Raw genomic sequence first — 57,671 nt, forward strand, 5'->3', positions numbered from 1 at the left:
AAGGTGACAATAGTATTACAAATTTGTAAGGTTTATTAGGTAGAGAAACTAATGAAAAGGATATATAATCGTTATTTTTCAGCATATCCTCTTCGAAATTTATCAAATACTGACTTGAATGTCGTTATCTCTATATAGATATTTTATTTGAATAAAAAAATGACCCTTACAATTGAGTAAGAGTCCTAAAAGCAAAGAAAAAGTCGTATATGATACTACATAAAATCGTTTTTTATTATAGTATTTCATTATATAGTTGTCTATATAATGATGTGCGAAAGAACTGACAAACATGCTATTTGCAGATGAAAAAGTCCTAGAATGGACTAGGACTTTTCTACTGAACGATGCGATTTATAAAAAGAATATAATTAATATATCATAAGAATGTTTCATAAATGTATCGAAAAAGTGAACATTTTGTTATTCGAATGTAAGTTGAAAACCACATATTTAAGCATGCAGTTTAATATGAAAAGAGGAACTTAAAATCTGATGAATCTCCACCAATATCGTTTAATTGTCCAATGTAAAGGTGAAAGGATATTAATGAAAAAGCCAATTTAGTAGGAAGTAAATTTAAAAAGTCCTGTATTTTGACAGGACTTTCAAAAAGGGAACAACAGTTAACAACTGAAGGTACCTTTATATTACCATTACTGGTAATTTCATTCCATGTTTTATGTGTTGAGAAATAATCTCCTATGAGATGAAAAAAGTAACCAATGAAGTTAAGTGACGAATTGATGTAAAAAGGACATTTGGACCTGTAAGTAATGGATATGAAACATATATTTATAGTCGAGAAAATGAACAGTTCATAAGCTAGAAAGTTTAGCTTGCATATAGCATATGTTGTAAAGAAAGGGTGGGGATGAAGTATGGAACGACCGAACTGGGGCATCGAGGGGTTAGTATTCGTGGGCTGTACGTTTCTTGGCGCGGGAGTGGGATTTATGTTTGGGAGCGCCCAAACTGGGTGGCTGATAGGGATGGGCGCTGGGTTTCTTGGTATGGCTTTGACGAGATGGATTGGGAAATAATATAACAGGTTCACTTTCTTCAATAAATAAAGCGATAGGCACATAAGAATGTACTTACATAGGATTTCAAAAAGAGACACCAAAGGGCGTCTCTGCATACTTACATTTTCACTTTAATTATTACAATACCCTTTTAACATACCTTTAGAAAAACGATTTGGATATAAAGCAATAAGCATCCCGTAGGGGCTTCCTTTCCAATAGCGTTGTAAGGGTGTCCGTAATTTTTGTTTTATGAGCCATCTTTGATTAAATACGTTTAATAGCTGTTTTTCATCCAGTTTTTCTTTCTCTTCAATGGTCCACCTTAATGCTTCTAGTGCTTTACATTTGGACCAAAAGCCAACTGGTGTAACTTTAAATTCCCATTCTTTAAAGCGATCTGGATATAAGTCGTTTATCATTTTAAATGGACTATTTCCCCACATTAATTGACATGGAGACGCTAATCTTTGAGTCTTTAGCCACTTTATACTGTATACATCCAGTATTTGTTCGGGCGATAATTTTTCTTTTTCTTCAATGGTCCATTTCAATGCTTCTAATGATTTTTCTTTTGTCCAGAAGTTATTGGGCGTCATGAGAAATTCCCATTCTTTAAAACGACTAGGGTACAAATCGTTAATCATTGCAAACGGACTACTATTCCAGTACATAGCCAGAGGGGCACTAAGTTTGTTTTTCTCCAACCATTTTTTGCCGTATACGCGTAAGAGCTTTTCGTTCGATAAACCTTTTTTTTCTTCAATCATCCATCTCAAAATCGTTAATGCCTTTTCTTTCGTCCAAAAATTTAAAGGAGTCATACCAAACTCCCACTCTTTAAACTCACTTGGGTATAAATCATTTATTGCTTTAAAAGGGCTGTTTTCGTATCTATGTTTAAGTAATCCTCGCAATTTATATTTTACAAGTAATTGAGTGTTCCATTTTTTTCTGATGTCTTCCTTATCCCATTTTAAGATACTGTGTAATAAATATGTGATTACTCTGCGGGCGAGCTTATTATCCATATCTTCTTTCCAAGTATTCGGAGGGAATCGTTTCCTTTTTCCATCCAATATTTCTTGATAAATATCTTCAATCGTAACGACTTTCATTGACAATATATAAATCCTCCTACATTTGTATTTATATTTATACAGTATTAACATTCTAATTAATATATCTATATTATATAATTTAAATGAAATCATCACTAAAAACAATATATAATTTATTTTTTGTAAAAAATCTAATCATTTAACTAATTGATATTTGTTTAAATTTTCTATTTTTTGTTATATACTTAATAAACATCATTACATCTGTATATTAGGAGTGTATTTTTATGGAGAAGCTTAACAAAAGCGATATTATTCGCACCGTTCCGCAAAATGGTTTCTTTGGACATCCCAAAGGACTATTTACTTTATTCTTTACAGAATTTTGGGAGCGATTTTCTTACTACGGAATGAGAGCAATATTACTTTACTATATGTACTATTCCATTTCTAAAGGTGGCTTAGGGATGGATCACGCCACAGCTGCATCCATTATGGCTATCTATGGTTCGTTAGTTTACATGTCTGGCATTATTGGTGGGTGGATTGCTGACCGCCTATTAGGTTCAAGTAGAACAATATTTTGGGGTGGCGTTTTAATAATGATTGGTCATCTCATCTTAGCTCTACCAGGAACGGTTAATACATTATTTATCTCAATGGTATTTTTAGTACTTGGAACAGGGTTATTAAAACCGAATGTATCTAGTATTGTTGGTGATTTATATAGTGAAACAGATACTCGTCGTGATTCAGGTTTCAGTATTTTCTATATGGGTATTAATTTAGGAGCACTATTATCTCCGTTTGTGATTGGAACACTCGGTCAAAAGTATAACTTTCACTTAGGTTTTGGTGTGGCTGCAATTGGTATGCTATTTGGATTAATTATGTATGTTCTTACGAAAAAGAAAAATCTAGGATTAGCAGGAACGCAAGTACCAAATCCTTTAACAGACAAGGAAAGAAAAAAGGTCCTTATACAGTTTAGTATTGGTATTATCGCAATTGCACTAGTTTGTGTGTTAACAATTCCAACAGGTATTTTAACGATTGATCGATTTACTTTACTTGTAAGTATCTTAGGTATTCTAATTCCAACAGGCTACTTTGTCTTTATGTACCGTAGTCCAAAGACGACAGAAGTTGAAAAATCTCGCTTAATTGCTTACATACCATTATTTATCGCTGCTACAATGTTTTGGGCGATTCAAGAGCAGGGAGCAATCATCTTAGCTAGTTATGCTGATCAACGTACGCAGTTAAACTTTGCAGGATTTGAGGTTCAATCTTCATGGTTCCAATCTTTAAACCCTATATATATTGTTTTACTAGCACCAGTATTTGCTTGGCTTTGGGTAAAGCTGAATTCACGCCAACCAAGTACAGCAAATAAATTTGCTATCGGTTTATTATTTGCTGGTTTATCATTCTTAGTGATGATTATTCCTGCATATATCCATGGTACCGAATCCCTTGTTAGCCCAATTTGGTTAATCATTAGCTTCCTTCTAGTCGTAATCGGGGAACTTTGTTTATCACCTGTCGGCTTATCTATTACTACAAAGCTAGCACCAGCAGCGTTCTCTGCTCAAACAATGAGTTTATGGTTCTTAACGAGTGCATCTGCACAAGCTATCAATGCGCAGCTTGTTCGATTATATAATCCTGAAACAGAGATTATTTATTTCGGTGTAATTGGCGGAATATCCATTGTTTTAAGTGTTATTTTATATTTCATGGCTCCAAAGATTCAGGTACTTATGAAAGGGATTAAATAATAGAACTGTGCCAAAAACTTGTTACCATGCAGGTTTTTGTGCACAGTTTTTTAGTGCTTTATCGTATGTAAAACTAGCTCCTTTTAAACGAAGAACAACAAAGGCAAATTGATCAGAAGTAAGTCATTTATCGATATGGATGATTAGGAGAAAGCATTTACGGTAACCCCAAGTCGAGAGTATTCCGATATTAATATAGTTTATACATCTAACCCTATTTAATAGGTTAGTTTTGAAAGATGGAACTCCCGCATTCGAAAATGATATACATAAATTTTCTAAAAGGTCAGCTTATTTTTTGTTTTGGGGTTACTTCAATATCTAAGCTAAATGCCTATGGAGCAAAACTAAAAAAAGACGCCAAATGGCGCCCCCAACTTGGGTTAATGAGGTTTAGTTTTCCAATCTAAAGAAATTTTGTATCAGCTCACAAAGAGAGTATATCATAACATCCAAGAGGAATAATATGCATTCTTACATATTGAAATAAATCTTGTATTCTTGCACTGACGGACCAGGAATAGTAAGATATGAAGCAAATAAGCGCTGTAAAAATATCAAGTCTAGGATGTACTTACTTGCAAGAAAACCCCAAAAATAATACATACATTACTATAGAAGCGATTAATTTCTGATATGACATGTTTTAATATCAAAAAAGCCATCACGCAATGATGATTGCATGATGGCTTTTGTTGTTTTCTTATTTCTTTGTCTCATTGACCCATGCAGTGATGTCCTGGATGACATACGCAGGAACATTGGAAGGTATTTCGTATTCACTAGGGTGACTTAATGCCCCGTCGCCCTCCGTGAAGATGTGATTCAATTTCGGATATTCTTTAAACTGAACATTACTGCGGCTTGAAAGCCCTTCTTGCCATCTCGTAAACTCGTCTTTTACAGTTACTTGATAATCACGTGCGCCTTGCAGAATCAGTAATGGCTCTTTTCGTGATTTCGCTTCTTCAACTGGACGCCAACGAGTCACATCGTACATGAAATGTGGAAAAGGATAATTATAACCAGCTGGTGGGTGATCTGGATCAAAAGTAGGATCCTCGATATAAGCGAATTGTTTTTTTAGTTCATCAATATATTCCTTAGGTGCCCCGAGGTACTGATACTGATCAAGGAGCATGTCAGTAAAAGGACGTGCAGGAGGTGCCATTAAAATACTGCCTCTTACAAGTGATGAACTTGCTTTGCTTAGTATGCGCGGCATGCTGCCAGCTCCTTGGCTATGTCCGAGAATAAAAATGTTATCTGGGTCAATGCCTTCCTGCTGCGCTGCTGATGTTGCTGCATATATGGCATCATCTGTAGTATCTCGGTCTAATGTAGCAGGTTCTGCACTCATTTTAAAACCGTGTTCTAAGGAACGTTTCTCGTAACGTAACACTGCGATACCGCTTGATGAAAGACCAGCTGCAAGGTCTCTAAAGATTTTAGTTCCCATAATTGTACTGTCACGATCTTGCGAACCAGAACCATGAACAAGAACAACAACAGGCACTTTTTCGCCAGGTTTATGTTTTGGAACCGTTAATGTGGCTGGTAACGGGTATGTAGCATTTCCAATGACGATTTCGCGTTCTTGGTAGAAATCAGGTTGGTCATAGCTAGGATGCGGGATGGTATAAGATTTCTCTGGCGCCATTCTTACGCCAACTTCATCAACTTTACCACCAGGTGTGAATTTAAGGAGTAGTGGAATAGTAGTTCCTTCGATAGCTCCTGGAATTTCAACCGTTTGGTGGACTAAGTTTCGTTCTTTAATAACAGGTGTCCCCATGCTTGTAATCATACTCCCGCCACTTTGTGTCCACCAGTTTTGTAATATGTTTGCCGTAAACTTGGATTGAAAAGCAGCAGACGTCAACTGGAGTGCCTCTGCATATTTACCTTGCTGGAGATAGTCAAAAAATAAAGACGTATGTTCCGTTAAAGAGACTGGTTTCTTTTCTGCAGTTTGTATCACTTGTGTATCCGCATGAATTGTTGTTGTAAGCGGAAAAGAAGAAACACCTAAAGAAAAGAGTAGGGTAAAAGAAAGTGCTGATTTTTGTAACTTCTTTTTTTTCATCTTTTTCATCCTGTTTAACCTCCAAAATGTAATGGTATGAAATAGGAATGGTAATTAGTGGAATGTTTTCCTATGGAGGTTTCGGTACATGTATGGGGGAATCCTGCATACATATCATAAAAATTCCGTTTGAAAGAGTAGAGGAGTTAATCAATGGTTTTATACATAAACCTTGGCTAAATCATAGAAATCAATAGTTTTTCAAACAATGATTCCAATTTCGTTATGATGTAAGGGAAGAAAAACAAGAAGAGAGGGAGGCATACGATGAAGAAATTTTTATGGTTCATTGCTACATTGTGCATGATTTTAGGATTGGTAACAGGGTGTAGTAGCAAATATGACACTGGAATTCCCGTTACAAGAAATGTAGCGGAGAAAGACCAGCAGAAAGGAAGCGAAACAATGAAAAATAAGAGAGAAGAGGATAGTTATGCAGCAACGGTACCTGTAAAAAAAGAAGAGTTTACGGGAAAACTACAGTATCCAGAGTTGGCCGAGCAGGCGATGAACCCAGTACCTGGGGAGAGAAAGAAACAAAACGCTAATAGGATTATCAAAGCTACGATACTGGAACATATCGACGGTGATACGTTCCAATGAGTTCACCTTCTGGATCTGTACCAAACGCATATAAATACCTTTTATCTTTATATCAGTTTACATTCATATAAGGCGAACTGTTATCGTCACGAACACCGTTACAAACGTCTATCTCAAGAATCACTCCGTCTTCAAAATCAACTTCTATTCTCCTCAAAACTTCGTCATCATTAGCATCAGCCAGACAACCTTTGTGTCTTAATATTTTTAACAATTTTCCCTCGAATTTCTGTTCAAGTGTATGAGTTCTCTCTTTTTTCTCCATTCTACTTCACTCCTAATTTTTATTGATTACACTACGATTTTATATGGATTTTAAGGAGTGGTGAAAATTTCCGCATAACAACAAATATTACGGAAATAGATTTTATACTTTTTTATAGAATCCCTTCACGAGGATATAACTTATCAGAAATGAAATGACGGGAAATGTAACGCACCATGCTGTAATCATGCTCCAGTTGACATATGATACGGGATAATTGCTAAGAGCATACCCACGTATTATATAGGGTATTTAACAGAAGTGTAAGAAGAGGCGCAACCCATATGCGTTTTGTGACGTATGAAACATAAACGCCGAGTCCGATAACGAAAACTGGCACAAGAAAAAGTTGACGTACGAAAGGATCTATCTTGTTCAAAAAATCCATTTGACATCCTCCTTTTTACTTCGTTTTACATATTCTATTCGATAGAGCTTGGCAGCTCTCTTATGGCATCGTTTCTATATGATAGTGGGTATTGTATAAAAGTACTTAAAAACAAAAGAGAACCCTCATCGGGTTCTCTTTTTAATCATGCTAGGATAACTAGACTTGGAATAAATCCTAATTAAAGCAATGGTAAGGAGGCAGGAGTTAATAAGTAATGCATTTAGAAATGGTTATTCTCCAGCATATATCTTTTTATATTGAATGCTTGGCTTACCTTTGTATTCGATTAGCCCTACATAGTGAATATAGTCGCCTGTCAAACTGAAGTGGTATAAATGCGCTTCAGAACCACTTAATACCCCCCCTATACTAGCACGTTGAATTGCTTCTGATTCAATACTTCGCACTGCATTACCGCCAGTAGTAGTATTATACACGTCAAACTTTAATTTTGTACCATTGTTTGTGTTAGCAATAACGTATTTAGCATTTGCAGCGACAAGGGTTTGAGCGTAATTTATGCCATACTTTAATTTTTGACCTTGTTTATCATATACATAATCGCCTTTGTTTATATCGAATACTGTTTTTCCAGAGCCATCATATAGTAAGTTTTGTTTTAAATCAATATAAATATTGTTAGTGCCATAATCCTTTAATTTCAGATTTTTTATTTCTTTTTTTGTACCGTCATCTAAATGCAGGAAGACCTTTTCGCCTTCTTGTACTAATAGAGCACTACCGTTCGAGGTTTGTACATAATAATATCTATTGGATGTATTTTGACTATTACTAATATTATTAGAAGAAGAACTTTGTAGATTGGTATCAATCTCTACCATTTTAGCGTTCTCATCCATAAGAGCGGTTCTTGCTACTAAACCATTTGAAATGATGTGTGCATCTCCAAAGAGTGTAGAGGTTACGCCGTCTTCTCCATTAGCAAAATGTTGATCTTTTATGATCCATTTTCCTTCTTTATCGTCTATTTTGCCGATTGATACAAACGTCTTATCTTTGTTCTCTTCTTGGATGTATTTTTGGAACATGACGTAAATATAATCACCCTTTCGAGCAACACCCAGTTCTTTCACTTTTCTATCGTCTAATAAATTAGAAAAACTTTCTCCGCCGAATTGATCTATAGTAATTTCTTTATGGTCTTTGGCATTTGTATCTTTTTTAGACGAATCGGAATTACTAGTTTCCCCTATTTTTGACCCGTTGGCCACTTGGTCTTTAGTTGTACTTTCATTCGCAGATGTAGTTGTTTTACTTCCTTCTTTTGGTTCTGAATTGTTGGAAGAGCAACCTACCAATAAGCTAAACGTACAACCTGCTAATAATATGTTCTTACTTGCTTTAAGCATATTTCTTTTCATAATTTCCTCCTACAGATATGTTGATTGATACGATTATACTATATATAACTATATATTAATATATTATTAAAGAGATTTTAATAATAGAAACATACTGAAAATGGAAGGGTGTAAAAATAGTGAAAATAGTAGTGTCATGTATTGTTAGTTTAGGAATACTGTTAACAGCATGCTCAAACGAAGACAAATTAAAGGTTGGATCAGAGAGTCGTGCAAACACAAATGAAGAAGCTGTCGGTCAAGTAGAAAAAGATAAAGATAAAGTGAAGGATAATGATGATGCTTCACCGTATAATGAGGAAATGGCAAGAGTAGCCATACAAAAAATGATGAACAAATATCCAAAAGAAGCTGGGAAGAACGTGTTACAAACTGAGAGAAGGGCAATGGATATTTTTCATGTTACAACGGATAAAGTAGAAGTTCAAATGCAGTTTAAAGATGCTGGGAGTGGAACGGTGGAATGGATTATGTGCGACTGGAACACAGGTCAACCGTTATATCAAAGTGATAAATGGAATGCCTATAGCTAACTACAACTTATAATTATCACATAGGGAATAGATACTAGATAAAAAGAATTAGCACTCAAATGATTTTAGAGTAGTAGATTGATTTTAGGCAGGAACCATTCATTACGCATACCTGGGAGAGTCGACATATGGACTTAGAATTAAAGGTAAAAAGAAAATAAATACATACTACAAAACTACATAATGAAGAATATCCGTATGTCTGGAAACTGGATCGTCGATTCAGTTGTCAATATTTTCTTCTAATTTAATACACTATTTAAAGTTTTTAATTGAAGTTCTTTAGACTGTTTGGAACATTGATATACAAAAGGAGTACCTAACGGTGCTCTTTTTTTGTATATGTAAAAATAAAGAAAATCGTTAGACAACATAGGTTTTTTGGGGAGCTTTAAAGAACTTTATAATTATTAAATATTTAATCAGTGCTATAGGAGCGAATATAAAATAAAACTTTTATCATAAATGATTTCATTATCCATTAATGTAAAATAAAATTCACTTATTAAAAGGAGGTTAAATATAATTGACAATTAATAAGGAGATAAATTTTAACTCATCATTGAAATCGAATAAAACAAGTAAAGGTTTGGTTTCAACAATGACACATTTGTCTAGAACTTATGTGATATTTATTGTGGGTTTACTGATTTCTAGGATTGGTGATTCTCTTTATACGTTTGCTCTTCCTTGGATTGCCTATGAATTGACTGGTTCGGCCATAATTATGAGTTCACTTTTTGCTACTGGTGCATTACGCAGGTAATCTTCATATAGAATGGAATTTCATGTACCGATTACTATAGGAAAGCATTCTGTATACAATTCAAACAAATGCAAATCAAATCATGCTTTTACAGATACAAAAAAGGAGCAGTTAGTAAAGCTAACGGCTCCAGGTCAAGGAATCTCCAAGGGGAAAGGAGAAAGATTAAGGACTTTAAATGAGTTTTGGCTAATGCCTATCTTTATTATTGACGGAATAATAAGTTTTATTCAATCATAACACCCAAAGTAGAATATTCACTAACAGAGCAAGGTGAAAAGTTTATACCTGTATTAGAAGCAATGCAAGTTTGGGGTAAAGATTAACTACATAAAAAAATAGAGATGCATGAAAGACATGAGGACTAATACAGTATTAGTTCCTTCTTATTACCAATAGATAGAAGGTATGGAGTCCAAATTAAATAACATTATTGTTGATTTTTACGTACAAGCACATTGATGCAATAGTAATTAAAGAGCTGCGATTGTTGCTCTTTTTCTTATGCAGCTAACGGTGCAGTTAGTGGAAGAAGGATTTTAATTTACTATGATGAAATATGTAATCTAGGCGAAATCTGAGAAGGAGGTTTCAATACTATAAAAAATGTTTTGTAGAATGAATGTAAGGGAGGAAAGCTAGCTTGGAAATCACAACAGAAAGATTAATAATCAGACCCTTTAAGGGTACTGATTTACAGGATGTATTTGCTATTTATAATAATGATGATACATGTAAGTACCTATTACATAATAAGTGGTCTCATGAAGATATGCAGAAAAGATTCGATAAGAAGTTAGTAAACAATGTACTCACTACAGAATCAAATTTAAGTTTGGCAGTCATATACAAGACTAATGTAGTGGGTGATCTATCTGTATGGTACACAGATATGAAAGACACTGTTGAGATTGGTTATTGTTTTTCAAATGAAGTAGCTGGGAAAGGTTTGGCAACTGAAGCAGTAAGTAGTTTGGTATTTAAATTATTTGATGAATTTAATGTACATCGTATACAAGCTAATCTTGATGCACGTAATATAACTTCACGAAAATTGTGTGAACGAATAGGCATGAGAAAAGAAGCCCATTTCATACAAGATTATTGGAGTAAAAATGAATGGACAGATAGTCTTGTATATGGAATGTTATCCTCTGATTTGAAGTAATAGACGTAGTGATTTTATTAAGCTAACGGGTGCGTTAGTTGAATAATAAAGGGCATAACATATTAATATGATTAAAAAGTTATGCCCTTTAATGTTAATTAATTTATTATTAAAATAAATTAATTAACATTAAAGACCGCGAGCTCTCAATTTTATATTCTAGGATAATGATATGCAAGATTGCATGTGTAAAACGGTTGCAATTTCACCAACCTGTAACTATAATGATTACAGGTTGGTGATACCAATCAAACAAATACAATCATCATGAATGGAGATGTTATCGAATGGGCATGAAAAAATTAATCTTAGCAGGTGCTTTAGGGTTCGCAGCATTATCAGGAACGAATCTACCAGGATTAGAAGCAACAAAAGCGAGTGCAGCTTCTATTGAAACGAATTTCTCGACGTTAGAAGGACGCGTAGTAGAAGTGGATCATGGTGTGATTGTTGTGAAATCTAAACAATACGAAGAACCAGTTAGTGTGTATATAGAAAATCTTTCAAATGTGAAAGTAGGAGACGAAGTAAAAGCGACTGGATCTATGATGCGTAACTTTACGGAGTATATGGTTGCAACAGAAGTTGAGAATACGACAAACAAATTAGGTATGCATTTGAAAGAAAATGGCTCACCTGATTATGTAATTGGTGAAGTATCAGAAGTAGGTACGATGGAAGACAGTGCTACTAAATATGTCGTAGTTGAGTATCCAACACAAAATGGGGAGAAAGACGTTATTGACGTGTTCTTAACAAAGGGACAAGTATTTAAAACAGGTGAGAAAGTGAAAATTGATATGAAGTATGTAGGCTGGGGCGGCATTTCTATTAATTACAACACAGTGGATCATATCGAAAAAGTGCATGAGGTAAACAATAGCACTCAAAATAATGATGATGTGTGGATTTGGTCTTAATTTGATTAGTAACATCAGAATCGAAACAGTAAGACGTTCTTATGTTGTAAAGGCTATACTGAAGTGAGTATGGATTATCATATTCATTTCAAAAAAGCAAAGGAGAGGAGTCTATTCTATGACTTCTCTCCTTTGCTTTTTTTAACTTTGTTTGAGTCTATGTATATAACCATATTTAAGCAAAAATAGCTTTTAAAATCGATACTTTGTTTGTAGTAAATAATACATAATTTTGTTTTACAGTTCTAATTAATATACGGTCAGTTGTCCCATATGCTGTTCCAATACGGATTGCAGTTGGTTCCTCAACTCCAGCATAGGTAGCATCTTCGGTAACCTCAAGCACATCACGTAATGGAATCGTAACCTCCGCCAATTGCCATGAAATAATTAACTCTTCTTTTGTTTTCCTTACATCAATACCTAGCATTATACCAAGACCTTTCTATAATAGAATGCTACACTTCTTATCTTATTATACAAATTTTTAGATTATTTTTCTACACGTATGAATAGAACTGATATTTTAAGGGTGTCAAAAGTACGGGAAGATATATTATCAATCTATTAAGAAATACGCTATGAAGAAAAGTTCACAGGGAATTAATATGGATTTGACATGGTTACAGTATGATGAATGAGTAACAGTAGGCGTTGCAGGAAGGAAATGAATGATGAGACTTAAACTAGTAGGAACCTTAACTTGTATAGTAGTAATATTAGGTATCTTTATCGTTTACACTAATGTATCTATTGGTAAAGAACCATATAAGACAAACCATGACGCCATAAATAATGAAGAAAATAGTAAGCATAATGGGTCTTCAAGTAAGATAGCAAGCTCTTTTTCAAGTATACAGGCTGTAGTAAATAAGGAATATGGTTTACCCGAAAACTATAAGCCAGAGGATTTAGTTGTACCAAACGTACCCTTCTCATTTAGTGGAACGGTAGAAAAGAGTCACCTTCGTAAAGAAGCAGCGGAAGCGTTAGAAAAACTATTCTTTTTAGCTAAACAAGATGGTATACAGTTGAATGCTGTTTCAGGATTTCGTTCCTATGGGTATCAAAAAGGCCTGTATGCCAGCAATGTTAAAAAGAATGGGCAAGAGCATACGGATCGCTTCTCTGCAAAGCCAGGGCATAGTGAACATCAAACAGGGTTAACAATGGATGTTTCATCTAAAAGCGCGAACAATGAACTAGAGCTAGCCTTTGCAAATACGAAGGAGGGCAAATGGCTAAAAGATAACGCACATCGTGCAGGATTTATCATTCGTTACCCAAAAGGTAAGGAGAATATTACTGGATATGCTTATGAGCCTTGGCATGTACGTTACGTAGGAGATATTGCTGAAAATATATATAAAGAAAAACTAACTTTAGAAGAATATATGAATCTGAAAAAATAAAGAATTGATCTAGTTAGTATTAGTAGTGAGAGTGTTAAAAGATAGGATATATACGCATCTGGCGCAAACGCTATTACAATCTCAGTTGATAATCAAAAGATTAAACGATATATACTGGAGCACAGTTATATAAGTCAAATTGGCATATATCATGTAAGTGCGAATGCGGATGTACAGATTCGCATTCGCACTTACATGAAGCCAAAAGCATACATTACAATAACTTACTTTTAATCAGTTTACATAACACATCTCATAGGTATTTGTAAAAAACAAGTGAATAAATCTCAAAATAAAAAGAATACTTATGTCATTGAGATAGAAAGAGAAATTTAGTAATTATATTTTGAAATCTGCATTTAAATAATATTTAGCGGAATGCTCAGCTAAATCAAGTACAATAAAAAGAATTAAAGGAAATGCTCTATTTCGACATCACAACAATTATATTTTGAAAAATACACCATCTATTTAGTCTTAAGGAGTTAAAGTTAACTGATTTGTATTAAAATGTTATACACTGGCTATATCGCTATAAGCGACCATTTAATCAATATTAATAATGTATAGCTGAATGTATCTGAAACTAAAAGATATTTAGACTGATGAAAGGTAAGGTATATGATACCTTTATAAAGAGGTGGAAAAATAAATACTCACAACTTCGCACGAAATACCAATTTTACGAACAATAAGATGTATAAATAAAAATCTAACACAGTATTTAGGGATTTCGAGCTCGATTGCATGAATCTCATTATATTGGTATGTGTCTATATAATTCATATTTTATATAGGAATCATTAAATACTGAACTATTCATTGAAAATATTCATAGTAAATTACCTTTTACTATATAGGATTTATTCTTATGTTGATCTAATTAACTCCCCATAATTATGATTAAATTAACCAATTCATGTTAGATAACGAATTTTAAACTGTTTTCATATATTGATTTTTTGTATGAATCTATATATAAAAATTGTTTTATTTTACATACATTTATATGTAGTTTTTGCACTAATTTTTATGGTCTTATACAAAATTATCACTTAGTTAGCTATAATTTTCATTTGACTAACTACACTATACCATACAGTTTTGATTGTGTTTTAGTATTTCATAATTTAATTATGTAAATAAGTTTGTGTAAAAATTGAATTTAACGCGAACTTGTGTTCGTGTCTATTTTCTGTTATAGTGTATATGAGGTGATTTTTATGGACTACAGCAAGCAACGTCAAAAATCCGTACATCGTAAAAAATTATACGAAAATTTAAATGAAATGCCCTTTTACATAGAAGAATTTGTGGAGTATAAAGAATTGCATGATGCCTCTCCCTCCACCCTACTGAATTATGTATATGATTTTAGAGTCTTCTTTAATTGGCTATTATCTGAACAAATTATTGAATTTAAGCCCATTAAGGACATATCCTTCTCTGATTTAGAGAATTTAAAGAAAAAAGATGTTGAGAACTTTATGAGGTTTCTAAAACTACAACAAAACATGCAGAATTCCTCTGTTAACAGAAAAATTTCGGCCTTAAAGTCTTTATTTAAGTACCTCACCTCCCTATCAGAGAATGAAGATGGAGAATGCTATTTTTATAGAAATGTAATGGCTAAAATTGAAATACATAAAGATAAAGAAACATTAAATGCTCGTGCAAAACGTATGAGATCTAAAATATTCCATAATGATGATGATCAAGAATTTCTGAATTATGTTAAGTACGAACATGAAAAATCTTTAACAAAACATCAGTTATTCTATTTCCTAAGAGATAAGGAACGTGATGTAGCTATCCTCTCCCTCTTTCTTGGCAGTGGTATTCGTGTAAGTGAATTAGCCGATCTCCGCATGGAAGATATAAACTTAAAAGAAAGACTAATTGATGTAATCCGAAAAGGAAACAAAGAAGATTCTGTTTGGATTACCCCAATTGCATTAAATGATCTTGAAAAATATATGGAGATTAGAGATAAAAAATATGCTCCAGGGAAAGAATTACAAAATGTATTCTTATCGAAGTATAAACATACTGCACAGCCGCTTTCTGTTAGGGCTATCCAAGATATAGTAGAAAAATATACTAAAGCCTTTGGCAAAAAAATGTCTCCTCATAAATTAAGACATACATTGGCAAATAAGTTATATATGGAAGAAAAAGACTCGTTACAAGTGATGCAACAACTGGGACATACCAGCCAGGATACGGCCTTATTATATACACAGCTTGGAGAAACAACTATCAAAGATAGCTTAGGAAGAATAGGAAAGAATAAACAATAAAAGTTCAGCAATACAAAATTGCTGAACTTTTATTGTTTTCATTGATAAGTGGATTTAAAATCTATATTAAATCCACTTTATTTTGAAATTTATTATGTAATAAATACATAGTTTAAACTGTACTTTAATTAGAATTTAAATTCTCTTGATAGTTAAACATAAGAGTTTTAAATTCCTACAAATTTTAATTACCAGCAGATAATATTAATGATTTTTTGGTAACACCAATGGATTTTAAAAAGTATGATGCTTAAGTTAATATTAAAAAGCCCCTTAGACATATCTAGGGGGTTTTTTAATTCATTTTAGTATGTTACTTCTACACTCTAAACATTAAATTTAACTATTTGTAATTACTAACTAATAATTCAGGGAATAAATAGCGTAATACGTACATAGTTAGACGTCTAGATTTTCCTTTATACGGATATATATGCATGTACATTGATGGATTAAAGTTTGCCTCAATAATTCCATAAGCTTTTTTATTTGCTGCAGGAACTTCTGTATTTTCAATAATCAAATCTATACCACTAATATTAGCTCCAAGTGCAGATACTGCATCTACAGCTAGTTTCTTATAATCGTCGGGGATTTGATCTGTCACATCAATTGAATCTCCACCTGTACTGACATTAGAATTCTCTCGCAGGAATACAATTTCTCCACTTGTTGGAACTGAATTTTTCCGATACCCTTGAGCTTTAAGCATTAAGAGCTCCAATTCCCCTAATTGTATACTTTCTAGAGGTGTCCTATGGTCCATTCCTCTTAATGAATCCAAATTTTTTTGAAGGACCAATTCTTCAATCGTATGTGTACCGTCCCCTACAACATTAGCTGGAATTCGTAATAAAACCGCATGAACTTTGTCATCTAGCACAAAAAATCGATATTCTGTTCCATAAACAAATTCTTCTATCAATACGGATGAGTCTTCTTTAAATGCTAATGTGAGTGCTTTTTGATAATCTTCGTAACTTGCTCCTTCTTCTTTAAAGATAGATATTCCTAAACCATAATTTGTTGTTTTTGGTTTTACAACAAAAGGCTTTCTTGCAAATAAATCATAGGAACGTAAAGCTTTTTCTATATCGTTAAATTCCTCGCCTATCGGCACACGAAATCCATGTTGTTGAAGAATTTTCTTTGTTACTGTTTTATTTTCCATAATTAACGGTGATATATAACTATCTTTACTAGTCATATTCCCATTCTTCACATATTCAACATGATTTCCTAGCTTTAGTCTTAAAAATTGATCTTGTCGATCTAAAACGTCTACTTGTATTCCTTGTTGAATAGCATCAAACATTAAAATTTGTGTAGATAACTCCATGTCAGTAAATCCTGATAGCTGATACGGTTTATCCCATGATTTTTTATAATTTTCTTTAGCGATACGGGAAGCTACCTGTCTTTGACTACTTTTTATAAACTCTTTATAAAGTCGTCCAGCTAAAGTCTTACTTGGGTCTGTTAGCATTTCTCTCAAGTTTACAAATAATGTATTCGAAACCGTAATGTCTAACAACTCTGTTACATGTTCCATCTCATCAACAATACGCTCAGCATCTGTTTTAAATTGCGTATGTTCTAAAGGATGTTCAAGAGCCACTAAATTATTTTGAACATCACCGATTTTTACCCATTCATCATTATTATCGTCTTGGTCAATCCAGAGCAAATAGATGAGAAAAAGGTGTAGAAATTCTGCTTGTTCATGGCTAATTCCATATGTTTCAAAAGGGTTTAAATCTAGGTTTCTTAATTCAATATAACGAATGCCCTGATTATTTAAATCTGAGACTTGAGGGCCACCCCTTAAACGGACAGATGCATAAAATTCTTTTTCCTCTAATAAAACCCCTTTACTTACCAGCGTAGAAAGATCAGATATATAGTTTTGTAGACTACTATAGGATACTTGAACATCGTTTTCATTGCTATAACCATATTTACTATTTCTAATGCTTCTTACGGCGTCATTTAAAGGATGTTTTTCAAAGAAATTCTTTTCACTACTAGGAGAAGCACCGAAAAAATACGTTATTAGCCATCGATAGTGTAAATAATTTCTTGTGACTTTCAAATAAATTTCTGTTTTAAATTGATGATAATCTTTTATTTCGGATTGTAATTCAAATAATTCTCGAATTACATCCTCGCCAAATTCAAAATTGAAATGAATACCACTAATCATTTGTTTTCGTCGGCCATAAGAATTAGATAAATATCGGCGATATAAAACATTTTCATGATTATTAAGTTTCGCAATAATAATATCTTCTTCTTTTTCGGGCAACTGTGGTGGCATACTTAATGGCCAAAGCATTTCGTTAACGCCCATAGAACGATAGGAAACATCATGAATAGCTGCTAAATAATTAAATAAATCTTCTAGTGTCTCCGTAACTGGTGTAATTAATTCCATTTGTGTTTCAGAGAAATCTCGCTGAATATAAGGATGTTCATCTCTTACTGAAATACTTTTGGGATGTTCTGTTTTAGCTAAACTTCCTGATAGATCAACTCGTTGACTTTCTTTTTCAACGCCAAAACGTGCTTTTAATAAATATGGTTTAATACGGTCATTGTTTAACATTTTTTTCATTTCCATATAAATGGTCCCCCCCATCAATTCATATATTTAATATGAAAATCGACAAAATTATAGTCATTTTTTAAAATTCAGCATTTGGATATTAATGGCCAAAGCATTTTATTCTTATCCACAGAAAGAAAAGACATTTCGTGAATAGCTGCTAAGTAATTAATCATGTCTTCTAATGTTTTAGTATTAAGCTGAATATATGATTTGGTATCTCTTATCGAAACGGATTTAGACGTTTCAGTTGAGCTTTTACCCAAATCAACTTGTCGATTTCCCTTTTCAATCCCATAACGAGCTTTTAATAAGGATTGTTTAACACGGTAATTAAATAGCATTTTTTTAATACACATAAACTCTTCCCCCACTTTAATTGTTTTTACCAACGATAAAACACGACAAAATATAACAATCAAAAGTACCCACATCTCTACATGCGGATACTTTTGTTACTATATTTTGCTGTAAATAAGAATCATCTTAAATACTTCATATGGAAAGAGAAATGCTCATTTAAGAAAGTGGCAATAAAGAAGTAGCTATGATCATAGCCCTCCATTTTTTTATAAGTTACCATTTGACTATTTTTTTGAGCATTCTCTAAGAAAATATGCTCTTCCAATTGCTTTGGATAAAACTCGTCTTGACTACCTTGCATAATAAGAATAGGTGGAATATTATCTTCTTTAATTAATTCTGAAGCATCCCATTGTTTCCAAGAATCTTTGTCTTCACCTAAATAAGAGGTGAAAGCATTTATTCCCCATGGAACTTGACTAGGGGTTAGGATTGGCGAAAAAGCAGAAATCGCTTTGAATCTCTTAGCATTTTTCAAACCAATCGTTAACGCCCCGTGTCCTCCCATTGAATGTCCCATTATGCTTTCTTCACCTGAAAAATTAGGTACGATAGTCGAAGCAATAGATGTTAATTCATCTACGATATATGAATACATTTTATAATGCTGGGCCCAGGGCTCCTCGGTAGCATTTAAATAAAAACCTGCTCCTTGTCCAAGATCCCATGCTGCAACATCCGAAACGTGTTCTCCACGCGGTGAAGTATCTGGCATGATTACTGCAACTTGATGCTTTTCAGCCAAACGTTGGAACCCACTTTTTTGACTAAAATTATCATCTGTACAAGTTAAACCAGATAACCACCATATAAGCGGGATTTTTTTCTTTTCTTTATTTGATGGTAAGTAGATACTAAATTTCATATTACATTGCAAAACTTCTGAGTAATGAATATATTTACGTTGCTCTCCGTCGAAAGAACGATGTTGTTCAATACATGTAAGACTCATTATCTCACTCTCCATAAGTTAAAATCGTACGAATGGATTCACCTTTGTGTAATAAATCAAATGCCTCATTGATATCTTTAAATTCTAAATGATGAGTAATAAATGAATCTAAATTAATATCACCCTGCATATAATCTTTAACCATTTCCGGAAGCTCAGATCTTCCTTTAACTCCACCAAAGGCTGATCCACGCCATACTCGGCCCGTTACTAATTGGAATGGACGAGTATGAATCTCTTTGCCAGCACCGGCTACACCGATAATAATACTTTCGCCCCAACCTTTATGACATGCTTCAAGAGCGGACTTCATTACTTCAACATTACCAATGCATTCGAAACTATAATCCACGCCTCCATCTGTCATTTCGACTATAACTTCTTGAATTGGGCGATCATAATCCGCAGGGTTAACAAAATCAGTCGCTCCCATTTTTTTAGCTAGCTCCCATTTTTGAGGATTTAGATCAACTGCAATAATTCGGCTTGCTTTCGCTTGAACTAGTCCTTGAATAGCGGCTAATCCAATCGCTCCTAAACCAAATACAGCTGTCACAGCTCCTTCTTCAACTTTTGCAGTGTTGTGTACAGCACCGATACCTGTAGTCACACCACACCCTAATAAGGCAACTTTATCTAACGGAGCGTTTTCGTCGATTTTCGCTAAGTTAATTTCATTAACAACTGTATATTCGCTGAATGTACTAGTTCCCATGTAATGATACAGTGGCTCTCCGTTATAAGAGAATCGTGTTGTTCCATCAGGCATTAAACCTTTACCTTGTGTTTCTCGTACAGCACTACATAAGTTTGTTTTACCAGAACGACAGAATTTACATTCTCCGCATTCAGGTGTATAAAGTGGAATAACATGATCACCAGGTTTTACTGAAGTAACTTCATCACCTACTGAAACGACAACACCCGCACCTTCATGACCTAGTACAGCAGGAAATACTCCTTCTGGATCGTCACCTGATAATGTAAAAGCATCTGTATGACAGACAGATGTATATAATATTTTTACTAATACCTCTTTTGCTTTTGGCTCTTCTACATCGATTTCTACGATTTGAAGTGGTTCTCCTGGCTTAAATGCAACAGCAGCTTTACTTTTCAACTGAATCCCTACTTTCTTTTTTCATTGTTTACACCACTAAGATTACACTTTATAATTTTAATTACAATACTGACAAATTTGTCACTATAAACATTTTCCGTGAGAGGAAGGTCAAAAATTATGGTTATTCATTATAAGGATAAGGAATTTTTCACAGGAAAAGATTTAGCTTTATCTGTGATAGGAGGGCGTTGGAAAATAGCAATAATATGGTGTTTGTTACAGCGTTCACCTTTAAGATTAAGTGAAATACAAAAGAAGCTTCCTGATGTGAATCAACGCATGTTAATTAGACAATTAAGAGAGTTAGAAGAAGATAAAATAATTACTAGATGTGTATATCCTATAGTACCTCCAAAGGTTGAGTATGAACTTAGTGAAGTAGGTCGTCGCCTAGAACACGTAGTAACTGCCATCTGTGATTGGGGAGATGATTTTAGTGAATTTGTAGAAATGGACGCTAATAAAGTACCGGCTGAATAAAACTTAATGCAATTTTAAGTAGATCTATAAAAGTTATGGGGGCAATGTATAAAAGCATGTCCATGAAACTTAGGTAATTAATCCTAAAAACAATGAAAATACGCTATTCTTTCTATAGAATTATAGAAAAGGATACGTGTTTTTTCATTTCAGGGGTATTTTGTTTTGTTAGCTTGATAGCGATGTGATGGTACCCCTTACATAGTAAAAAACAAAGCAATCGCAGAACACGATCGCTTTGTTTTTTTATTCATATCGTAGTGCTTGAATTGGATCCAGCTTCGATGCTTTATTCGCTGGAAATACACCGAATATTACTCCAACTAATAAAGAGAAAACAAATGATAACAGCATAACGGGTATGGAATACGCGATTGTTGTACCTGTAGCTAGCGAAAATATTTGAGCACTAATTACTCCAATCCCTATTCCAATTATTCCACCGAATGAACTTAATACAACTGCTTCAATAAGGAATTGAAGCAGTATGTTTTTACGCTTTGCTCCAATTGCTTTTCTAATGCCTATTTCTTTCGTACGTTCTGAAACTGATACGAGCATAATATTCATGATGCCAATCCCGCCTACGATAAGAGAGATTGCTGCACTTCCGCCTAGCATTAATGTCATCGTATCATTGACAGATGATGCTGTCTCCATTAAATCTTTTGGACTTGAAACGCTATAACTATCTGTATCACCTAAGATGGAATTCATCGTTCTTTCAATGTGGCTCGATATGAAATTAATCATTTCTTCATTTTCTACCTTTACATATGTTGTCCCAACATTCGTAGTAGCAGCTAAACGCTGTCCGGTGCTAAGCGGAACAATAATCGTACTATCTCCGCTTGTTCCTAATGAACTTCCCACTGATTCAAGAACTCCAACAACTTTATAAGACGTTCCGTTTACCTTTACCGATTTACCGACCGGGTCTCCTAAGCCGAATAATGTTTGTGCTGTGCTTGCACCAAGTACAGCAATTTTCGAATGATTCCCCTGATCTAAGTCTGCAATGAAGCGTCCTGATTGCAGCTTTAAATCACGGACATCTAAATAAGAAGAAGTTGTTCCAATCATTGACACTTGTGTATTCGTTTTTTCATGTTTCACTGTTACTCTTCCTGATACTGTTGGTGCAATATCTTTAATACCGTTAATATCTTGAATTTGTTTTGCGTCATTTTCTTTAAATGTAGCATCTGAATCCGTAATCGATACCGTTAATACATTTGTACCTAAGTTGCCAATTTGATCTTGTACCTCTTTTGTCGATCCTTGTCCTATCGCAACCATGACTATAACAGAGGATACACCGATAATAATTCCAAGCATCGTTAAAAATGCTCGAATTTTATTTGCCTTAATGCTTTTCAGTGCCATTTTGAGTGTTTGCAAACCATTCACCTCCATTCTCATAGAGCTGTCCATCGTGAATCCGAACGACGCGGCTTGCTTTCTTTGCAACATCTAAATCATGTGTAATAAGAATAATGGTATGCCCTTGCTCATTTAATGCATTCATAATTCCTAATATTTCTTTACTCGTTTTACTATCAAGTGCTCCAGTCGGCTCATCTGCTAGTAGAATAGGAGGATGTCCAGCCAACGCACGTGCTATTGCGACACGTTGCTGTTGCCCACCGGACAATTGAGAAGGCAAATGGTTCCCTCTATCTGCCAACCCTACTTTTCGTAATGCTTCTAATGCCGTTTCTCTTCTTTCTCCTGCTTTCATGCCCCGATAAATAAGTGGAAGCTCGACATTCTCAACTGCTGTAAGTTTCGCTATCAGGTTGAAATTTTGAAATATAAAACCTATCTTTTCATTTCGAATCGTCGCAAGCTCAGAGCTTTTCATTTTCCCTATCTCTTCATTATCTAGCAAGTATTCAACTGAATCCGGTCGATCTAAGCATCCGATCATGTTCATAAATGTTGATTTCCCAGAGCCTGATGGTCCTATGATAGAGATAAAATCGCCCTTTTGAATATCGAGAGAAATACTTTTTAGAGCCACTACTGTTTCGCCGCCAAGTTCGTAAACTTTCTTCATGTTCTTTATTTGAATAATTGGCTCTACCATAACATTAACGCCCTCCTTGTCCGCCGCCAGCTGGAGCTCCGCCGTTAGATCTTCCTCCAAACTCACCACCAGGTCTTCCTTGTAAATTGCCGCCACCAAATCCTCCTTGAGAGTTTCCGCCAGGCATCATCATAGGTCCTTGAGAAGAATTCCCTTTAGATTGAACTCTCGGTATTTGCACCGTATCTCCTTTTGCTAACCCTTTTGTAATTTCTACATGCGTATCATTTGAAATACCAGTTTCTACTGTCACTTTTTTTGTTGACTGCGCTACATCGTCTGAAGATGTAGGAACTAGTACATATTTTTCATTTCCGTTTGTATGCACCGCTTCTACTGGGACGTATAATGCGCTTTCTTTACTTTCTATTGAGATACTTGCTTCTGTTGACATACCAATCTTCATATTTTTCGGATTTTCAATTTGTACAGTTACGTCAAATGTAGAAACGCCTTTGTCTGCTGTTCCTTTTGTTGCTACACTTATTACCTTTCCGCTGAATGTTTCATCTCCGAATGCACTTGCTGTTATTTTTACCGCTTGACCTTCTTTTACTTTCGGTACATCTAATTCATCAACACTAATCGTTGTTTGCAAAGCGTTGTAGTTTGTTATGTGTGCAATTGGATCCGCAACCTGTACAGAATCACCGCTTGTAACAGAAAGGCTTGTAATTGTCCCCGTTACTGGGGCTTGCAAAATACTTCCATCTGTAAAGGTTACAAGTGTTGCACCTGCCTCTACAACATCACCTTCTTTTACACTGACACTATCGGCTGTCAAACCACTCCCGCCACTTGATTTATCTGAATTTGCACTATTGTTCCCTCTCGTTACAGGTGATGTATATCCATCTGCATCCTTCATACGAAGAAGAATTGTTCCCTGTGACGCTTTGCCGCCTTTTTTCACACTAACTGATTGAATTTCCCCGTCATATGGAGCCGTAACGACAGCACCATTTTTAAAGGTTACAAGCGTGTCACCTTTTTTCACTGTATCTCCAGCCGCTACACTTATAGTATCAACAATAAGAATTGTATCTTTCACTGTTACATCTTGATCTGTATTTGCTGTAACCGAACCCGAACCACTAACTGCTACCTCCAGTTTTCCTTGTTGTACTGTCGTTGTTTGAGAAGCTGCCACAACACCTTGTGTTTTATCTGTTTTATGTAAAAAGAACCAAGCGCTCGCTCCTCCTATTACAATAATAATGGTTGAAATAATAATCCACTTTTTCAAATCTCTGTTCCCCTCTCTATTGCCCTGTTTGTCCTGATTGTTCTTGATTCGGCTGGAATTGACCGTTACCATTACCTGGGAACATCTTATCGCGCCCTCTTGAGCCCATCTCTGAAAAGTCCGGACTTTTACTCTGTTTATAAGCTACATAACCTACTCCGATAGCTGCACACGTACTAATCCCCAAGTTTACTATGAGTAAAATTTGTATTAACTTTTGTTTCGTTTGTTCCATTTTTTATTCCACCTCGTATATGTTTTTGGTAAACCTATTGTGACTTTCGTTCCTTAACTTTTTCTTAAAAATTCAACCTTACTTATAGGTTCCTTTACGAATATTCCATTTTGTAACAAAAAAGTTTGTAACCACAAAAAATTATACAGTTTAGACAAGAAATAACTTCCTCAATAAATTAGAGGGGTTTATTTCTAACCCCATATTTTATACCGCTATAAAAATGTCAAACAATTCATTTCATTACATCGTATTTTAATTCACTTCATTAGTGTGAGAAGTATGAAACACCCAATATCTCGATCCTACATAGTTTATTAAGCTACCAATTAAAGTTGCAATCACTTTAGAAACAATCAAAGACTGCTCCAAAGTATCATACATACTTCTTAGTATTAGAGATACTACAATAAGACTTAAAAGATTAATAAAAATGAATTTAGATGCTTCTACTACAACTCGACTTCTCTCTTGTTTAAATGTCCAAACCCTATTCAGTAAGTAACTGTTAGCTACACCACAACAATAGGAGATTGATTGCGCCAATAACATGGGCACGTCCCCAATGACAAGTAATGAAAAGATTACTATATCTATGCCTGTATTCAGTATACCTACTATTAAAAACTTAAAAATTCGTATTAAATCTTTATTCATACGCTGGCTCATGTTTGATGGCTAATTTTTCATTTTCCGGTTCCCCATAAAATTCTCGAACAATATATAGAGGGCGCCCTTTTGTTTCATCATATATTCGCCCAATATACTCACCAATAACACCTAACATAAATAGCATAAAGCCATTAAAAATTAACATAATACTAATGATAGAAGGCCACCCTTTCATGGTTGCTTCAGTAAATAAAGTAAGGTATAGCACGTATATAAAGTATAGAAAGCCTGAGCTAGAAAGCAGTAAACCCGAATAAATTGCTAATTTTAAAGGTTTATAAGAGAAAGACAGAATCCCATCTAGGCATAGCTTAACCATTCGTTTAAGGGGATACTTAGTTTCACCTGCTACTCTTTCATCTCGAACATATTCAATTGCTATTTGACGAAATCCAATCCAACTAACTAATCCTCTAACAAATCTATTATTTTCGTTTATCTTTCTCATTTCTTTACATACCTTTTGATCCATAAGGCGAAAATCTCCCGTATCTACTGGTATATCAATATCTGTGGAAGCGCGAAGCACGCGATAAAACGTGCTTGCTGACCATTTTTTAAACCATGTTTCACCCTTACGTTTCATTCGTTTTGCGTAGACTACTTCATACCCCTCTTTCCATTTTTCAATCATTTGTAGAATTAGCTCTGGTGGGTCTTGCAAATCAGCATCAATAATGATAACTGCATCCCCATTTGCATAATCCATACCAGCTGTAATTGCAATTTGGTGACCAAAATTCCGTGAAAAATCGATAAGTTTCACTGTCTTATCACCTATCATAAATTGCTTTATAATATCCGCACATTTGTCCTGGCTTCCATCGTTAATAAATAGTAATTCATACGTACCATTTGCATCTTTCATGACCCTTTTCAGTCTTCGATACGTTTCTTCAATAACAGCTTCTTCGTTATACATGGGGATGATTATTGAATAACATATATTGTTTCCCACTCTAACCACTCCTTTACAAAGTTACTTTATATAAAGTATTTGAGCGCCCAGGACCACCCATATTCATACCTTCTTTTCCACCATTTTGTTTTGTCTGCCATTCATCAGAAGGTATTTTCTCACCATTTTCTTGAATCCATTTTGTTACTTCAGAGCTTTCGCCTCTCATTCCTTCATTTGAAAGGAGGAAGTACTTTACTTTCCCGCTTACTACCAACTCTTTTAATTTTTCAACAGAATACACTGGATCAGAACCAGAAAATCCCCCCATCGTTATTACAGATTCTCCTTCATCTATAATGTAAGGAGCTGCTGTTTGATAACTTGTTGTAGCAAATAAGTATTGTTCACCAGTATTGTTTTTCTTTAAATATGAAAAAGTTTTATCATCTAAACTCTCGTTATCCATATCTCCTGGCTTGCTTCCTGGTAATCCTGAAGATTTTCTACTAGGGTTTGGAATTTGCATGTGATCTTCTGGTGAAGCAGAATCTTTTTCAATATATTCTCGTTCAGTTGGAAGTCCGCTACCACCGGGCCCTCCTTGTCCAGAAAATCCAGGCATTGCTCCTGGAAAAGCTCCTTTACCATCAGCTGAACTTGGGCTTGCTTGTGGGAGCATACTATTTCCACCATATGTAATCGGCGTAGCAGCCCAATACAATGGTCCGATTAATAATATAAGTAATCCTGCAATATGCAGAGTAAAAGGCAATACAATCTTCTTACACTTGAACAAAACAAGTACGAAAGTCATAATAATTCCGGCTACTGCTATACAAAGTGGCCACTCAGCTCCAATGACATCACTGTAAGGATGCATGATATACCATTGGAAACCTGCTGTTCCTACAACTGCAATTGGCAATAACCAAGACTTCCAGCCAGTATTATTCTTATAATCCTCAAAAAGCTGTGTTGAACCAGCTCCAAATAGAGCTGCAATAGGAGCCGCAAGCATTATTAAATAATAGTGATGGAAAAATCCAGCAATACTGAAAAATACCATAACTGGAATTAACCATGCGAGCCAAAAGACAGCTTCTTTATGTTTTAAGGTTATATTATTTCTTCTTACACTAGCCAATAAACTAATACTAGCAATAGCAATAAACGGTAACAGCCAACTAGCCTGACCAGATAATTCAGACTGGAATAGACGGAACGGCCCTTTTTCTCCAGTTCCAAACATACCGCCTGCCATGCCACCTGGACCACCATTTTTACCTGTCGGTGGACCATCCCCTTTGTTTATTTGGAATCCTTGACTATAATCACCATTTCCTTGTGGTAAATTAGCTCCATTTTGATGATTATCTTTCTGCACTACTTCATTGTTACCTTCAGGTGTTTGAGGTTGATCATTTGCATTAGGCATTCCTTTATCTGCTGGAACTTCCTGTTTGCCATTCTCAGCACCATCATTTGGCATTCCCCACATATTATTTTGAGGCGATTGTTGATGTTCCTTCGCACCCGGTACTCCCTGATTCCCAGTAAGACGTGATATACCATTGTAACCAAATGCTAATTCTAAAACTGAATTTGTTTCACTACTTCCAATATACGGACGTTTATTTTCAGGAATACTGTCTACAATTACCGCCCAAGAAAGAGAAATAACGAGCATGATAGCTGTTGCACCAGTAAGGAAACCGATCTTTTTTTTCCAGTCTACTTTCGCAGCTAAAAGATAAAAGAGATAAAAAGCAGGCAGTATCATATATGCCTGTAACATCTTCATATTAAAAGCTATCCCAATTACCGCGAAAGATCCTAAAAGACTCCAAACACTTTCACGCTTTACACTTTTAAACAAGAGCCAAGTAGCTAACAAAAGAGTAAATACAAGCATGCTATCAATGTTATTTGTTCGACTCACTGCAGCTGCAATTGGTGTGCATGCAAAGGCTAAGGCACTAAGACGTGCAGCAACTACACCAAAAGAAGGTTTAACTAAAAAATAAATTAACAATACAGATCCTATCCCTGCCAATGCTTGAGGTAGAATTACACTCCAGCCGTGCAGCCCAAAAATATAGGCACTAATTGTTTGAATCCAAAATGTAACAGGGGGTTTATCTACCGTTACAGACCCAGCTGAATCGAGTGAACCAAAAAAGAAATTATGAAAGTTTTGCAGCATACTTGCCACTGCAGTCGTATAATAAGTATTCACATAATGATCCGTCCAAATATTATAGCCATTTAGAAAAAGTGCTAACAAGACTATGAATATTAGAGGAATATCCAATCGCTTTTTCAATTGTAAAAACATAGAATTACAACTCCTTAATCATTTTATAAAGTTAACTAGGCCCTAAATGTATTATCTTTCTTCTATCTGAAGTGAACTTGAAAGTAAGCTGAAAGTTTCCTGAATACATGAAATATCTTTCGTATGAAAAGAGAAAATGACAAAAAATAAAAAACTACCAGGTATTTAAATGACTTTCAGCAAATTTTAAGCATAATCGTAGATACTAACGATAAGGAAGAAAAAGGAGGCATAGAACATGAACTCTCTTAAAGGGGTTAAAATATTAATAGTAGATGATGAACCACATATTTTACAGTTTTTAGAGATCGGGTTAATGAACGAAGGATATGTAGTAAAAAAAGCGACGGATGGAATAAGTGCCATGAACTTAGTACAAGAATTCGAGCCTCATGTGGCCATCTTAGATGTAATGATGCCTGGTACAGATGGATTTGAAGTATGCCGGATGATAAAAAAAAGCGGTGCTCTTACTTCCGTGATTATGCTTACTGCAAAAGACGAAGTAGATGATCGAGTGAAAGGATTAACATTAGGTGCAGACGATTATGTGATTAAACCTTTCAGTTTTGATGAATTACTTGCCCGTATACACGCACGTCTTCGTAATCAGTTTCCTAATTTATTCAGCGAGATTATTTATGGCCCTTTTAAGGTGGATGATCGTAGAAAAGAAATACGATTTAAAGATGAAATTTTGGAACTTTCTCCTACTGAATATGAACTACTTAAATATATTGTAATTAACCACGGGATTGTACTAAGTAAGGGTGTGATACTTGATAAAGTATGGGGATATGATTTTCAAGGAGATGAAAATATTGTGGAAGTGTATATTCGTTCACTCAGGGAAAAATTGAAAGATAAAGAACACCGACTCATTCGTACAATTAGGGGAGCGGGGTATCGTGTGGATCTACCATGATGAAAATAATCCAGTTCTTGAAAAACAAAAAACTAATGTCTCGCTCCTTACGAAAGCAACTTTTAACTCGAACATTATTTATTTTATCTCTTATTCTTTTGAGTATTGGTCTTTTACAATTTTGGGTAATGAAAGACTTCTTGTATAAAAATGAAGCCGAGACATTACGAGCGAAGATGATGTCTTTACCACCAGAATTAGATTTACTTCCTTTTAACTCAGAAAATAATGAAAAAAAACATCCTGATCCTAATCGACCAAGATTTCTGTTTTCACAAGACATTTCACTTGCAATTATCGGACAAGCTGGTGGTTATAAGGATTTCGCAGAGAGTACGGGCATGTCCTCGCCAAAGTTATCTAGTAAAGAGTATGAAAAAATATTAGAACAGTTTTCAAATCGTAAACAAGTAACCTATAAAGTAGTACGTAATAAAGAGGGGATTGAGCAATTAATCGTTTTCAAACCTATTCGGAGTCTTCCAAACGGTTCTGATGGAGATTTTAATCAAGTTCCTGATCAAATTCTTCAAATCGGAACAGATATTGCTCCTTTACGTGATGTTCTATTTCAGCAATTACTAACATTTATTGTTTTATCTATACTAGCTTTACTTATCGGTTTAGCGCTATATTTACCAGTTCTAAAAAATACATTGATTCCTCTTTCTAACATTGTAAATGCAGTGAAAAATACGAATGCGGGGAATTTGGCTGAACGACTACCTACACACCAAGGGCAAGAAGAAGTTGACCAATTAGCTTTAGCATATAATGACATGTTGAAGCGATTAGAGGCATCCTTCCAATATGAAAGAGAAACAAAAGAGAAGATGAAACGCTTCATTGCCGATGCTTCTCATGAACTAAGAACACCACTTACATCTATTCATGGCTTCTTAGAAGTATTATTACGAGGCGCAGCTGATCGCCCTGAACAGCTTTATAATGCTTTAAACAGTATGCACGGCGAATCAAAACGCATTATAAAGTTAGTAGAAGATTTATTGTTTCTTGCAAAAATGGATCGTGAGCCTGGACTACATTTATCGGAAACCAATCTCACCAAACTTATCTGGCAGATGAAACCACAGTTAAGCGTTTTAGGTGGAAATCGACAGATATTATATGATCTAACGGAAGGAGTAAAAGGCACTTATGATACTAATAAAATCAAACAAATTATTTTAAACCTATTCCATAATGCCGTCCAACATACTGATTCGACTACAGGCAAAATAACAGTTTCTTTAATGGTCTTAGAGAATCAAGTAGAAATATCCTTAAAGGACAATGGATCAGGCATAAAATTAGAAAACCTTCCTTATGTATTCGATCGTTTTTATAGAATTGATGATTCCAGAACAAGACAGCATGGTGGATCTGGTCTAGGGCTTGCAATTACTCAAACTATTACGCAAGCACATGGAGGAACAGTATCTGTAAAAAGTAAGTTTGGAGAAGGAACAACTTTTTATGTGTATCTACCGATAATTTCACCATCACTAAAACAGTAATAAACCGGGGAGAATTACATTTCTCCCCGGTTTATTATTTCATGTATTCTTTTACTTTTTACAATAACATAGGAAAATCAGCTTTTCTTTTCTGAAACTGTCTTATGAAATTAAACTGATATAAACGGATCTTAATGGTGATGGGGTAGGCCTATATTCTCATCAACTTAAGAAAAAATAATCGGCTGCAAAACGATAAAAGTCAACTTCGGTGCTAAAAAACACAAAATCTTTATTTAGGGGGTACTTTAAAATCTTATTTAATTTAAATGTTATTACCATATTGTATGTGCATTCATGCCATTTCCAAGGATTAGAATAAATATTGGGAATAAAACTGGCCCTAAGGTAAGAAGTAGATTAAAAAATATAAGAATTCTATATAACCAGGGATAATGTGGGTCATTTTGATTTGCAAATACTAAAATAACTAATGAAATTATGTTTGTTACATATAAAATTAGCATTAGAAACCAATAATTTGCCATTATACTAAGACTCCATGCTCCTAATAATTCGTGCATTATCCCAAAGGATATTCCTAATACTGCAAAAGAAAAGCAAATAACTGCGATTTTTTTCAAAAATTTAGTAAATGTTTTATCGTGAGAATTTTGAGAATATAAACTCATGATATTAAATAAAGATAAATATCCCATTATAATTCCCACTCCAGACAATAACAGGTTTCCATTTAACTTAAAAAAACAAAACAGCCCTGCTAGAGAAAAAGCAAAGGAAATACATATTTTTTTTAAAACTGGATTCATTATACTTTCACACCCTCAAAAAAAAAATCAATTTATAATCAATTCGTTACTATTAAATTCAAATTACCATTGTGTACCTGCTATTCATTAAAACTATACTTTACATCTGATTATTATATTTTAAAGATGTAAAAGTGGTAATTTCCTATAAAATTTAACAAATACTATTTGTTATAGGGTTTATGCATTCTTATCACGAAGGTAAAGAGACCCAAAAATTAACTAGAATTAATTATAATAAAGTTTACATTAACATAAGGTTAAAAGTATGTAAATATAATTAAATATGAATTAATTATAAGGATTACGTATAGTGGTAGCACCACATGCCCCTCAAACTAAGATTTTAAAGTCCCCCTTAAATAAAGATGTTGTATTTTTATAGCACCGAATTTCATTTTTATCATTTTGGGTAATAACTGATTTTTTAACTTGATAGCAATGGGAGCCTGACGGCAAAACGCGGATTTTATACGCTAAGAAAAATTCTATAAAAAAAGCCGATCTCCTCGTATATTAAAGAATCAGCTTTTTAGAAAGTATTTATTTGATACATATTCTTTGTAATTAACTTTAAAAAGCTAATCTATAATTTTTAAAAATGAGGAGATATATAAGAGCTGTCGAAACAGCTCTTAAGGTTAATAAATTATAGTTTTTTAATTATGTGATGAGGCTATTTAGTTATCTTTATCCTCTACTTTATATAATTGATTAGCTCTATATACACTAAAAGATGAGATTATTACAGATAAAATAACTATAACTACCCAGTAACCGATATTATATACTGCAAGTGCTACTGCTATAATACCCAACACTATAGCTGAGATAAAACCCCATTTTACTTTTACATCTTTCAAAATTTTAGAATTCATGATTCCCCCTCCCCTTCATACAAAATTAGTAAAGTTTAACTTTCTAATTTATCGAATTTTAATTTTCCTGTAGGTAGAAATACATCTTCTTTTTGAGTTACCTTTATTACTCTCATAATTCCTCTTACCAAACCAATTACATAGCCAACAAATATTCCCAAACCAACGCCAATCAGTAATAAGGATTTAGATGATAACTCTGAAATTGAAGGGGTGTAATTAGCAATAAAATATCCACCTAATAATCCTAAAAGAATTATTGAACCAACGATTAAGAAACGATTAAAAACAGAATGAAGCATAATATCACGAATTTTTTTATCCATATTAATAATCTCCTCCACTAAGTTTAATAATCTTACATCCATAGCATTAATAAATACATCAATTATTTCTTTCAAAGAGAGTTCCCTTTTCTCTAAAATATATAAAAACTCATCTCCATAGCGTTTTCTCCATTTTTTAGGATACAAATTAATGAGCCATTTCATATTAGACCCAACCTCTGAAAACCTAACTTGGTGACATGCTCAATTTCCTTTAATTTTTCTTGTAAGTAGGGGTTCAGCCGGGATACGTGTAGAAATGGGTCATAGGCATACATTATTTTACAAATACGTCTTATCTTGAGGTTATATGGATTACATAAAGTTAAAAATATAGTGTTAAACCCCAAAAAAACACCATAACAGTGGTCACGGTGTTTTCCATATTAAAAATAAGGCTATTATTTAAGTACTCTGAAACTGATTCATATTGTAGAAATATCCATTTTAAGATAATGATACGCTTCAAAATCTTCATTAAATATATCTGTAACTAATTGTATAGCCTCCGTATCATAAAAGCTCTGATATGTCGGCAGCCGAGGGAAGGATGGATCTGTAATGTCAGCTTCAGCATAGTTTCCCTTATGAATCATCTTAGGCGCCTGATGATGCCATGATCTCGTTAATGTGTCTAGTGGGATAGTCTGTAGGTTATATTTAGTTTCTATTCTTGAGATTTCATTAGAGAAATCTTCTAAATATATATAATTGGTTACAAACTCTTCTTCTCCTTGAATATATTGTTGTGAATAGTGTGGATTAAGATAGTCAGCATCTGCCCCATTCGTGTGAAGGTAATGTAAAAAATGTTTAAATGATATTTTCTTTTTGCATGTACTGTCGTTATAAATAAACTTTCTAATAGGTTCCCACTCTGGATTTTCTATACCTGGTGAAGCAATAAGCGAAACAAAAGAGCTTACCGCTCTTTTGTAAGGATTCCGTACTAATTTTAGCGTGTCTTTTTCTCCTTTTAGAAGTTCTCTTGATAATTTCGTTATATATCCTGCTTTGCTTTTATATATATCATATTCATAGTTATGAATGAACGGATTATACTGCATGGCAATTTCATATAAGCCTATCTGGGAAAAAAACCAATTTGCAAATGATGTACACCCACTCTTTTGACTCCAAAATAAAATTAAAGGGAAATTAGGATGAAAATGAGGGGCACGTGCCCCATATTCAATGATTTTCTTTACTTTTTCATTCATTATAAACAACCCTCATTTCTCTATTTATTAGCATCTGTTCTAAAACATTTAAGTATTTAGAAATTTACTCACCATATTTTTGAATTTAAGTTTGTCATAGTTTATATACTGATTTGCCATGTTACGTATTGGATCCCCCGCGTAGAATCGCTCATATAATTCATGCCGAGACCCTAAAGGGCTTCCAATTATATCCCATCCCAACTTAAAGAGCTTTGTTTTTTGATCTGCTGGAATAGTAGCTCCTTTAAAATATTTTTCTAATAGATGTGATAATGGACTTTGAAAGTCCTCTACACGAGAAGGTAGTTGTATGAAGCCTCCCGCTCCAATAAGTTGTAAAACTTCTATAGCTCTTGGATAATACTTAGATCCTAGATTTCTTGCTGTTTCAATGTATTTAAAATTAGGTAAATATGTTTTATGTTCATCTAGCTTCCCTTCTCTTTCTGAAGAGAGTAAAAGAGCTCTGATCGTTTCAATTTGCATTATAAGTTCCCCAAGCTTTTCTTGGACATGTAAATAAGAGTTAGCACCAATTGCCTCCGCCATTTCACAAGCAATTGCTGTAACGAATTCTAACTTTATTAATAATCGAACAATCGCTTGGTGATAAGCTAAGCTATTGGAGGCTACATCTGATTTTAATTTCCATAGAACCTCTGGATTATCATACAGTAATACACGTTCCCAAGGTACAAAGACATCATCAAAGATTAATAATGCATCCATTTCATCATATTTGGAGCTAATCGGTGAATTCACTTGTTGGGAAAAATCAGTTGCGAACGACTCCCGACAAATCATATGTAAACCAGGAGAATTTGCAGAAACAACAAGGAAATGAGCTAAAGAGCTTAATTCACTTTTTAATCGTGTTACAGGATAAATAAGTAAATCATTCGAGTATGGCGATGCGGTTCCAATCATCTTGGCACCATTTAAAAATATCCCATCAGTAGTTTTTCTTGTAATTCTTAATAAGCCTAATTCATTTATATCGACTGGATGCTGAGCAGATCGATTTATTTGTGGATCACGTTGAATTACACTTATGAAACGGTGTTGATCTCTTGCCTTTTCATAGTAATTTGATATTTTATCAGGAAATTGAGGATCAAACTCTTTATATGATTCACGAGCTGCATACCACCCTGTTAATCGAGAGCGAGCATAATCGGATAAACGGCTCATAACCCCATCTGTCATCTGACTCCATGTTTCAAAAGCTGTCCGTCTTTTTAATATATCCTCGAAAGATTTTGGTACTAAGAAGGCTGCATGAACCCATGTATGCGTTTTAGGACTTAGATAGCCAACTAATTGCTGATGTGTAGGATCTTTAAACAAGTCATATAAATGCGTAATAGTAGCTAACGTACCTTGGAAATTTTCATTCTTTGTGACATCAATTTGTTTACCTTTTAGCCAAACACTCCGTCCGTCTTGTAGACTTTGTATGAAATGATTTTTAAATTGATCCATAATTACCCCTTTCAAAATGAACAATTTAAAGGAAAATAATTAGCTCATATTACATCTTATTAAGAAGAATGGATTGTTACTCCTTCTAATGATGGGGAGTATACATGGAAAGTAATAGCTGGTAAGGGCATAGTGTTCTGTATCATATGAATCGTATCTTTATCAACAGTAAATACATTTCCTTGCGTAAATTGTTGCGTTTGATGATAGGTTGGTGTAGTCTCGGAGGGTTCAAAATTGTATAGGATATTTTGTATGCCGCCTTGTACAATATAAATACACCCCGTCGAAGTACCATGATTATGAATGGGAGTTTTCGCCAAGCTAGGGAAGTAAAGAACCATTACTTCCAGGTTTTTTGTATGATAAATGATATTTCGTCCGTATTCCAAGTGTTTTGGGGCTGTAATATAAGGAATGACATTTTCAGGTGACAAATCAAATGTTTGTACAATCTGTATAAGCTCCTGTTGACTATATACGTGTGAAGAATCAAAGCTACGCTTTATAATTTCGATAAATTTCATAATACGTGCTCCTTTTTCATAAAATTTATATCCATCCTAATATAGAATAGTGGACAACCTCTCATAATATATCTATTCAACTTTCTGAAATACTTTCATCCAAACGTTGAAAAATAAGAAAAAATAAAGGAAATCTACTTTAAAATAGATGAGATAATAGAAATTGAAGACCTCTCTTTAATATAAAGAACCAATTATTTAAATTTATGTTTTTTTCACACCTTCCAATTATCTACTGAAATCCAAATGTAGCAATAGCTGTAACAAAAACGACCGTTTAAGGAACTCTACTTAGTTCTAACAAAACTGAAAGAAATATGGTCAAAAGTCAGTTCCAAAACTCATTACCAAAAACAAAGTACCATAACAAACATTAAATGTCGTTTATGGTACTTTGTTAACGTAAAACTAAGTTTTACAACTTAGAAATTCCTTAGCGTACGAAATTCGCGTTTAGTTGGCTATTCTTTACGTTGGCAAATCGAAATTTTATTTAAAACGTGGAAGTCATTCTTTCAAATTCATCATTGTAAAAAGATTTTACTGAGGACTAAAAAAAGAGAGCATGGCTCCCTTTTTTAATTATTTACTATTTAGTTTTGTTTCAAATTCAGTTAAATTAGTTGAAGTGTTACTAAACTTTTGTTCAGAAAGTTAACTAGATTTTCGTGGTTCTTTCATTCTGTTTTCCATAGGAGCTACCCCTCGTATTCCTTGCAATATAGCATTTGCTAATCCTTTTAAAAGTTTTTAAAATTTCACTTGTGCATGTGTAGTAGTTTCTGTAAATTTATCAGATTGACTAGCTGAAACTCCAAATGAAAGAGGTGAAAACGATATAGACGGAGAAACTTGGAATGTTGTTTCTTGATGCAAGTACTTACCATAAGCATCCATCTGAGTAGTAGCTGCTAATTTATCAACTGTATAATAAGAGAATGCGGATAAAGTTAGTACTTTTTCGTTATAACAAGCGTAGGATTTATTAACATTATTAGGTAAATCAATATTTAAAGCATAGCCAGAAGGCCCTTTTGACCATTTGTTGCTGTCCTTGGTATAAGTTGCATTCTTAGATTTAGTTTTATTACAATCATACTTTAGTTTCCATTTTTGTTGTCCGTATTGTGATCCTGGAGAAGGAGCCCAAAAAGAACTGTTAACACCTGTTCCTATAACATCTATTTTTCTATTGCTAGGCATAACACTCCATTCTATTGAAGTTTTTACTCTGTACTTTTGTTTCGCTTTTAATGAGACAATATTAGTTGTAACTTTTTTATAAGATGTGGTATTTGAATCGCTAGAAAGTCTTGCCATACCATTGCTTTTTTGAATTCTTTTTGCTTCTTCTATTTGAACTCCATTTAAATACGTGTTCTTATCAATTTCAATTTCTTTACTAGAATTGTTAACTCCATTTTCAGTAACTTTAATAAACTTTTCTTTGGTAGCTACAACTTGGCCATCAATTTCTAAGTTTTTCATTATTTCCATTTCAGGCATGTCCGAGATTTCTTCTTTAGTGAAACCTAAAGACTCTAAATGTTTTATTTGTTCTACATTTAGCTCAGTAGCTTCAACTCTAATACCACCTATATTAAATACTATAAAACCCATCAAAAAACCAACAAATAAGTATATTTTTTTCAAAATAATCCCCCTTATTATTTTTATATTGTAATTTAATGATACGAGTACTAGGTTTGTTGCATTTCAAAGGTGGTTTACCATTGAATTCGAATTTTTATAAATCTGCTTGATAAACCATATATCTACCACTACCAAGGGTAACGAATACTTGATTCTCTTTAATTTTTACTACAGTACCGTTAGAAGTATAATTATTTAATTTTGTTTTTGCTTTAACAGAAATTTTATTATTTCCATCAATCTGAACCAAAAGCATCTGACCAGAGGAACTAATTACTATTGCATGTTTATCCTTGAGTGCTACTACTTTATTCCATTTATAATTTTTACTTTCTTGATCAGTCAGTTCTGAACTCTCAATCTTTTTTCCTTCTTTATTAAAGAGGGCGAATTTTGCACCTTCTCCAACAGCTATTATAGTACCATCAGAAAGTCTGTCAATTGACGTAATATCATGTTTTGTTGATCCCCAATCCCCAAAGTTGATGACGTTTCCATTCCCTAGTGACATGACTTGATATTTTCCTTTATCACCTACCATCAAGATCTGGTCTTCACATAACTGAATTGAATCGTTAATATTCCAATCATTTGGCCATTTTCCTGTTCGTGTTACGCCATAAGAATTACCATCAAGGATAGCATAATAACCTTTATCGTAAACTAATAAAAGCCTTCCATCCAATAGTTGCTTAACAAATCTCGGATTACGTTTGTCTGATAGTTGTCCTTGTTCAATTAAACCTGCAGATGAATCTACAACTTTCCATTTTCCTGATGTACCCGCAATAAAAATGTTGCCATCAGCAGTTTTTACAATACCTTTTGTAGGAAAAGAAGGTTTGTTCTTTTCATGTGAAACCATTGATCCACCAGATTCAGTGCTTAATACAGCTAAATCAGTAGAATTGCCAACAAAAATAGTATCCCCATCGATACCTACAGCTTCCTGAATAGTGCCACTTCCATCCCATTTATTACTCACAACACCATACAGATTTGCTGCACTTGCACTTGTAGGTAGTATTAGTAAAGCGCTTGCAAGTAATAATGTAGATAATTTCTTGAATTTAATCATATTTCCACCCCTATCAATTGTATTTTATAAACTGTATATTAATACATTAACACATAAGGCAATAAAAGGTAAATGCTATAATTTATTTATCAAAACAATTTAGAATAATCTATCATATCATTCGATATGATAGATTATGAAGGTTTTCCTTTAAATAATAATAGATATAAAATTTAGCAAGGAAAAATTATGAATAACTGTGAAAAAGTAAAATTTTTATTGAATGGCTGTTGTTTTAATGCCATTTATTGCTGACTTATTGTTAACGTCTATAATTCAGCTTACGAATACCAATTTCACTCGAGATTTTCTCCGCAATAACTGAACTACTTATCTTTAAACTGTGCTTCTTCCGTAGAACACTTCAACGCCGTCGTAGAAGAAGTTCCACCCGTGATCACTTGTGCTATTTCATCAAAGTAACCTGTTCCGACTTCGCGTTGATGACGCGTAGCAGAGTAACCATGCGCTTCTGCTGCAAATTCAGCTTGTTGAAGTTCAGAATATGCTGCCATACCTCGTTCTTTATAGCCGCGTGCTAATTCAAACATACTGAAGTTAAGCGAATGGAACCCTGCAAGTGTTACAAATTGGAGTTTGTAACCATATGATGCCATTTCTTTTTGAAAGTTTTCAATCGTTTTTTCATCTAATTTTTGTTTCCAATTAAAAGATGGTGAACAGTTATATGCAAGTAGCTTACCTGGATATTTCTCATGAATTGCTTCTGCAAAACACTTCGCATCTTCTAGACTTGGTTCAGACGTTTCACACCAAATAAGGTCTGCGTATGGTGCATATGCTATGCCACGAGCAATTGCTTGATTGAGCCCCGCTTTTGTTCTATAAAAGCCTTCCGTTGTTCTTTCTCCTGTAATAAATTCTTGATCAATTGGATCAATGTCGCTCGTAATTAAATCCGCTGCTTCTGCATCTGTTCTTGCCACGATTACTGCCGGCACACCCATTACATCCGCAGCTAAACGAGCAGAAATTAAATTACGTACCGCCGTTTGCGTCGGCAATAATACTTTTCCACCTAAATGTCCGCATTTCTTTTCTGAAGACAACTGATCTTCAAAATGCACACCCGCCGCACCTGCTTCAATCATTTCTTTCATCAATTCAAATACGTTTAATTGCCCACCAAAACCAGCTTCTGCATCGGCGACAATAGGTGCGAAATAATCTATATCACTGCTGCCTTCCATATGCTGAATTTGATCAGCACGTTGCAACGTTTGATTAATTCTTTTTACAACAGAGGGCACACTATTCACTGGATATAAACTTTGGTCTGGATACATATTTCCAGATAAATTGGCATCAGCAGCTACTTGCCAACCACTTACACAAATTGCTTTTAAGCCTGCTTTCACTTGCTGCATTGCTTGATTTCCTGTTAATGCACCAAGTGCATTGATGTAGTCTTCTGTATGAAGAGATTGCCAAAGTTTCTCTGCACCGCGGCGTGCTAATGTATGTTCAATATCAATAGATCCTCGAAGACGAATAACATCTTCAGCACAATACGGACGTGATACCCCTTTCCAACGCTTATCTAAATCCCAATTTTCTTGTAATTGCTGAATTCTTCCGTCTTTCATTTCTTCCATCTCCTCGTATACTATCTTTCATTTATTCTTTCGAATAACTATTGCACTAAATATTTTCTTGGCCGCCCGGGGATATTCCTGGATAATGCAGATAAGAATATAAACTTTCTTTTATTTGTTCTTGGAAGAAGAGATTAATAATTATAAAGAGGTATCGTGCTATGAAATTCGAAGACTAGCCTAAATTTCATCTTATTTTTTCATTAGATAAACCCTACTAATTTCTCTTTTCACTTAAAGGTTTCGTTTAAACTAAAAAATAGAGCCTCAGGAACAGGATCCTCAGACTCTATTTTTTAGTTTATATAGGACAGCATAACTTTCTCTAATTCTTCTTTACTAACATCATTTGCAAGTAATATGACTTGATAAGCGCTATTCTTTCCTTTTGCAGGAATAATGCCTTCCATATACTTCGTATTACTTTCAGACGATTCTACAAAAGTAATGTTTGCACCTTCTAATTTATAATTTGTTATCTTTTCACTATCTTCCATTATCCCGTAAAATGGATTTTCTTCTTTATCTCTAACTACAGATTGATTCACAACATACCAAGACAACGAATCTCCTCTGTGATATTCAGAAACAATAACGGGATTCTTCCTACCAGGAAACAACGAAGTTTGAACTTCTTCACCAGCTAGTTTAAACCCATTTACTACAACAGGTGGTGTCTTAATTTGAAAATCAAGGTACTTCTGTGCTTCCTTTTTAGTTAATCTAAAATCCGAATAAATTTTCCTTCTAAATGGTTCAATTTCTTTTTCATTTTCCTTAAATTTGTTCTGTTCCTCTGGGCCTAATTTGTCAGGATTCCCCACTAACCTTATTTTTTTACTCAAAGTATATGACTCTGTTTCTAATTCAATAAACCGTTTAAATTCTTCTTTCGTAAACAGCTTTCGCGCCACTCCAAGTTCTGTAAGGAAAATATTGTACTCTCCTTCGGTAATTAAAAATTCTGCTTCTGCCTGTTCTTTTGTACCAATCATTTTTTCAACTATTTGCTGCAAAGAGTTATCGGGTTGTGTTTTTAATTCTTTCATACTATTTTTCTCTTCTATTTGCTGTTTCTTAGAGTTAGTTGGCATATCAGCACGGGCATTTAATAAGGACACAGATGATACTGCAATAACCGCAACAACCCCTAGCGCAGACCAACGATATGAATTTTTTTGGAATTTTTTAATCATTAGTATTCTCCTTTTTAACGCTCTTTTATTTTTACTAAAATTCGCTATACTTGGTACATGATAATAACCTGAGTAATGCTCCAAAAGACTAATAATCGTATGTCCATACGCAATTTGTTCATCTGCATCTATACATGTAAGAGCTAATGCATCACATGCAAGTTCTTGGTCTTCCCTCATACATGAGTAGGCATACCAAAGAATAGGATTAAACCAATTTAAAATGAGTAGGCCATGCATAAGCCAGTTCACACCAACATCTTTTCGTTTAATGTGAGCTAATTCATGATGGAAAATATAGCGTAGTTGTTGTTCATCTAATATGTTCATATGTACACTTGATAACAACAACTTAGGCCGAATAAATCCGAACACTGTTGGACTGGGAACCTTTCCAGCTACAAGTAGAGGAATATCTCGTTGTACAGACATAGATTTCTTACATTCTTCAAAAATCTGGACAATCTTCTCATCTGTAATAACAGGTTGTTTTTTTATGTATAGTAATAAACGCCTGTTCATTATTATAGTAGCAACGCTTAGAAGGATAACGCCCATAAGCCAAATGTAGATAATGATTGTATAAAATGAAATCTTCTTATCATCCTGCTTTTCATAATTGTATGTCTGTACCTTGTTTCCCTCAGTAGCTAGCGCTGAACTAGGGGTATTTGTAACTTCTTTTGCAAGTGACTTTGTATCTTCTGTATATCTGAATTCTCTCATGTTTTCTTTTGTAAGAATACTAGTTACAGGGTTTCGGCTAGAAATGAATGCATCATCATTCTTGTAAGTAAGAACAGAATAAATACTATAGGAACTATCTGGCGACCAAGGTAAAACAAGTCTTATAATTAATATCATCCATAGCATGTATTGCCAACGTGGAGTTAATTTATTTCTAAACAAGACCTTGATACATAAGATTAGGACCACTAATATACTAGCCATAATAGAGGTCTCTATCAACCAATCGAAAAAATGAGGCAGATAGACATTTATAAACATTTCTATCATTATGATCTATCCTTCCTCTGATTTTCCTCAGTTTTCTCATCCAGGATACGTTTAAGCTCGTTAATGTCTTCTGAAGACAGCTTTTCTTCTTTCAAGAAATTTACCAGTAAAGGTTTAAATGCTGCACCATAGAAACGTTTTAGCAAAGATTTTGTTTCTACTTGTAAATAATTATCATGCGAAACCAAAGGATAATAAGCGTACATTCGCCCTTTATCTTGATGGTAAGCAACTGCTTCTTTGTGAACTAATCGATTAATTAGTGTTCGAATCGTTTTGGGTTTCCAATCCATATTCTTCTCCAACTCTTCAATCACTTCATTTGCCGTTTGTGGAGATTTTGACCAAAGTACTTTCATTACTTCTAACTCAGCTTCTGAAATTTTAGGTAATTCTTTCATTCGTTTAAATTACACCTCCCTTGGATTACATTTGTAATCAGTAATTGAATATTACACTTGTAATCTTATGTTGTCAATCTTATTTTATATTTGTGAAATCCTTTCCTATGCCCATCAACATAAGAACGAAAGAAATTAACATAAGTATAAACTTTCATGTCCTCCTAATGGATCAAGAATATAGATGCTTCATAAATTTGTTTGTTAATAATATTAAATTAATTTTTAACTTCACACTTAATTAGTTTTTGCTATTTTTACAAAGTAACCACTTTGGTGTCTTAGTTTAAAAAAATACCCATTTTCTTGTCTCGATATATCGACAAGAAAATGGGTACTAAATGAAAGGGTTTATAGATAATTCAGCATTCTACACTATAAAATTAGTTCCTACTTTCATGTCTTTGTACACTTGTTGTATGTACAAAGACGTGAAACTCTAAACTATTTAGACAAGAAAGTCTAAAATAAGCTCATTATTAATAATGAGATCCACGTTTTTAAATATAAAAGACCCAAAACAATAATAAGTAGTTTTAGGTCTTTTTCTTAATAATTTCTTATCTAATTCGAAATTATTAAGGCTTAAATATTTAAGTATCTTTAGTTGAAAATTATATACTTATTACTTTTCTGTTGGAAGAACAATTCCTTTATATAATTGAACTGTAATAAGATAATAAATTGAATAGATAATTAGGAAAATCAGGATTGGTAACCAAATACGGAAATATGGATCAATTAAGATAAAACCAAAAATGTTCATGCCCAATAACACGTGAACCATACCTACTATTCCTGGGAATAAAAACACTAAAAATAGCTCTTTGTAAATCGATTTTGTTAATAACTCATGGCGAACTCCAATTTTACGAAGCATTTCATAGCGTACAGTATCTTTTGATGCACCGGAAAGAATCTTAAACATTAAGCAACTTGCCATCATCGCAAGGAAAGCAATACCCAAAAAGAAGCCCATAAATACTGTTCCACTGGCGCTGGCATAAATTCCATTATAGATTTGATATTTACTGAAAATGTCATCAGCCGTGACATTTTTATATTTAACTAGCTGTAACTCGTCAATTTTTTTCCATTTGTCTAAATATGTTATAAAATCATCTGTTTTTCCAATTACAACGATGTTTTCTTTCCCTTGAATTTCATCATATATTTTTTGATCTACTATTTTTTTTACTTTTTCCATGTAATTTAAATAAGTTGGTTGAAGAGAGCGTAAAGCATAATCCCACCCTTCTGGGATAACGTTTGTATCTTCCCTATTCTTCTCACCATAATTTGAAATGGCTCCTACAGGAAGCTTTTCAGATACTCGTTTTACTTTTCCTCTATCCTTTTTTTCTATTCCAGCTTGTACAAGCGGACGATTTTTCTCTAAATCTTCTTTCAAGTAATAAATATACTTCTCATCCACTTTATAGCGATATTCATTCTTTTCTTTAAATGTAATGCTATCTAAAATGTTCTGTTCTTCTGCTGTTGGATTATGAAGAACTGTATCGTATATTTCAATTTGATCAGTCGATTTCATTACGTTATTTTTGAAAGCCATCCCACCTGAAATTGCTCCTGCACCAAGTGCAACTAACATAGCTACTGTTGCGAGTACCTTTGTCAAACTATTAATACGAAAGTTTAATTGTGCAAATGTAAAAGCATTAAGACCTTTCTCACTACGCTTTTTATTACTCTTTAATTTTTGAATAATAAGCGGAAGTACAGAAGTAAATAACATATATGTTCCCGCTGTAGTGGTAAGCATCGCAATCATAGGACCCTGTTCTTTTAATTTATTCATATAAATCATAGAAGCATATCCAATTCCTAATAAAATAATGGCAAAACATGAAACAATCCCAGTCCACTTCCCTTTAATCATTGTACGTTCTGCTGAAGCATCTGCATGTACAAGTTGTAGAACGGAGATACGTGATAATTTCACACTATTCATAATGGCAGATAACAAAAATAATACCAAGAAGAACATACATGTAACCAACATCGATGGGACATAAAATCCTTGGTAATCACTCGCCGTAAAATCCAGTTGCTTCATAAGGAGCTTACCAATTCCTTGTGAAAGCCCTATACCTACTGTAATTCCAATTATTAAGGATACTGCCCCAATCATAATTGTTTCTAGAAACATAAGTAATGTTACCTTATGTTTTTTTGCCCCTAACATCATATACATCCCAAATTCTTTTTGACGAAGAGACATTAAAAAAGAATTGGCATATAGAACATAAAAGAATGTTATAATTCCAAGCAAGGATGTTCCCACTTGGAACACCATACTAATTGAGCGAATAGTAGAATTTGCTTCGATAAATGCTTTATTTAACGCAAGAGTTTGAAACATATAAAAAATTGAAATTGACATAACAAGACCAACTAGTAAGACAATATAATCACTCAGCTTACTTTTTAGTCCTGACATAGAAAGTTTAAATATCATGATGGTTGTCCTTCCTTATCCTTTTTGTGTACCTAAATCCGCTAGTACATCTAAAATTTCTTTATAAAAAGATTCACGTGTACCACTACGATGAATTTCTTTATATAGCTCACCATCTTGGATGAATAAAATACGCTGGCAATAACTTGCACTATATGGATCATGGGTAACCATCATAATTGAAACATCTTGTTTTTCATTTAAATTTTTCATTGCTTCTAAAAGGCTTGTTGCATTTTTTGAATCCAATGCACCTGTTGGCTCATCCCCTAAAATAATTGCTGGTTCATGTACAAGCGCTCGTGCTGCCGCAGAACGTTGTTTTTGTCCACCAGATACCTCAGATGGATATTTTTGAAGTATTTCCGAAATCCCTAACATATTGGCTACTTTCTTTACTTTTGGGCCAATCTTACGCGATGGGACACCTTGAAGTGAAAGTGGAAGAGCAATATTTTCATGAATAGATAGATTTTCTAATAAGTTAAAATCTTGGAAGATAAAACCTAATTTTTGAGAACGGAAATCTGAAAGTTCTCCTTGTTTCATTTTAGTGATATCGATACCAGCAATTTCAACAATACCTCCAGTTGCAGCATCTAATGTTGAAATTACATTTAATAATGTTGTTTTTCCCGAACCGGACGGTCCCATGATTCCAACAAATTCTCCTTCTTGAATTGAGAAGGATACATCTTTTAAAGCGTGGGACTGATTTTCACCTTTTTTACCGTACACTTTTTGAACATTTTTTACATTTACAACTGAGTTGTTCATCATATTTTCCTACCTTTTCTTTAATTTGAAACAATCATTTATTATTTAAGTTTTTCTTTTGCCTTTTCAGGAACATCTTTTTCCTGCACTTTCTCAAATTCGTAAACATACTTTCCTTTTACATGAGCCTTTAAATAAGAATCTGAATAACCATCTTTTTTAGAAATTCCTAATTTAACGGTATTTTCATTACCTGATGTATCCACTCCGTTTAACTCGTAAAAATATCTCCTACCGTTATGTTTAGGATCAGGTTTTGCTTCCCCTTTTGTAAGAACATATACATCTTTTTCTTTCACTAACGGATTAAATCGATCTACTGTTTCTCCTCCCATATAAGTCAATAATCCACCTCCTACAACAACAACTCCTGCTACTGTAATCCATGCTTTTTTCATCTATTTTTTCCACCTTTCTCTTTCCTAAAAGATTAAATATCTTCTATTAGATTGCAATAAGAATAGGTATGCTCTCTAACACATCCTTGAGTATAAATAGCGTTTCTTAATAAAAAGTGAGGAAGCTTCTTAAGTTTTTCTTAATAAAAATTTTTACAATGTAAGTACATAATATATTTTTTTAAAAAATATATTTCTTATGTTTATACCCCATAATGCAGATTGCTCAGAGTATAAAAATAAAATTAATATATCACTTGAGTATTTTATTGTAATTGGCTAAGTAGTTTAGAGATTCATGTCCTTCTACATGTACAAATGTACAAGGAAAAGAAACTCTAAACAAAATTTTTATAGATTTAAAGAATTATATTCATTTAATCTTGTGTAAGAAGACATGAAAATGAATACTTTTTTATAAAGGAATTGCTTTAGTTATATATATTCATCATGATTTTCAATAGCAAATCTATTAATTTAAAGAGAGCTTTATTTCTGTACAGCTGCGTATAAAGATTCTTTCTGACATAAAAACACGATGTCTTAAGAGACATCGTGTTTTTATGTCAGAGATTCATCTCTTACTTCAATAATTTTATTGTATATTAGCATCTTTTTCTTTTATCAAAATTAAACTAAAATACCCGATGAGTAAAAAGACAGCTGCTAAATAAAAGCCTGCTTTCATACTCCCAGTATAAATTGATAATACTCCTGTGATATATGGAGCTAGTACACTTGAAGACATTCCTATAAAATTGTATAGTCCAAAAGTTGTGCTATATAGATTTTGAGGAGCATTATTTGCTACAAAAGCTACAATTATTGGATCCATTGCAATTTTCCCCATAAAGCCATATAATACTAGCCCCACTATAATCCAAACAGTACTATTAGTAAAACCAATTAAAAAAGTAAAGATTGAAGAAAATATCAACATAAACTTCATGATTTTGACATGTTTTTGAAAACGGTCGTTTATCCAACTAAATAAAATACTTCCAGGAATCGCTAAAAGTGCAATTATTGCCGATAAATAACCGGCTATACTACCTTCAATTCCTTGTTCAGTTTGAAGATAATAAGGAAGCCAGGTTACCATAACTGAAAATCCATATAATGAACAAAAAGCGACAATATAACTAACTATTAAGTTTCTGTTCATTAAAAAGAGTTTAATTGAACTTGAGAATTTTTTTTCTTCTATATCAATTTTCCTCTTTATTGAATTATTATTTTTACTATCATTTTTAATAGTAAATAACATTATTATTGACACTATTATTGTTAGTAGAGCAAAAATAAAAAAAGTAATTCTCCAACTAAACCCTAAAGATAGCGTAAAATAACTAGAAAATATAAACCCTAGAGATAACCCTATCGCTCCTCCACTATTTATTATTGCACTCCCAATTGTTCGATATTTATTTGGAATAGACTCTGATGATAATGCAAATTGTGGACCATAAAAAGTTCCTTGTCCAATCCCAGAAATCGTCCATGCAGATATAAGTAACAAATACCCTTCTGACAACCCCGTTACAGCTAAAAATATTCCAGAAATCAGAAATCCAGGAACGAGCACCCATTTTTTTGAATACCTATCTCCTAAATAACCCGATGGAATTTGTACAATTGTATAAGCTAAGAAAAATAAACTATTCATAAGCCCTATTTCTGCATTGTTTAATGAATAATCACTTTTAACCTCCCCTATTACTGGGGTTAAAATAGCACGATTTCCATATATAAAAATCCAGCCTAAAAAAAATACAATAACTAATCTTATCCAATAAGGAGTCATTTTATTTTTTATTAATACTTTTTGTTTCATTATGTCCCCCTTTTAGAAATTTAATATCATGGTCTTTGCTTGTAGTAGATCTGAATTGAATAAGATAATTAAATAGTTAATTTAAATAATAAATAAACAACAATAAAACATTGTTTATTTATTATTTATAAATTTACTTAAACTGTGTTAATATGCTAATTCATATAATGTATGAATTAACACATTTACTCCTTCAGCTAAATCTTTAGGATCCGTATACTCAAACGGAGAATGACTAATACCTTTATGACTTGGAACAAAAACCATGGCTGTCGGTATATATGGTGCCATAATCTGAGCATCATGCCCTGCACCACTATGCATCATTTTATACACAATATTATTTTGCAAACATTGCTTTTCGATAATGTCAGTTATCCCTCTATCCATTGGTACTGGTGCAGCATCCATCCACATTTTAATATTTATTTGAACTCCTAATTCATTTGCAACTTTGTTCATTTCCTGTACTATTTTATCAGTAAATTGATGCAATTCTTCTTTTTCAACATGCCTTACATCTATTGTAAATATAGCTTTACCTGGTACTACATTTACGATATTGGGTTCTACTTTAATTTCCCCAACAGTGGCAACAAGTGGCTCCCCATGTTCTAAAGTCATGGTATGAATCCTATGTATCATATAACTAGCTGCACTCATCGCATCTTTTCTATATTTCATTGGCGTGGTGCCTGCATGATTAGATTCACCAATTATTTCAACTGTAAACCGTCGTTGACCAACAATGTTTTGGACAATACCAATGGATCTCTTTTCTTTCTCTAGTACTTCTCCTTGTTCTACATGAAGTTCAACAAATGCTTTAATATCCTTACGAGCATATTCAGGATTAGCTTTAAATGTGAAACCAGTTTGTCTCATCACCTCTACAAATGCTTGACCATTAAAATCTGAGATATTCTGAACATCTTCTTGTTTAGCAATCCCAACAATATTTTTAGATCCCCAAAATGTATATGGAAACCGACTTCCCTCTTCTTCCGCCATGGATACAACCTCAATATTCCGCAAAGGCTGTCCATATTTTTCTTTTAAATATTTTATAGCTAAAAGTCCAGCGATAATACCATACTGCCCATCAAATAATCCTCCATTTTTTACTGTATCAACATGAGAACCAGTTAATATTGTTTCGTCTTTATATTTACTACCTTCAAGCGTTCCAAATAAATTTCCGATTTCATCATAATGGATAGATAATTCCTCTTTAATAAATAGCATTTTTAGAGACTCTTGAGCCTCTAGCCACTCTGAACTATATAAGAACCTGGATACTCCCCCTTCTGGATCTTTTCCACATTCTCCTAACCAATGAAGTAAATCGAGTGTATCCTTTCCTAATTGCAACTTATCCAATGTATGCATTAATTTCCCTCCAGTAAACTTCCAATTAATTTACTCTTATCCTCTTAAATGCTTCCTTCTTCAAAATGTGTATTCGGAGAAGTCTCCTTAAAAAACATCATGATAATTAAACTTATTCCAAGAATGATAACAGCTGAATAAAACCCAGCAGCCATACTGCCCGTTAAATCGGCTAAATAACCTGCGATAAATGGAGCCACAATTGAGGATGACATTCCTATAAAATTATAAAGACTAAACGCTCGGCCATATGATTCTGGATTTACGTTCTCTGAAACAGTTGCAATTAGCACCGGATCTAGCGCTATTTTCCCAAAAAGACCATAAATAATAAGAGCTCCAATCATTAAAGGAATACTTTGAATATACACCGTTGCCCATAAAGAAATTGCGGCGATTGGAACCAATGTAAATACAAATATCTTTTTCTTTCCATATTTATCAGATAAATAACCCACAAAAAGTGATCCTGGTATTGCTGCCCATGGAACTAATGATGAAATAAAACCTATTTCACTGCCCTGAAATCCCCGCTCCACTTGTAAATACTTTGGTAACCACGTCATAATAACTGTAAATCCATAAATAGAGCAAAATAATATAATGAATGTAATTAAAAGATTACGGTTCTTTAATAAAGAAAGCATACTTATATCAGTCTCTATATCTATGACTGGATTACTTACATCTTTCTTTTGTCTCTTTCCTTCTTTGACAACAAAACCAATGAACAAACCGCATAAAATGGTTAACACGGAAAATATGTAAAACATCATTCTCCAGTTTATTCCCCATTCCAACACAAGGGTACTAGAAGAAATAAAGCCTAATGATATTCCTAAAGCTGCTCCGCTATTAATGATGGCAGAACCGATACTCCTTCTTTTATTTGGTATTGCCTCAGAAGAAAGTGCGAACTGCGGTCCATAATAAGTAGCTTGTGTAAGTCCTGTTAAAGCACGCGCCACTAAGAATCCTGTAAATCCAGCCATAATACCACTTACTCCTGTAAAAATTCCAAATAAAATAAAACCCGGAACCAGAATTATTTTCCTCCCAAACTTATCGCTCAATGTACCGGCCGGAATTTGTGCGATTGTATAAGTGAAAAAGAAAATACTATTTACTAAACCCAATTGAGTATTGTTCAAGTTATACTCCAACCCTATTTCTCCCAATATAGGGTTTAAAATGTACCGATCCGCATTAAGAAATATTGTTCCTAAAGTAAATGCCAGTACAACTTTCCACCAGTAAGGAATCAAAGTAGTGGATTCTCCAAATTTATCTTGTTTTTTCATTAAGGATTCAGACATATTAACAATACTCCCTTTACATTTTTCAGTGAAAATCCACCTTATTTAATATTTTTATAAGCATACTACTTTAACACTTTGTCAAATTCGTATAATACTTTCTCTCACAATTCATTTTAAATCTATTTATTTCCCTATCTTTTTATGGAGAATCTTTCAAACATAACACTGAAATAATTGGATATCCAACAACTTTTCGAATCTTTTATAAGGCCTATTTCATATATTATTATTTAATTCTAATAACTACATTGACAAATCATCCAAATATATACTGTTTTTTTAGTTATTATAACCATAGTTAGAGTTAACACCTTTTACTCTCAGGTTTCCTGTTTTATAATGGCCGTTATTTAGCAAAATATTATTAATCAATTTATCCAGTTATTATTTTCTATAACGTAGTATTTACATTTAAACTTTGTAATACATTCTAAGAGTTAGTATAATCTACTTATTTAGTAATTTGGCTCTTAATATCCTACATAAGTCATCCTTGGAGGAAATCTAATGAAACTATATGATATTATGAAAATCCCTATTTTTGATCAAGCTAAACTTATCGCTGGTCATAAGGGTTTAGAACAAGAAGTTTATACCGTTAATATGATGGATGCACCTGATATAATTCATTTCTTAAAAAGAAACGAATTATATCAGGTGCATATCATTTTAAAGACGATATGTATGCATTACGAGAACTTATCATACAAATGAAGAAACAAGGTTGTACAGCTTTAGGTATAAAAACTAAACGGTTTTTACAAGAAATACCTGAAGAAATTATTTCATTAGCAGATGAAATTTATTTTCCAATTATTGAGCTCCCATTTGACATAGGACTAGGAGATCTTGTAAATCAAACCTTAAGTTATATTCTGGATATGCGAACTAATGAATTACATCAAGCAATGCAAATACATCAACAATTTTCAAATCACATTATAAGTGGAAAAGGCATAAATATGATTTTGGAAAATTTATCATCAATAATTCAGTTACCAGTTGTACTACTTGACTATCACTTGCGCCCTATTTCCGAATACAATAACACTAAAGCATCTATTCAAATTTTAAAAAAGCTTTTTATAAACGGGCGTAAACTACCGTTATCAACAATAGAAATTGTTACTTTTTCTCTTCTTACTAAAACTCGTGATACAGTTTCAATTTTTCCCATCTTTACACAGAATAATCAATACAGCTATTTAGTTATAGACGGCTTTATTTCACCTTTAAATCGTTCAATGGTATTGGCTGTTGAACAAGCTGCAAACGTCCTTGCTTTTGAATTAATAAAAGAACATTCTTTAAGACAATACTCAAGACGCATTCAGGATGAATTTTTTACGAATGTTATTAATAGTGTTTTCTCTACTCAAAATGAAATTATTAATCTAGGAAAAGAATTTCATTTATCATTTGATCAAAAGTATATTTGTATTATAGGAAAAATAGATATAAAAGAATTCACTATGTCATTTATGGAATATCAAGAAGAAAAGGATCTTATATATGACTTGATAGAGGAAGAACTAAATTCTTATACTGCAAATGTTCATTTATTCATAAAAGATGATATGTATGTTTTGTTGGTGAATTGTGATGGCATTTGGAGACAAACTGAAAAAGAACGAATGATCTCTTTATTAAAAAACATACAGGTGAAAATCTATACATATTTTCAAAAAAGCATATCTTTTGGAATTGCTAATTCTAGCGAACAATTGTTACATATATCTCATTCATTTAAAGAAGCAACAGATGCATTTTACTACGGTGAAATATCAGGGAGTAAAGAATTTATTGAGATCTATCAAGCAAAAGAAATCTCAGCGATTTTACGTATGATTCCACAAGAACAATTAAAAAAGTTCTATGAGAGCACACTACATTCACTTGCAAATGAAAATGAAAAAGATCATGCTGTACTATTGCACACGTTATCTGTTTATTTAGAAACTCATTGTGCAATATCCGAAACTGCTAAACGTTTATTTTTACATCGTAATACCGTTATTTATCGTTTAGAGAAATGTGAAGAAATACTTGGACGAAACATAAAAGATCCAAACGAAACTTTACAATTAAGAATTGCATTTAGAATAAAACCATTAATCCATGTATGATATTTATATAAATTAAAAGCTCGTAAATAAATTTTAATATCTGAGGTCTGATATTGCATAATCGTAAATAATAAAAATATAAAGTTCTCATATTTACTAAAGGTAAGTAATCCTTCTATTTTATTTTTCTACAATACAATTACGTTCTTACAGTGGGGCACCAGACATCTATCAACTTAAGAATGGAAACAAAGTGTACTTTCATTTTGTGAGGTAAAGCATTCCTAAAATAGAAGCATACTCTTAATAATACGCATACCAAATAAACCCTATCGTTTTATTAAAAATCCAGGAAATAGTAATGAAATCCTATATTTATACGATTGAATATAATGTCACACATTTTATAAGGTAAAAAGGAAAGGATAGATGAACAGGAGAGCATACCTGTTTACATCTACCCTTTTTTACAACAATATGACCATATTAACTACTACAACTTTTCATATAATTATTGAACTATTTTTTAAATAAATAAATTAACCTCTTCGTTAACTTTATTTACGAATAAATGGTCCCCTTCACCTTCAATTGGATCAACTACATCTTCATTAAAAGATTCAGCATGTTATCTACCATATCTATTAAACTAGCGGTTTTTATTTTCCCTGATTCCTTTCCATACCTAAGGTACCCAAAAGTCCAGAAGATTTCCGAGGCTACCATCCACATTTGTGTCTCTGAAAAAACATTTTGTGCCACTAGATGAAACTGTAGATTCCTTAACAAGCTAAATCATGAAAATACACACAAAAATAGATTATCAATCATTACATTACTGCTTTGCTTCGTTCGAATAGAAAAACTCGGAAGAACGCCACTTGTTCGATATCCCCTCAATGTGATAAGGTGTCGTTCTGCAGCATCCACCTATTAAACGTGCACCTGCTTGGTACCATTCTTCAGATTGAATATCCAACGCGTTACATTGTTCATAATCATGCCATGTTTTTGTTTCTGGATTATAAGTTTCACCAGAGTTTGGATAAACAATAATCGGTTTTTTGGTGTTTGCCCTCAACTCTTGGATTGCACCAGTCACAACGTTTACTGGCGCACAATTGATGCCTATTGCTACAATTTGTTCACTTTTCTCAAAAGCTCGTGCACACTCCACGAGTTTCATACCTTCACTAATCTCTTTCTCATTTTTTAGCGAAAAGGTAAGCCACGCATATGTTTCTGGAAACTCACGCAATAATGTATCTAATACTCTTGCTTCTTGCAGGGAAGGGATCGTTTCAAATGCCAATAGATCTGCACCTGCTTCAATTAACGCGGACATTCTCGAACGGTGAAAGTCTGCTAATGTTTTATCTGTCACACCATAGTTGCCTACATACTCTGAACCATCTGCAAGGTAAGCCCCGTACGGCCCAACTGATGCAACAACCAATGGTTTAGCCCTATTCGTTTGCTTATTTTCCTTCCAAAAATCATCTCTTGCCCTTCTTGCAAGTAACACCGTTTTCTTAATTAATTTCAAAGCTTCCTGTTCTTGTATTCCACGCGTGGAAAAACCACTAATAGTAGCTTGATAGCTTGCTGTTATGGCACAGTCCGCTCCAGCAATAAAATAATCTAAATGAACCTGATAAATTAGTTCTGGATTTTCTAGTAACACACGTGCCGACCAAAGGGGATCGTCCAAATTACATCCATGTGCCTCCAATTCTGTAGCTAATGCTCCGTCAAGAATCATAATGGAATGTTGGGATAAAATATCATCAATTGGGTTGATTTTGTTCGACATAATCTACGCCCCTCTTTTTTAGATTTTTTTTTAGATAATAACTTCCATAGCAAAACAAAATAAACGGTATGCCGCAATATAAAGCGATTCTCTGTGTTGGATCGAATGCAATTCCAATACACGATGCCAGACAAAGGATGAAAGAAGCAATTGGTACTAATGGATATAGTGGTGTGCGATAAATCAAGTCCTTTTCAGAATTTCCTTCTTTCAAAAATTGTCTGCGAAATAGGAACTGGGAAGCACTAATACTCATCCAAACTACAACTACAGCTAGACCGGAAATGGAAACAAGTACGATATAGACAGTATCTGGTGCCACAATACTCGAGAGCAAAGCCAAAGCTCCACCCACCATGCTGAAAATGACGGCGTTGATTGGAACACCTTGTTTTGTCATTTTTCCAAAAATCGGGGATATCGTATTCTTATTAGCAAGCGACCAAAGCATTCTAGAGGAGGCATAAAGGCCTGAGTTTGCCGCAGATAAAATGGCTGTTAAGATAACGAAATTCATTATGTCAGCTGAATATGGCACCCCAATTCGTTCTAGAACTGCAACAAAAGGGCTCTCTAATACCCCTGTATCGGAAATAGGCAATAACGCAGATAAAACAACAATCGTTCCTACAAAAAAGATAATCAATCTCCACAGAGTAGTTCGAATGGCCTTCGGTATCATTTTTTCCGGGTTCGCTGTTTCTCCAGCTGCAATGCCTATTAATTCTGTTCCCGAAAAAGCAAAATTAACCGCAAGCATGGTCATTATAATGGCCGTAGCACCATGGGGAAATAAACCTCCACTTGTATAATTAGAAAAGAATGGTGCTGCTTTTGAATGGGTCATCGGAAGAAACCCTAGCATTGCCGCTACTCCTAAAACAATAAAAATCACAATAGCTATAACCTTTATCGATGGAAACCATCGCTTCATAAGTAATCCTGCGGCTGTAAATTCAGAACCTAAAGCAACAGTCCAAGTTAACCAATACAACCAGGCTACTGTATACCCTGTACCCGGTCCAATGTATTTAACTGCATAACTATGAAATGCGCCAGTTTCAGGCATATGTACGGAAAGCTCTCCTAAACATAGCATAACTAGATAAACCACTAGCGCACCAATTAGATAGGATAGAATTGTTCCAAACGGGCCAACTTGTTGAATAGTGTAACCTGGGCTTAAGAATAAGCCAGTTCCAATCACCCCACCAAGTGATAGCATGACTAAATGACGTGCTTGCATTTTCCTTTGAAATTCTTGCCCATTTTTGTTCTCCATTTCTAATCTCCTTTAGTTACTATCCAGAAAAAACAAAAGCGCACTCTAAAAAAGAGGGCGCTACTGACAAATAAAAACGAAAGCTCTCATCTATCAGGATTATCACCCGCTGGAATTAGCACAGTGTCTACTTAAGCAGACCTGTTGCTGAGGTTTCATAAGGCCAGTCCCTCCACCTCTCTGGATAAGAAATATTTTTTTTATAACCTTATCAATCCATTCAATAACTGTCAAGATAATTCTGTTTTTTTAAAAAAATTACCTATTATAGAAATACAAAAAATAGATTATTACTATAAACACAACCCACTCCTTCTTGGGTATTATTTAAAAATCGAACATACAAAACCTCATCTATTTACGATTCGGTTCACAAGCACTTCCTCAAAATTTGATGCACTTCTAAATATCTTCTTACTTCTTTGGCTATGGGGATCACCGCAACTTAAGGACGTGTGACGAGACCACATCGCCATCAAGCTAAGAAAAGCGAATACCCAAAAACGAAAAAATGTACATCTCCAGGAGGAAATGTACATTTTCTTGTTTGGGGTGTTATAAAATCCTTAAGTTGATGGGCGTGTGGTGCTACTCCAAGATACTTCACATCAGACAATAAAACAGAAATTGAATTTGAATAAGCATTCCTGCGGGAGTGCTTATTCATTTTATTTACAGGAAATTATCACCATTTGTCGAATTATATAAGCTGAAGGGTGATAAAAATGAGTCATAGAAATCTTTTTATGCTGGCAATGAATACGTAAAAACAAAAACATTCACTTATAGCGGTTAATAGGAGGGATTATCGTGAAAAAATTAGCTACAATTGCGTTGACTGGTGCGTTAGCTTTAGGCGGTTTAACGGTTATAAATTTAGATACACCAAAGGCACATGCTGATGAATTTAATGAGGGCTGTCATTATATTTGTGGTCCTAGCGAAACGGTGAACGGTGTTACAGTTCAAGTACATTCTACACAAGTTACTTTTGGCAACAGTACAATTGCA

General features: G+C 33.8%; 49 protein-coding genes, 5 pseudogenes and 1 riboswitch (1 of these 55 cut by a window edge). Of the genes and pseudogenes, 17 read left to right on the forward strand and 37 right to left on the reverse strand.

Annotation, left to right across the window (positions count from 1 at the left end; all coding sequences use genetic code 11):
• Nucleotides 1-920: 920 nt before the first annotated feature.
• Entirely contained in the window at nt 921-1,043 is a 123-nt protein-coding gene (locus AC241_RS35750; RefSeq protein WP_255285307.1) for a hypothetical protein, read from the forward strand.
• Between the two features lie 113 nt (nt 1,044-1,156).
• On the opposite strand, the gene AC241_RS27760 is transcribed toward AC241_RS35750, so the two are convergent.
• Entirely contained in the window at nt 1,157-2,149 is a 993-nt protein-coding gene (locus AC241_RS27760; protein ID WP_080990915.1) for a DUF4046 domain-containing protein, read from the reverse strand.
• Between the two features lie 224 nt (nt 2,150-2,373).
• Between AC241_RS27760 and AC241_RS27765 the strand changes: the two genes are divergently transcribed.
• Nucleotides 2,374-3,867 carry a peptide MFS transporter gene (locus tag AC241_RS27765; protein WP_050845020.1) on the forward strand — a complete coding sequence of 498 codons (1,494 nt, stop codon included), beginning with the start codon at nt 2,374-2,376 and terminating at the stop codon, nt 3,865-3,867.
• A 703-nt stretch (nt 3,868-4,570) separates the two neighbouring features.
• On the opposite strand, the gene AC241_RS27770 is transcribed toward AC241_RS27765, so the two are convergent.
• Entirely contained in the window at nt 4,571-5,953 is a 1,383-nt protein-coding gene (locus AC241_RS27770; protein ID WP_050845377.1) for an alpha/beta hydrolase family protein, read from the reverse strand.
• Nucleotides 5,954-6,220: 267 nt separating this feature from the next.
• Between AC241_RS27770 and AC241_RS27775 the strand changes: the two genes are divergently transcribed.
• A complete protein-coding gene (locus AC241_RS27775; protein ID WP_050845022.1) occupies nt 6,221-6,556 on the forward strand; it encodes a hypothetical protein in 336 nt (111 codons plus the stop codon).
• A 52-nt stretch (nt 6,557-6,608) separates the two neighbouring features.
• Here AC241_RS27775 and AC241_RS27780 read toward each other — a convergent pair whose 3' ends face one another.
• From AC241_RS27780 to AC241_RS27785, 3 genes are all read right to left on the reverse strand, one after another.
• Complete coding sequence (locus AC241_RS27780; protein ID WP_050845023.1) at nt 6,609-6,821, reverse strand: hypothetical protein; 213 nt, start codon at nt 6,819-6,821, stop codon at nt 6,609-6,611.
• Between the two features lie 220 nt (nt 6,822-7,041).
• A complete protein-coding gene (locus AC241_RS34400; protein WP_155417079.1) occupies nt 7,042-7,209 on the reverse strand; it encodes a DUF2651 family protein in 168 nt (55 codons plus the stop codon).
• Nucleotides 7,210-7,442: 233 nt separating this feature from the next.
• Nucleotides 7,443-8,594: a hypothetical protein gene (locus AC241_RS27785; RefSeq protein ID WP_050845025.1), complete on the reverse strand. Its 1,152-nt coding sequence runs from the start codon at nt 8,592-8,594 to the stop codon at nt 7,443-7,445.
• Nucleotides 8,595-8,713: 119 nt separating this feature from the next.
• Here AC241_RS27785 and AC241_RS27790 point away from each other — a divergent pair, with 119 nt between their 5' ends.
• The 5 genes and pseudogenes from AC241_RS27790 to AC241_RS27810 all read left to right on the forward strand — a co-directional run bounded on the left by AC241_RS27790 (nt 8,714) and on the right by AC241_RS27810 (nt 11,981).
• Nucleotides 8,714-9,127: a hypothetical protein gene (locus AC241_RS27790; protein WP_050845029.1), complete on the forward strand. Its 414-nt coding sequence runs from the start codon at nt 8,714-8,716 to the stop codon at nt 9,125-9,127.
• Nucleotides 9,128-9,728: 601 nt separating this feature from the next.
• Nucleotides 9,729-9,884 (forward strand): annotated as a pseudogene (locus AC241_RS33575) (MFS transporter); the annotation flags it as partial.
• Nucleotides 9,885-10,129: 245 nt separating this feature from the next.
• Nucleotides 10,130-10,219 (forward strand): annotated as a pseudogene (locus AC241_RS34405) (winged helix-turn-helix transcriptional regulator); the annotation flags it as partial.
• A gap of 317 nt (nt 10,220-10,536) precedes the next feature.
• Nucleotides 10,537-11,061 carry a GNAT family N-acetyltransferase gene (locus AC241_RS27805; RefSeq protein WP_050845035.1) on the forward strand — a complete coding sequence of 175 codons (525 nt, stop codon included), beginning with the start codon at nt 10,537-10,539 and terminating at the stop codon, nt 11,059-11,061.
• A 287-nt stretch (nt 11,062-11,348) separates the two neighbouring features.
• Complete coding sequence (locus tag AC241_RS27810; RefSeq protein ID WP_050845037.1) at nt 11,349-11,981, forward strand: ATP F0F1 synthase subunit alpha; 633 nt, start codon at nt 11,349-11,351, stop codon at nt 11,979-11,981.
• 175 nt (nt 11,982-12,156) lie between these two features.
• Here AC241_RS27810 and AC241_RS27815 read toward each other — a convergent pair whose 3' ends face one another.
• On the reverse strand, nt 12,157-12,411 hold the full coding sequence (locus tag AC241_RS27815; RefSeq protein WP_050845039.1) for a SunI/YnzG family protein: 255 nt from the start codon (nt 12,409-12,411) through the stop codon (nt 12,157-12,159).
• A 244-nt stretch (nt 12,412-12,655) separates the two neighbouring features.
• Here AC241_RS27815 and AC241_RS27820 point away from each other — a divergent pair, with 244 nt between their 5' ends.
• Entirely contained in the window at nt 12,656-13,393 is a 738-nt protein-coding gene (locus tag AC241_RS27820; protein WP_050845378.1) for a M15 family metallopeptidase, read from the forward strand.
• Nucleotides 13,394-14,616: 1,223 nt separating this feature from the next.
• Nucleotides 14,617-15,693, forward strand: a complete 1,077-nt coding sequence (gene xerS, locus AC241_RS27825) for a tyrosine recombinase XerS (protein ID WP_050845041.1) — start codon at nt 14,617-14,619, stop codon at nt 15,691-15,693.
• Nucleotides 15,694-16,036: 343 nt separating this feature from the next.
• On the opposite strand, the gene gshAB is transcribed toward xerS, so the two are convergent.
• The 4 genes from gshAB to AC241_RS27845 all read right to left on the reverse strand — a co-directional run bounded on the left by gshAB (nt 16,037) and on the right by AC241_RS27845 (nt 20,733).
• Complete coding sequence (gene gshAB, locus AC241_RS27830) at nt 16,037-18,313, reverse strand: bifunctional glutamate--cysteine ligase GshA/glutathione synthetase GshB (RefSeq protein ID WP_050845043.1); 2,277 nt, start codon at nt 18,311-18,313, stop codon at nt 16,037-16,039.
• Nucleotides 18,314-18,384: 71 nt separating this feature from the next.
• Entirely contained in the window at nt 18,385-18,657 is a 273-nt protein-coding gene (locus AC241_RS27835; protein WP_048564047.1) for a hypothetical protein, read from the reverse strand.
• A gap of 122 nt (nt 18,658-18,779) precedes the next feature.
• Entirely contained in the window at nt 18,780-19,613 is an 834-nt protein-coding gene (fghA, locus tag AC241_RS27840; RefSeq protein ID WP_050845045.1) for an S-formylglutathione hydrolase, read from the reverse strand.
• A 4-nt stretch (nt 19,614-19,617) separates the two neighbouring features.
• A complete protein-coding gene (locus AC241_RS27845; RefSeq protein WP_048564049.1) occupies nt 19,618-20,733 on the reverse strand; it encodes an S-(hydroxymethyl)glutathione dehydrogenase/class III alcohol dehydrogenase in 1,116 nt (371 codons plus the stop codon).
• A gap of 120 nt (nt 20,734-20,853) precedes the next feature.
• Here AC241_RS27845 and AC241_RS27850 point away from each other — a divergent pair, with 120 nt between their 5' ends.
• Complete coding sequence (locus AC241_RS27850) at nt 20,854-21,216, forward strand: winged helix-turn-helix transcriptional regulator (protein WP_048564050.1); 363 nt, start codon at nt 20,854-20,856, stop codon at nt 21,214-21,216.
• Nucleotides 21,217-21,462: 246 nt separating this feature from the next.
• Here AC241_RS27850 and AC241_RS27855 read toward each other — a convergent pair whose 3' ends face one another.
• The 7 genes from AC241_RS27855 to AC241_RS27885 all read right to left on the reverse strand — a co-directional run bounded on the left by AC241_RS27855 (nt 21,463) and on the right by AC241_RS27885 (nt 28,694).
• Nucleotides 21,463-22,617: an ABC transporter permease gene (locus tag AC241_RS27855; RefSeq protein ID WP_413541770.1), complete on the reverse strand. Its 1,155-nt coding sequence runs from the start codon at nt 22,615-22,617 to the stop codon at nt 21,463-21,465.
• A complete protein-coding gene (locus tag AC241_RS27860) occupies nt 22,583-23,305 on the reverse strand; it encodes an ABC transporter ATP-binding protein (RefSeq protein WP_050845046.1) in 723 nt (240 codons plus the stop codon). The genes AC241_RS27855 and AC241_RS27860 overlap by 35 nt, the downstream gene beginning before the upstream one ends.
• A 4-nt stretch (nt 23,306-23,309) precedes the next feature.
• Entirely contained in the window at nt 23,310-24,551 is a 1,242-nt protein-coding gene (locus tag AC241_RS27865) for an efflux RND transporter periplasmic adaptor subunit (RefSeq protein ID WP_050845048.1), read from the reverse strand.
• Between the two features lie 16 nt (nt 24,552-24,567).
• Entirely contained in the window at nt 24,568-24,786 is a 219-nt protein-coding gene (locus tag AC241_RS27870; protein WP_050845050.1) for a hypothetical protein, read from the reverse strand.
• 255 nt (nt 24,787-25,041) lie between these two features.
• The gene (locus tag AC241_RS27875; protein ID WP_329957878.1) at nt 25,042-25,455 is read right to left on the reverse strand and encodes a GtrA family protein; all 414 of its coding nucleotides are present in this window, start codon (nt 25,453-25,455) and stop codon (nt 25,042-25,044) included.
• Nucleotides 25,436-26,416 (reverse strand): glycosyltransferase family 2 protein, encoded by a 981-nt coding sequence (locus AC241_RS27880; RefSeq protein WP_155417081.1) that lies wholly within the window; start codon nt 26,414-26,416, stop codon nt 25,436-25,438. The genes AC241_RS27875 and AC241_RS27880 overlap by 20 nt, the downstream gene beginning before the upstream one ends.
• A 13-nt stretch (nt 26,417-26,429) precedes the next feature.
• Nucleotides 26,430-28,694, reverse strand: a complete 2,265-nt coding sequence (locus AC241_RS27885) for a glycosyltransferase family 39 protein (protein ID WP_050845054.1) — start codon at nt 28,692-28,694, stop codon at nt 26,430-26,432.
• 238 nt (nt 28,695-28,932) lie between these two features.
• Between AC241_RS27885 and AC241_RS27890 the strand changes: the two genes are divergently transcribed.
• Both AC241_RS27890 and AC241_RS27895 read left to right on the forward strand, forming a co-directional pair.
• On the forward strand, nt 28,933-29,619 hold the full coding sequence (locus tag AC241_RS27890) for a response regulator transcription factor (RefSeq protein ID WP_048564056.1): 687 nt from the start codon (nt 28,933-28,935) through the stop codon (nt 29,617-29,619).
• On the forward strand, nt 29,616-31,136 hold the full coding sequence (locus AC241_RS27895) for a sensor histidine kinase (protein WP_230690629.1): 1,521 nt from the start codon (nt 29,616-29,618) through the stop codon (nt 31,134-31,136). The genes AC241_RS27890 and AC241_RS27895 overlap by 4 nt, the downstream gene beginning before the upstream one ends.
• A gap of 275 nt (nt 31,137-31,411) precedes the next feature.
• Here the strand turns inward: AC241_RS27895 and AC241_RS27900 are convergent, their stop codons facing one another.
• The 6 genes from AC241_RS27900 to AC241_RS27925 form a co-directional block, all read right to left on the reverse strand.
• Nucleotides 31,412-31,906, reverse strand: a complete 495-nt coding sequence (locus AC241_RS27900; protein WP_048564057.1) for a DUF3902 family protein — start codon at nt 31,904-31,906, stop codon at nt 31,412-31,414.
• Nucleotides 31,907-32,586: 680 nt separating this feature from the next.
• Entirely contained in the window at nt 32,587-32,784 is a 198-nt protein-coding gene (locus AC241_RS27905; protein ID WP_048564058.1) for a hypothetical protein, read from the reverse strand.
• A gap of 35 nt (nt 32,785-32,819) precedes the next feature.
• Nucleotides 32,820-33,275 carry a hypothetical protein gene (locus tag AC241_RS27910; RefSeq protein WP_050845056.1) on the reverse strand — a complete coding sequence of 152 codons (456 nt, stop codon included), beginning with the start codon at nt 33,273-33,275 and terminating at the stop codon, nt 32,820-32,822.
• A 260-nt stretch (nt 33,276-33,535) separates the two neighbouring features.
• Nucleotides 33,536-34,333 (reverse strand): sulfotransferase family 2 domain-containing protein, encoded by a 798-nt coding sequence (locus AC241_RS27915; protein ID WP_413541773.1) that lies wholly within the window; start codon nt 34,331-34,333, stop codon nt 33,536-33,538.
• 45 nt (nt 34,334-34,378) lie between these two features.
• The gene (locus tag AC241_RS27920; protein WP_050845057.1) at nt 34,379-35,815 is read right to left on the reverse strand and encodes a 4-hydroxyphenylacetate 3-hydroxylase family protein; all 1,437 of its coding nucleotides are present in this window, start codon (nt 35,813-35,815) and stop codon (nt 34,379-34,381) included.
• A gap of 59 nt (nt 35,816-35,874) precedes the next feature.
• Nucleotides 35,875-36,342 (reverse strand): cysteine dioxygenase, encoded by a 468-nt coding sequence (locus tag AC241_RS27925; RefSeq protein WP_050845058.1) that lies wholly within the window; start codon nt 36,340-36,342, stop codon nt 35,875-35,877.
• 462 nt (nt 36,343-36,804) lie between these two features.
• On the opposite strand from AC241_RS27925, the pseudogene AC241_RS33580 reads away from it, so the two are divergent.
• Nucleotides 36,805-36,882, forward strand: a pseudogene (locus AC241_RS33580) (transposase); the annotation flags it as partial.
• Between the two features lie 42 nt (nt 36,883-36,924).
• Here the strand turns inward: AC241_RS33580 and AC241_RS35305 are convergent.
• The 12 genes and pseudogenes from AC241_RS35305 to AC241_RS27980 form a co-directional block, all read right to left on the reverse strand.
• A pseudogene (locus AC241_RS35305) lies at nt 36,925-37,074 on the reverse strand (ribonuclease); the annotation flags it as partial.
• A gap of 18 nt (nt 37,075-37,092) precedes the next feature.
• Entirely contained in the window at nt 37,093-37,995 is a 903-nt protein-coding gene (locus tag AC241_RS27930; RefSeq protein WP_050845059.1) for a hypothetical protein, read from the reverse strand.
• A gap of 94 nt (nt 37,996-38,089) precedes the next feature.
• A complete protein-coding gene (locus AC241_RS27935; RefSeq protein WP_050845060.1) occupies nt 38,090-39,073 on the reverse strand; it encodes a hypothetical protein in 984 nt (327 codons plus the stop codon).
• Nucleotides 39,074-39,399: 326 nt separating this feature from the next.
• The gene (aceA, locus tag AC241_RS27940; protein ID WP_048564064.1) at nt 39,400-40,680 is read right to left on the reverse strand and encodes an isocitrate lyase; all 1,281 of its coding nucleotides are present in this window, start codon (nt 40,678-40,680) and stop codon (nt 39,400-39,402) included.
• 305 nt (nt 40,681-40,985) lie between these two features.
• Complete coding sequence (locus AC241_RS27945; protein ID WP_050845061.1) at nt 40,986-42,902, reverse strand: M56 family metallopeptidase; 1,917 nt, start codon at nt 42,900-42,902, stop codon at nt 40,986-40,988.
• Nucleotides 42,902-43,303, reverse strand: coding sequence for a BlaI/MecI/CopY family transcriptional regulator (locus AC241_RS27950; RefSeq protein ID WP_050845063.1), 402 nt, complete (start codon nt 43,301-43,303; stop codon nt 42,902-42,904). The genes AC241_RS27945 and AC241_RS27950 overlap by 1 nt, the downstream gene beginning before the upstream one ends.
• 625 nt (nt 43,304-43,928) lie before the next feature.
• Nucleotides 43,929-45,782: an FtsX-like permease family protein gene (locus tag AC241_RS27955; RefSeq protein WP_050845064.1), complete on the reverse strand. Its 1,854-nt coding sequence runs from the start codon at nt 45,780-45,782 to the stop codon at nt 43,929-43,931.
• 15 nt (nt 45,783-45,797) lie between these two features.
• The gene (locus tag AC241_RS27960) at nt 45,798-46,559 is read right to left on the reverse strand and encodes an ABC transporter ATP-binding protein (protein ID WP_050845382.1); all 762 of its coding nucleotides are present in this window, start codon (nt 46,557-46,559) and stop codon (nt 45,798-45,800) included.
• Nucleotides 46,560-46,600: 41 nt separating this feature from the next.
• Entirely contained in the window at nt 46,601-46,957 is a 357-nt protein-coding gene (locus tag AC241_RS27965) for a YxeA family protein (protein WP_050845066.1), read from the reverse strand.
• Nucleotides 46,958-47,552: 595 nt separating this feature from the next.
• On the reverse strand, nt 47,553-48,791 hold the full coding sequence (locus AC241_RS27970; RefSeq protein ID WP_050845068.1) for an MFS transporter: 1,239 nt from the start codon (nt 48,789-48,791) through the stop codon (nt 47,553-47,555).
• A 147-nt stretch (nt 48,792-48,938) separates the two neighbouring features.
• Nucleotides 48,939-50,180 (reverse strand): allantoate deiminase, encoded by a 1,242-nt coding sequence (allC, locus tag AC241_RS27975; protein ID WP_050845070.1) that lies wholly within the window; start codon nt 50,178-50,180, stop codon nt 48,939-48,941.
• A 44-nt stretch (nt 50,181-50,224) separates the two neighbouring features.
• The gene (locus tag AC241_RS27980; protein ID WP_080990916.1) at nt 50,225-51,496 is read right to left on the reverse strand and encodes an MFS transporter; all 1,272 of its coding nucleotides are present in this window, start codon (nt 51,494-51,496) and stop codon (nt 50,225-50,227) included.
• A gap of 528 nt (nt 51,497-52,024) precedes the next feature.
• On the opposite strand from AC241_RS27980, the pseudogene AC241_RS27985 reads away from it, so the two are divergent.
• Together AC241_RS27985 and AC241_RS35310 are read left to right on the forward strand one after the other, a co-directional pair.
• A pseudogene (locus AC241_RS27985) lies at nt 52,025-53,205 on the forward strand (PucR family transcriptional regulator ligand-binding domain-containing protein); the annotation flags it as partial.
• 138 nt (nt 53,206-53,343) lie between these two features.
• Complete coding sequence (locus tag AC241_RS35310) at nt 53,344-53,625, forward strand: helix-turn-helix domain-containing protein (protein ID WP_230690633.1); 282 nt, start codon at nt 53,344-53,346, stop codon at nt 53,623-53,625.
• 775 nt (nt 53,626-54,400) lie between these two features.
• On the opposite strand, the gene mmuM is transcribed toward AC241_RS35310, so the two are convergent.
• Both mmuM and AC241_RS27995 read right to left on the reverse strand, forming a co-directional pair.
• Nucleotides 54,401-55,378 (reverse strand): homocysteine S-methyltransferase, encoded by a 978-nt coding sequence (mmuM, locus tag AC241_RS27990; protein WP_050845071.1) that lies wholly within the window; start codon nt 55,376-55,378, stop codon nt 54,401-54,403.
• On the reverse strand, nt 55,353-56,660 hold the full coding sequence (locus AC241_RS27995) for an amino acid permease (RefSeq protein ID WP_050845073.1): 1,308 nt from the start codon (nt 56,658-56,660) through the stop codon (nt 55,353-55,355). Before AC241_RS27995 ends, mmuM begins: the two co-directional genes overlap by 26 nt.
• A gap of 83 nt (nt 56,661-56,743) precedes the next feature.
• A riboswitch (SAM riboswitch) is annotated at nt 56,744-56,851 on the reverse strand.
• Nucleotides 56,852-57,470: 619 nt separating this feature from the next.
• On the opposite strand from AC241_RS27995, the gene AC241_RS28000 reads away from it, so the two are divergent.
• Nucleotides 57,471-57,671, forward strand: partial view of a hypothetical protein gene (locus tag AC241_RS28000; protein WP_050845074.1) — the start only. It continues 267 nt past the right edge of the window; only the first 201 of its 468 coding nucleotides appear in the window; its start codon is at nt 57,471-57,473; its stop codon lies beyond the right edge, outside the window.

This window comes from Bacillus thuringiensis, from assembly GCF_001182785.1.
In the GTDB taxonomy this organism is placed as follows: domain Bacteria; phylum Bacillota; class Bacilli; order Bacillales; family Bacillaceae_G; genus Bacillus_A; species Bacillus_A thuringiensis_S.

What these genes read in the sequence shown, in the direction of transcription:
- AC241_RS27765 (WP_050845020.1), top strand. Translation starts at nt 2,374, where the DNA reads ATGGAGAAGCTTAACAAAAGCGATATTATTCGCACCGTTCCGCAAAAT.
- AC241_RS27770 (WP_050845377.1), bottom strand. Translation starts at nt 5,953, where the DNA reads ATGAAAAAAAAGAAGTTACAAAAATCAGCACTTTCTTTTACCCTACTC.
- AC241_RS27775 (WP_050845022.1), top strand. Translation starts at nt 6,221, where the DNA reads ATGAAGAAATTTTTATGGTTCATTGCTACATTGTGCATGATTTTAGGA.
- AC241_RS27780 (WP_050845023.1), bottom strand. Translation starts at nt 6,821, where the DNA reads ATGGAGAAAAAAGAGAGAACTCATACACTTGAACAGAAATTCGAGGGA.
- AC241_RS34400 (WP_155417079.1), bottom strand. Translation starts at nt 7,209, where the DNA reads ATGGATTTTTTGAACAAGATAGATCCTTTCGTACGTCAACTTTTTCTT.
- AC241_RS27785 (WP_050845025.1), bottom strand. Translation starts at nt 8,594, where the DNA reads ATGAAAAGAAATATGCTTAAAGCAAGTAAGAACATATTATTAGCAGGT.
- AC241_RS27810 (WP_050845037.1), top strand. Translation starts at nt 11,349, where the DNA reads ATGGGCATGAAAAAATTAATCTTAGCAGGTGCTTTAGGGTTCGCAGCA.
- AC241_RS27815 (WP_050845039.1), bottom strand. Translation starts at nt 12,411, where the DNA reads ATGCTAGGTATTGATGTAAGGAAAACAAAAGAAGAGTTAATTATTTCA.
- AC241_RS27820 (WP_050845378.1), top strand. Translation starts at nt 12,656, where the DNA reads ATGAGACTTAAACTAGTAGGAACCTTAACTTGTATAGTAGTAATATTA.
- xerS (WP_050845041.1), top strand. Translation starts at nt 14,617, where the DNA reads ATGGACTACAGCAAGCAACGTCAAAAATCCGTACATCGTAAAAAATTA.
- gshAB (WP_050845043.1), bottom strand. Translation starts at nt 18,313, where the DNA reads ATGGAAATGAAAAAAATGTTAAACAATGACCGTATTAAACCATATTTA.
- AC241_RS27835 (WP_048564047.1), bottom strand. Translation starts at nt 18,657, where the DNA reads ATGTGTATTAAAAAAATGCTATTTAATTACCGTGTTAAACAATCCTTA.
- fghA (WP_050845045.1), bottom strand. Translation starts at nt 19,613, where the DNA reads ATGAGTCTTACATGTATTGAACAACATCGTTCTTTCGACGGAGAGCAA.
- AC241_RS27850 (WP_048564050.1), top strand. Translation starts at nt 20,854, where the DNA reads ATGGTTATTCATTATAAGGATAAGGAATTTTTCACAGGAAAAGATTTA.
- AC241_RS27860 (WP_050845046.1), bottom strand. Translation starts at nt 23,305, where the DNA reads ATGGTAGAGCCAATTATTCAAATAAAGAACATGAAGAAAGTTTACGAA.
- AC241_RS27870 (WP_050845050.1), bottom strand. Translation starts at nt 24,786, where the DNA reads ATGGAACAAACGAAACAAAAGTTAATACAAATTTTACTCATAGTAAAC.
- AC241_RS27875 (WP_329957878.1), bottom strand. Translation starts at nt 25,455, where the DNA reads ATGAGCCAGCGTATGAATAAAGATTTAATACGAATTTTTAAGTTTTTA.
- AC241_RS27885 (WP_050845054.1), bottom strand. Translation starts at nt 28,694, where the DNA reads ATGTTTTTACAATTGAAAAAGCGATTGGATATTCCTCTAATATTCATA.
- AC241_RS27890 (WP_048564056.1), top strand. Translation starts at nt 28,933, where the DNA reads ATGAACTCTCTTAAAGGGGTTAAAATATTAATAGTAGATGATGAACCA.
- AC241_RS27895 (WP_230690629.1), top strand. Translation starts at nt 29,616, where the DNA reads ATGATGAAAATAATCCAGTTCTTGAAAAACAAAAAACTAATGTCTCGC.
- AC241_RS27900 (WP_048564057.1), bottom strand. Translation starts at nt 31,906, where the DNA reads ATGAATCCAGTTTTAAAAAAAATATGTATTTCCTTTGCTTTTTCTCTA.
- AC241_RS27905 (WP_048564058.1), bottom strand. Translation starts at nt 32,784, where the DNA reads ATGAATTCTAAAATTTTGAAAGATGTAAAAGTAAAATGGGGTTTTATC.
- AC241_RS27910 (WP_050845056.1), bottom strand. Translation starts at nt 33,275, where the DNA reads ATGAAATGGCTCATTAATTTGTATCCTAAAAAATGGAGAAAACGCTAT.
- AC241_RS27920 (WP_050845057.1), bottom strand. Translation starts at nt 35,815, where the DNA reads ATGGATCAATTTAAAAATCATTTCATACAAAGTCTACAAGACGGACGG.
- AC241_RS27925 (WP_050845058.1), bottom strand. Translation starts at nt 36,342, where the DNA reads ATGAAATTTATCGAAATTATAAAGCGTAGCTTTGATTCTTCACACGTA.
- AC241_RS27935 (WP_050845060.1), bottom strand. Translation starts at nt 39,073, where the DNA reads ATGATTAAATTCAAGAAATTATCTACATTATTACTTGCAAGCGCTTTA.
- aceA (WP_048564064.1), bottom strand. Translation starts at nt 40,680, where the DNA reads ATGAAAGACGGAAGAATTCAGCAATTACAAGAAAATTGGGATTTAGAT.
- AC241_RS27945 (WP_050845061.1), bottom strand. Translation starts at nt 42,902, where the DNA reads ATGATAGAAATGTTTATAAATGTCTATCTGCCTCATTTTTTCGATTGG.
- AC241_RS27950 (WP_050845063.1), bottom strand. Translation starts at nt 43,303, where the DNA reads ATGAAAGAATTACCTAAAATTTCAGAAGCTGAGTTAGAAGTAATGAAA.
- AC241_RS27955 (WP_050845064.1), bottom strand. Translation starts at nt 45,782, where the DNA reads ATGATATTTAAACTTTCTATGTCAGGACTAAAAAGTAAGCTGAGTGAT.
- AC241_RS27960 (WP_050845382.1), bottom strand. Translation starts at nt 46,559, where the DNA reads ATGAACAACTCAGTTGTAAATGTAAAAAATGTTCAAAAAGTGTACGGT.
- AC241_RS27965 (WP_050845066.1), bottom strand. Translation starts at nt 46,957, where the DNA reads ATGAAAAAAGCATGGATTACAGTAGCAGGAGTTGTTGTTGTAGGAGGT.
- AC241_RS27970 (WP_050845068.1), bottom strand. Translation starts at nt 48,791, where the DNA reads ATGAAACAAAAAGTATTAATAAAAAATAAAATGACTCCTTATTGGATA.
- allC (WP_050845070.1), bottom strand. Translation starts at nt 50,180, where the DNA reads ATGCATACATTGGATAAGTTGCAATTAGGAAAGGATACACTCGATTTA.
- AC241_RS27980 (WP_080990916.1), bottom strand. Translation starts at nt 51,496, where the DNA reads ATGTCTGAATCCTTAATGAAAAAACAAGATAAATTTGGAGAATCCACT.
- AC241_RS35310 (WP_230690633.1), top strand. Translation starts at nt 53,344, where the DNA reads ATGATTCCACAAGAACAATTAAAAAAGTTCTATGAGAGCACACTACAT.
- mmuM (WP_050845071.1), bottom strand. Translation starts at nt 55,378, where the DNA reads ATGTCGAACAAAATCAACCCAATTGATGATATTTTATCCCAACATTCC.
- AC241_RS27995 (WP_050845073.1), bottom strand. Translation starts at nt 56,660, where the DNA reads ATGGAGAACAAAAATGGGCAAGAATTTCAAAGGAAAATGCAAGCACGT.